We start from the raw sequence: 52,896 nt of genomic DNA, 5'->3' as shown, positions 1-52,896 counted from the left end.
ATCAACATCTATTTTTAAGCCCCCTGCATATGATTTTTTAATATCTTTTTTCACTTCCTTAATAATCCCTTTTCTTATTTCATCGGTGCTTACCTTACCTTCGAAACCATTGATAATCGCATTTAATTTTATATCAGCTTCAAATGTTACTTTATTATTTTTTACAATTGGTTTTATTTCTGTACTTAATTTTTCTAAATCAACGGTTAAGTGGTCGTTTTCTTTATTGTCTAATTTAATAGTTACGTCTCCCCGAGTTTTTTTATCATACATCCATTGTATACCTCTTGCATCCCCATCATTTAGATAGCCTTTAAATCCATTCTTTGAAACTATACCGAAACCTGTTAATGCAGTTTCCGTTGTTGGCCCATCGGTCGTCTCCCAGTTTTTGTTGATTGCAACAGATGGAATATTCACTTCATGACTCGGCTCATTTAAGTCGATAATTAGTTTTCGCAAATCAACGGGCTCTACAAAAGTTTGTAGCTCTTTTGTATGCATTGGGTTGCTAAGTTTGGAAGCAGTTAGTGATTTATTTAATAACGGTGTGACTAAAAGAATATCTTTAATAGGCTCCTTTGTACAAAAAGTCAATATTTGATATCTCGTTTCCCGATGACGTAAAAAGCTGTCAATGACTGGAATCGCATTCTCATTTTTCAAAGCATCCTCTGTGAAAAGAAGAAAAGTCATATGTCCCCAGAAGACTTTTTGGTCGATCGAGCGATATAATTTGAAAAAGGCTTCTTCCATCGTTTTCCCTTTTGCAAATCCAATCTCTGACGGTGCAGCTTGAGGAGTAGGCGCTTCAGATTTAGCGACATTAGCAAAATTGATAATTTGCATATATATTTCATATTGACCATCTTTATAATCGATACCAATTCCGTCCACATAGTACATTCTCTGTGGTTCAGTAACATCCCAACATCCTGAAAGCAATAGTACAGCTAATAAGCTTACTATTAACGTAATTTTTTTTCTCATTTTTTAATCCCTACTTTTAGAAATTCTTGTGTAATTTTGTGGAATAAAGGGGTTTTGTTTATAGTTTGGACAAAAAATTAGAGGATTATAAGTAGTAAAAAACTAGGAGAGCTACATTTAGCTATTTAAACAAAAGACCAGGACTCAACTTTGAGACCTGGCATATTTCTGAAAAAAGCGACGAGGGATGAAGAATATCCCTTGATCACTTTTATATTCCTTTATTATCGCGAAATTCTATAATGGTTCCTTCAGGTGCTTTTAACTTACAAAGCTGACCATTTTTAACTTTATAAATAATTTGACCATTATGAACGTTCATTTCCTAACATTTAGCTTTCATTCTTACAAGTATAAATTACGCCAAAATGGATAATTTATATATCGGAGGTGATATTTTTGCCAAAAGAAAAGCGAGCTAAAAGTGAAGAAGACCAAGTAGAATTTGGAGCAGATTTGAGCCCTGACGATTTAGATGTGCGTGAAGAAAATGATCTAACGAAAGAGCAAATGAACAATGCAAATCATGAAAAGCAACAAAACGAAAACACTTCCTCAAAACGTAATAAATAATAAGGAAAAACTCAGTTTTATTTTCTACCACAATCTTTAGATTGTGGTCATTTGATTTTCATATACATATAAGGGAAAGCCTTTTTATTAAAGATATATCCATTATAATAGAGTAAGATATTGGATATTCGGTTTGGATTTAATGGATAATTATGAAATTAACTAAAATGAGAAAGGACAAATAAAATGACGACAAAATTTAAAATTGAACACCCGCTTATTCCAAATGACTTGCCTCAAGGAACTTTTGAAGACATTTTTTATGATGAAGAACCTTATCTATCGAATCAATTGATTACGAAAATAAATAGAGAGAATGATAGTATTGAACGTTTAATTGTATCTAAAGTTTTGTTTCAAAAAGTATCTTTGATTAACTCGAACTTCAACAAAATTGATATGACGGATGTAATCTTTGAAAACTGCGATTTATCTAACTCAAAATTTAACGAAGGTATTATACATCGGGTTACATTTAAAAACTGCAAACTGTTAGGTGTTGATTTCTCGGAGGCCCATTTAGGGAACGTCTCTTTTGAAGGTTGTGTAATGAATTTATGTAACTTTGGCGTAGCAAGATTAAAACAGATTTGTTTTGATCAGTCTTCATTACGTGGGACAAGCTATTACGATTGCCAATTTAAGAAAGTGAAATTTGAACGCTGTAATATTGATGAAGTTGATTTTAGAGATACGCCTCTAAATAATGTGGATATTAGTACGTGTAAATTTGAACGATTAAATGTAACTATAAAAAATTTAAGTGGCTGTGTAATTTCCACTGAACAAGCAATTGGCTTTGCTGAATTGTTAGGTTTAAAGGTTAAAAAATGATACTGACCAGTTACTCAATAAAAATTGAGCTTGGCTTTTTTCTATGAGATTAATCTGAGTTTGTCGTATCGAAGTTTTTATAGTCAACATGATTCCTAGTGAATTTCAGAGCCACCATAGTGCGGAAAAGCGAATATTAAAAGGGCGATGTTATCATCGCTCTTGAAAAGTAAATTTCTACTCAAAATATAGTAGGTAGTAATTGAATTGATAGGGAAGTGAGGGGAAGGTGATTATTTATCTGATTAATAACAAAAAAATATATTATTCGGAATATATGGTATAATCAAGGTGAAATGAAGAATTATATTTGTCAGTATATAAGGACAAATTGGACTATTTTAGATGAATTGATTAAAAGTGATAATTATAATGTTTAAGGATAATAGTACTGAAATTGCTGGATGTATCTCTTCAATGATGTAGAACAATGGTATTTCATTTCTGCATTGGAACATTATCTTCTAGAGAAAATTGAACGACCTAAACGTTTTTTTTTAGGAAAATGCATAAACGCTTAATTTTTACCGTTTTTTATTTTGAAAAAGTTTTATTAACTCTATAAAAAGGGGATTAAATATGAGTGAATTTATTGAAAATAAAACAGGGGGAAAATTAGATATAGGTGGTATTGAACTATACTATGAATTGTTAGGGGAACATCACGATGGTCCAACACTTGTTTTCGAATCAGGGTATGGAGTTACTTTAGAAAACTGGAATTCGATTAAAGATGAAGTATCAAAGTTCTCAAGAATGTTTATTTATGACAGAGCAGGAATCGGAAAAAGTGAAATGGATGACAGACCTCGACATAGTAGACAAAGTGTCGATAACTTACGTATATTACTTAAAAAAGCAGGTGTAAAGCCTCCGTATGTATTAGTAGGTCACTCAATTGGAGGATTAAATGTAAGATTATTTGCAAGTAAATATCCAGAGGAAGTCGCAGGAGTAGTTCTCTTAGATTCATCTCATGAAGATCAAAATAAAATATTACCTCCCTTATTTACAAAAGAAGTTCAGGAAGCGTATTATAATCAATTTACTATAGAAGGATCTCTTAATGAGATTGAAGAAAGTTTTGAGCAAGTTCGTACTTCTAAATCTTTTGGAAATATCCCATTGATTGTCGTGACAGGAGGTTTGCAGCCTTTTCATACAAAGGAATCAATGGCTGCTTGGATGAGACTTCAGAAAGAGCTTGCAAACTTGTCAACAATTAAGCAACATATTGTCGTTGAAGATGCTGGGCATGCGATACATTTTGATAAGCCAGAAGTTGTTATTGATACAATAAGAGATATTTTAAGTATTGTAGTAAAGACTGATAATAGATAATACTTTTCATTGTGCTACCCTGCATCTGGAATGTCGATTTTATAGGTTATAGCAACTAATATTTATTTAAATATATTTCATTAGCATTTTACCTTAGCATATCATAAATTGATTGCAGTAATTGATATAAAAATATTACCAAGCTTATTTATATTCTTCATTTCCTGCAAACTATCAGTATTTTATTGCTGTTTGTGATTTTTCATCTTATAAAGTCATCGAAATAAAGAAATTGTAGGAAAAATAATAGAAGACATCTTACGGCTAAAAATATCGAACCTATTAGATGTGGGAAAGGTACATGAAGCGGAGCTAATGGCCGGGTTGTTTATTTTTTGAAGGAAACGATTAAAAAGGGTCACTATCAAATGACCCTAAACAAAACTATTTGGAACTAGTGAACTTATGGGGTTTTTCAGCCTTAATTGAAGCTACTTCTCCGCAATTTTGACACAGAGTAAAAATAAGTGGAGAACCATTAGAAAAAACTTTGTCAACTGGTCTTAAAACGGCATAACCATCAAGTTTACCTTCAGAAAATGAATCATTACCACAAGCCTTACAAATTAATTTATTGTTTTCCATGATATCACCTCAGTATGTAATATGTGTAAATTATAACATAAAAAAGGACAGTGTGTTATAGACGCTACAGCTAGGCAAGAATGCGGATACAGAATAATTTCTAAACAAATCATCTATGGCGGTAATAGGATTCTGTGAAACTTATTTAAACTCGAGCCGTAGTATTAATAAAGAAAGGAGGGTTAAATTTGAAAAAACACCTATTATTTGTAGGGTTTTTCGTGGTAGCATTTTTAGTTTTGCAAGTGCTATCAGGTATACTATTAACAATGTTTTATACACCTAGCAACCAATGGGGAGAGGCTTCGGCCTTACCATCGCAAGTGATGTTTGGAAATACTGTCTCTATTGCGCCACTTGTTATATCTTTAATCGCGTTGGTAATTGCTTTTGGTAGTGTTAAGCTAATCAATAAAAAGGCTGTGCACTAATAAAGTGTACCCTTTATGAATGAAATATTGAAGACCAGACCATTAGGTATATTTCAAATAGCTTTTTTAGAGTAAGCCTTTCACATATCTGTGAAGGGTTTTTTCTGACAGCTGAAATGAACGAATACTAAGTTTTTCAGTATTAATTGCATATGTTTCAACGAAATTACACCACGCAAAGTGCAAAATAGGTCTAGTATTGATCATTTTATTTTATTTGAATTATTTACATAAAAGGAAGTTGGAAGTGGCAAAGATTCATTAAATAATGCGGCGATTTTTATTTTATTTCCTCGCTATTAGAAAATAGAAGCGTATTCGGAAAAAGTTCGAATACGCTTTATTAAGGGTCATTAGGTTTATGGTAAAGATTTTTCTTACGATAGTTAATTAGCTATTACCAAATTTGAAAATTATCATTGTATTTATGGCCTTTATACTTTAACTTTCATAAGTGGGAGATGACGGTCAGGAAACATAATAGATGGGGTAGTGCCTGTTTTCTTTGCTCCCATTTTTAAATAAAAACCTTCTGCATTAGGTTCACTTTCAAGGGTAAACTCGCTTATTCCTAACTCTTTTGCTTTATTCAATAAATGGTCCCATATTATTCTCCCGAATCCTTTACCGATATAATCAGGCGCTATAAATAATGCATCTAATTTCATTTCATTAATAGTAAAGCTATAAAATGCTACGATTTTGTTGTCGCTCTCCATGACGAAAACTTGATTTTTTTCTATGTACTCTTTTGTTACTGTCAAATCACCTATACATTGTTGCAGAAAATCTTCTGTATATCCCCAGTAGGCTTTTGACTTATAGGCTAAATGGCTTAATAAATGACAGTCTTGAACTTTTGCACTCCTAATGATCACGATAATCTCTCCGATAAATTCTTTTTATTTACTACTTTTCTTGAATGCAAACATAGATCATGACAGAAAGATATTATGCACTAGGGTATACTTATTGATCGATTCTACTTTTTATAAAGTTAGAAGATAACATTAAAGCAATTCCTTTAAAAATGTATAGTAGTGCTACAGATTTATTCGGAATTAATGAACTGTAATCAAATGTACCGAGCGATGTTTCAAGTCCACTTATACATAAAAAGCCTATCCAATAAATGAATTTCCCGATTGAAGAAGATGTTTTCATGGCATCGCAAATCCCAATACTTGGATTGGTGATTAGTGAAAATATAACATAATTAGGATATTATTAAACCTATGGATATATTCAATTTCTGACAATAGGAGGGTCGTGTCAGAAAGACAATAAGCAATGGAAATTCCAGCGGTTTGTAACTATGCTTTAAATTTCAAGTCTAGGAGGTTTGAGATTTAGTGAAAAAAATGGTTGTATTAATGGTTTTGTTGCTTCTTGTAGGGTGCAGTGAAGGAATAAAAACTGAAGTCAAAACTTTTGAATTTGCGGGTGAAATTCGAAAAATAATTGTCATTGGACGAGGTGCAAACATTGAGTTCAATAAACGAGAAATTGAAAATACTGTTGAAATCAACGTTATGAAAGATGCAATGCAAAATGCCATTATTTTATCAGGACGTCATACAGATGAAGGTCCATTATATGAGCTTGAAGTAATATACGAGAATGGCTCAAAAGATAAGATCGATTTATGGATTTACGCTAACACAAATACAGGAAGGTTTTATTTAAACGATATGTATTCTTTGAATGAAGGAGCCATTCCAGCGTTCATTAAACTTTTTGATTCTTATAAAGAAGTTAGATGATTTATTGAACAGTATGAAGAAAGAAACTTAATAAAAGCTCACTCGATGGAAGTGACCCTGTTTCGAGAGATTAATTGAATTTTTCCGGTTTAGCTACTTTAATCGAAGCTACTTCACCACAATTTTTGCAAAATGAAAAAATGAGTGGAGAACCAGAAGCGATTAAAGATCCTATAGGCCTAATATTACCGTCTGTCGTAAAACGACCATGACCAAGTTGTCCAGTTGCAAAAGAGTTGTCACCACAAGCCTTGCAGATCAATTCATTTTTTTCCACAAATATCACCTCGTTATACTTTATGGTACTGTAACATAAAAATCCTAAGCGTCGTCATAAGCTCCAATTCGTACAATATAGTATGATTCGGTTCACCAGGAGTATCAATTTCTAGAATCACTTTTACTACTATAACCCATCTATGATATGCAGAAGACAAGATTTATGTTCAAATACGGAGCAGCGGGTTACTTTGTAATTTTGGAGTACTTTAATTTATGATTTTTATATGGTTTTTACCCACAAATGGTAAAATACGGCACGCTATAATTGCTGGAGTTTAGCATCAAAAATTAATCAATCGACAGTGAGGCGATTTTTTAATTGTTTAAGTTACACACCAATTTATAAATAGGGGAGAAATTGTGAATCGTAATCTCAAATTATTAATAGCATCCTTTGTAACATTTATTTTATTAGCAGTTTATCCAATAAGTTCAATGGCTGCTACCTCATCTTTACCGGATAAAGAAACACCTATTTATCTAAAAATGGATAAGTATTTTATTCTCTATACAAAACCGAGTTCTCCATTTCTTAATCAACAAGGGCGATTGTTAGTTCCTCTTCGTTCTATACAGGATTTAATGGGTGGGGAAGTTTCTTATAATCATCATTCTAAAACAGCTACTGTAAAAATCTTAAATAATTCATTTGATGTAACTATTAATTCTAAGATTGCTTATGTAAATAAGAAAGAAGTTAAAATGGATACAATCCCAGTCTTAAAAAAAGATGCTATGTTTTTGCCTATACGCTTATTTTTAGATCATACAGACATCGAATATAAGTATATTAATGATCTTAAATTACTTCATATAAAAGATAAAAGGGTCTTAGTAGGAAAACCGTTCGATTTTTTTGATGAAAATGATTACACAAATGGTTATATCGATGGTAGTTTCCACTTAAGTGCTTTTAAAATCGTGAATTCAGGACTTAGCATTAAGGCACAAAATTTAACTGGAGAAACGGTTCCCGAAGGAAAAACGGATATTCAACCACTAGTCCAAATGAATTCAGGTTGGATTTCAGTAGATTCATATATTAGACCAGGAAATAAAAAAATTCCCGAAATTAAAAAGGGCCAGTCTTTCTGGATTAATAAGGATGTAGAAGTTAATGATGCTGCTTATATCATATCAGTAGGAAGAAAAGCTCCTTAAATCCTTGAAAATCACTAAGTAGCTTCTTTCTAATGGAGAATACGCATTCGATAACTCTAAAGAAATAAGAAAGGGATTCCTGATTTTTGGGAGTCCCTTCTTAACTCTGATCGAATTGGATTAAGGATAAAATTGAGAACAATGGGAAAAGTAAATACAAAGATTTTAGGTTGATCCAGACATCAATGTACCCTATCAAAATTAAACCTACAATAAATAAAGTAAATGAAATTATTTTATTTTCAAACGTTTTAGATAGATACATATGAATAGGGGCTACAAAAACAGTAGTAAATAGATAGATTGCTAAAAAGACCATTACAAACATTCTTAGATTCTCAAACATTGTAAAATGGATTAACTCCGACTATTAAGTTTCCTCAATGAATTGAATACTTAACGCAGGCTAATGCCATTATTAGCGGAAATAAAAGTATCTTTGCTTTATCACTTTTTTTCATGTAAGCTACCTCGCTTCGATCAATTTGCCTTTTACGTCAAAAAGAAGAAAGAAGAATACTATTTCTCTTTATATTCTCTGGAAGGTTTTGAAGAAGGCATACGCAAAAAGATGAAAGTTAACATCCAAAAAATGCAACCTAATAAAATATGGATGCCACTTTCATGAAGTTTTATTCCACCATCACTAAGTAAAACCCCTGTAAAAAAACCTAAAATAATTACAGTCATTACATCAAGAAGTTTCATTTGAATCCCACCTTTGGCGTAATTTAGTTTCATCTTAACAAATTAGAAAGTTTTATGAAAAAATTAATACATCTACATTTTATCTTTAATGATTATGACCGATCTATGTCATGAATATTCCTTGACAAGAATATTCTTATTGGAGTATATTTTGGGTATCAGGAATAATAATACCTGTGCTGTTGTAGAAGTTTTTTACCGGCACCATCATTTTACGAGGTGAGTGACATGTCAGGGAAAAATCCAGGCGTAAACATAACGACGTTGAGCGCTTTGTCTGAACCAAATCGTATGAATATCGTCGAACTCCTACGCCAGGGTCCTCTAACCGTGGGTGAGATTGCCGACCAACTGGGATTGAGGCAGCCCCAAACTTCAAAGCATCTAAAAGTACTGAGCGACAATGGGATTGTGGAAGTGCAGGCTGAAGCAAATCGTCGAATCTACAAGCTCCGGCCCGAGCCATTCCAAGCACTGGATTCTTGGATACAGTCCTTCCAGAGTGTAATGCAAGAAAGATTTGATGATTTAGATGAGTATTTGAAGGAATTGCAGAAAAAAGAAAAATCATAAAACCATTTCATCATCAAGGAGGAAATACAATGTCAAACAATCCAATGGTATCAAGAGTAGAAAACGATCGCGAACTTATACTGGAGCGCGTTTTCGATGCACCACGAGATTTATTATTCAAGATGTTTAAAGAGCCAGAGCATCTGAAACGTTGGTGGGGGCCGAGAGGATGGGAAATTCCAGTCTGCACCGTTGATTTTCGTCCGGGAGGCGTTTGGCACTACTGTATGAAGTGCGTTGATGAAAATCTAGGTGACTTTTTTGGTATGGAAGCATGGGGGAAAGGGATTTATAAGGAGATTATAGAGCCTGAGAAAATCAGCTATACCGATTACTTTTCGGATGCTGAAGGCAATTTGAATGACTCTATGCCGTCGACTCAGATGACATTGGAATTCATCGATTTGGGTGGGAAGACTAAGGTGATAAACCGTGCAGAATATGTGTCTGCAGAGGCACTTAAGACCGTAATGGATATGGGCATGCTACAAGGCATCACAGAGACATGGGACCGTTTGAGTGAGTTTGTGGAGTCGCTGAAGTAATCGTAAAGGTAAGTAAAATTTAATGAGCTAGTAATTACTTTTTTAAGGAGTGTAAAAATTAATGATTAGTAAAATCGGTCAAATTATGTTGTACGTTAATAACCAAGATGAAGCAAAAGAGTTTTGGACAGAGAAAGTTGGATTTAGTGTAATTTCAGAGGAAGATAACGGTCAAGGAATGAGATGGATTGAGATCGCTCCAACTAAAGACGCTGAGACAAGTATTATTCTTCATAATAAAGAATTAATTGCGAAAATGTCACCTGAGTTAAATCTTGGTGCACCTTCTTTAATGTTTTCCTCAAAAGATTTCGATCAATTATATAATGACTTATTAAACAAAAACGTTACTGTCGGAGAAATTGTAAATATGCCTTCAGGTAGAGTATTTAATTTTGCGGATAGTGAAAATAATTACTATGCAGTAATGGACACTAAATAGATTTATTTACGATGGCGATGCTTGAATAAAAGCATCGCCTTTTGCGTGTTTGATTTGCGGCGGTCAAAAGATGGATATACAGAAACTAGATAGCATTGGAGGCTTAAAACACTTGCTATTTCTTTTCATACTTTTTACTATCCCATGCCCAAGTCACGAAAGCATAAAAGATTACAAACAATAAGGCAAAGAAAAAATTTTCAAGTAAGGCCCAATTACCATTTCTGAAATAATTCCAAATCGTTTTAAATAAAAACATTATTAAAAAACAAATGATATATATGTATTTTCTTACAAATGGCATTTACATCACCTTTGCACACACTATATGTAAATAATAACATAGAAAAGTCGCAGCGTTTACAGACATTACAGCGCAGAAAATGTTTTTTGCAATTCGATGTTCTATTGTAACATATAGGGGGGTGAACTACAGCGTATTTCCATTTCAGAGAATTGTTGTATCTAAAATAGACCCATTTGTTTTACAATAGTTATGAGGTGTTATTCTCCTTTTGGAATGTTTTGGTTGTTTAGCTGTTCGTATTATACCCGGTGCTTCTTCTTTTATTTGGAAAAACTTAATACTAAAAGAGTTGGAAATATAGAATTATCTCAAATTACCAAAAGTAAACAAATATGAAGGAGGGACTTTCGGTGGGAAATTATGCATGTCCGAAATGCAATAGTGAAGAAATTAAAAAAGGTGTAATGGGAGCAACTGTTGGACAAGTTTTTATGTATGCCGAAAAAAATGTTAGAAAGAAACCTTCACCTATATCAGCAGAATATTGTCGAAACTGTGGATACATTCTTTCTTTTTACGTTGATGAACCTGAAAATTTAGAATAGTCATCATGATCCTTTTTATTGCATTATTCTACTTTTTTTATGTTTGGGTTGTTTAGTCACTACCATTATACTAATTTAGAAGAGATGTCTCTTATTTGGAATCACTACATACTAAAGGTATTTGCATTATGAAATAAACTCTAAAAAATTCAATTTAAAAGAGGAGAGGAAAGTTTTGCTGAAAATTTTACAAATTGTTTTTTCAATCATAGCATTCTCACTCTCGGCTTATGGACTTATCACACAGGATTACCAGCTGAATTATTTAATGATATTATTCTTAGGATTATTTATGTTAACTTTAGGAATAAAAGAATTTCAGAGGGAGAGGAAAGTTTACGGTTGGTTTCTAATCGGATTATTTTTATTTTCGGTATTTGTGTCAATTCAAAGTTTTATGTACACGCCTAGTTAAATGTGTTATGTGTGTAAAAGTGAACTAACTTAAAAATAAATATATCGCGGGAACTAAGCCTTCATCAAATAGGATGAGGCTTTTTATTTCTATATAATGAATTAATATGAATCGAAAAGAATTTACAAAAATGGCCACTCGTTAAAGAGTAGCCTTCCTTTATGATATCCCTAGTAACTTTTTTTATTAAAATAGTATATTCTCTTCTCTTTGTACTGTACCAGAAATTAACCAAAGTAAATGATTTTCATTAAATTTTGTTCCAGATGACCATAAATTGTGCTGCTTCAGATTCAAGCGCAATTAGATGATCCTCAGTAGAGGGTTCATCTGAAATTAATCGTCCTTTTTGGACATTTAAAATGGCCGGTTTTATATCAGGAGAATGCTCAATGGTGAAATCAGATTGATTTAGTAGTGTCAAAGAGGAGCGGCATTTATTTTTATCAATTCGTTCGTCCTTCCCTTTAAAATATAACTTGATTAAGTGTGGAACACCATCAATCTTTAATCCAAGTTCTGGAGATGAACGAACCGTTAAATAGTCGCTATACCAATTGGACTTGCCTGGGTCAAACCATTCAATTTCTTTATTTTTAATAAATTTTAAATGTGCTTTGACTGCTTCCAAGTAATTCTTTTGTTTTGCTTGAGAAGCATTGTTAGCAAGAGCAAGCAGGTAATCGTTACTAAATTCCTTCTCATGAAATTTTCGAATACCATCTCGTAAAGGTTTCCAGTAATCAAAAGCAGGATTGTATTCATCTTGATATTTTATTTGTCTAACCATTGAGGTTTTACCGGTAACGCCTTTGAAAGTAAAGTCTGTAAATTGTGTAAGACCGATAGATACTTTTTTTGAAGACATTCATAACAGCTCCTTTTACAAATTAACATCTATGAAAACCACTTTATTCACAACAATTCAAAGCGATAAAAAGAAGAAAGCCTAAAATATGCAACTGGATTATGTCTCTAGACAAAAAAAGGAATATGGCTACATACTAGATCGCTAAACACTGATCGAGTAGCAGCTGCCAAGAAGTGTGAAATGGAGACTTTCTATGGTGGGTTTCATGAAAATAATCAAGCAGCTATCGGTGCAGTGGAGGTTAAATTGATCATGGAAGATTATAGTAGCGGTTGAACGAGTATATGACATGATTCGTAGTTTAGAAGCATGTTAGTCAGAAAATTGATGACATGGAAGTAGGTAAGGGTTATTAGTGGCCTGCAACAGTTAAAGTTATCGTGAATGATTGGTATAAGTGGTGGATCCAGAGGTTGGCCGAGATCAAAAATATTAAGTGATATGTGGGATAATCGAAATAGCATGGGTGTACCAAAAATTATTACGTGTTGGCAATGAAAAAGTTGTCTAATCTTACGAGGGATTGAACAGCAGATTATATATACAAATTAATAATAGCCTGGCGGATACTTGAATTAAACAAAAAGCTGCCTAACAGTTACCTGTTAAACAGCACATGGATATTGTAAATATAAAACAAAAAACAGGAAAAATCAACAAAAACTTAGATGTTTATTATTGCTTTTGTTAAACGATTTGCAAAGCTTAACTGGAAAGGAATATTCTCACCAGTAAAATGTCAGTCACTGCACCGACAATCGTAAACAATGCATAGCAGTCAACAATTTCAAGAACAATGTAACCAACAAAGTGGCGGTGCGGACGTCGAAATTTGGCGTGAATAAATGATTGAAGTTCCATTTTTGGGAATGATAGAATAAGTGTTATAGAGTGCGTAAAAACAAATGAGTATTTTAAGAAGATAACCATCAAAATGTCTGAAGAGACTAGGTACTCCCATACGTTTATCAAGCAAGATGAAAATATTAATTAATAGGTCACTTTTTGACTAACTTTTCATTTTGGCAAAATTAAAATTAAAACCAGACACGAAGTGAGCTAAGGATGGAAAAAATCTATTAAATTGGAGGTTATATTCTATGCCATTATTCAAGTACGGAGTGTTAAAAGGTAAAGTTGTTGACGTGAGACCTGTGGATTCATTTGACAAAACCCCTCATTACGAAGTGCATATTCGCGCAACAAAGAAGGACAAAAGCGAAGAGAATTATAGGATTGCGATCAATGTTGCCTCTAAGATAAAGCCTTCAGAAGTCCTGTATTTTGTTAGTGAAGATTTTAACTCGAAGCAGATAACAATTATTCCAAATTACGAAGAAGGATTTACAGAGGTCACTAGTGAAAATCGTGAAATTGCATTAGATTATATTCGCGGTGGCTTATTCGATCCCTCAAAAATGATTCCTCTCCCTGCAACAGAAAATGGACCAGACAATGACTTAAATGAGAAAGTGAATAAATATATGCAAGAGGCTATGACAAAAAAAGCTACAGTTTATGCTTATGGAGAAAAATTCAAAAATGAAAATGTAAAAGATAAATATTTCGGTTTTTCTCCAGGCAGAGGCATTCATGATATTCATATGAATCAAGGAAATAGTCGAGATTTTAGAAAAGACGACGGGATATGGCAAGATGGTGGTGTACTCATTCATTTTGAGGAAGAGAATAGATGGGTTGGTATATTCCTTGCATTCCAATCTCAGTCTTGGTGTACAGATGACCATGGACATGCTACTAAGCCAGTTAGTGTATGTAATCATACCAATAGAAAATCAGTAATAGAAATTTAATAGTTACAAAATGAATGGTGAAGAACTAGCTATCTGGATAGATTTATATTGCAGAGATGGGCGATGATGATTTAGCAATGTTGAATCAAATTATGAACAAAATTAATAGTATTCATTTAGTAAGCCCAGAAACTCAAATTGAATTTTGAGACTGGGCTTTTTATATTTGCACAATGGTTATTAGTGACTACGATTCAAAATGGAATAGAAAAGAGATAGGAGAGAATAACCCCTATCCCGATAGAAAATTACTTAATTAAACTACAAAGGTTTCCAAGAAAACTACACATAGGAGTTATCTCTACGTTACTAGCTGATGCTGATGCAGGAGCTACTACTGAAACAGTGAGTAATGATACAAGCAATAATTTTGATAATTTCTTTTTCATTAAACACACCACCTTGTTGTTTTATTATTCATATTTTAAGATTATATATCAGTTTTGTATATGTGTTTTTTGAAATTGATTGTTTCGTATGATTTATTCGACAAGAACTCTAATGATAGGCGTTAGGACAACAATGAAATCATTAACTGATAGATTTGGGTCAACAGATTATATGAATACAAGTAAGGATGTAAAAGCCTCTGGTTAAATCCACAAATTATCGATATGTGTCATCTACAAGTTTCAGTTTAGGAGTGCAAACATGAACGTACTCACATTTGAAATACCAGGAGTCATTCAGCCTAAAACTGCATCAAAAATTTGTTGCAAAAGTTGATGTATCGATATCGTCTCATTAGCTTATCTCAGGATTGTTTCCAAAGTCTGAGGCACAAATACAGCAAGAACAAATCGAAGCGTTGAAACATGTGATTGTAGAATTATCTCTATTGGTTGGGGTGTTATGGAATAGGTTCAATGTTACTAGTGGGCTAGTTATCGCATGGGTAGGGTTGATAGAAAAAGGAACAAATATCAGCAATTTAAAAGAGGTTGTGTTGTATAAATGGAGAAGCAACATAACGAAAACAAGTAAACGCAGCAAAAGCTAGCGTTTTTTTTATGCCTTCCACAGATAATTGTGGAGGGATTTTATTTTGCAATTAATAAAATGAGGATGAGGAACATGAGTATGATTGAATGGTTACAACGTTTTTTAAAATCAGATAGTTCAAAGTTAAATGTATAGTTTAGGCTAAATTTAGGTGCCAATACAATTGATTTCACAATAGGTTTGCTCAAAACTAGGTTAAATAAAAAGGTAAAGTTTCTGTAGTAGTGGAATCGCTAGTAAATTAGTATTATTGATCATACTTGTTTATAAAATTCCAGTTGCACTTCTTATGCTAGAACCGTTAGGAATTAGCGTATTGTTATTGGTTATTAATTGAGCGAAATAAATTGAATTCTGAATCGTTTTAAATTGACGGATGATAAAAATATAGATCCAGGTATTGATTTTTTCAAAAATACGACAAGAGGGGAGATGAGAAAATGACTTATATTATAGAAAAACGCTTAATGTCAGGATTGCCGAACGTAGCTTTAACTGCGATTAAATATGTTATTGCTCATGAATCTGGCAATCCGAATAATTATGGACCGGATGCTTTGGAAAATGAACTAGCTTTTATGAATCAAAATAAAGCGACTGCCTTTACTTCACACTGGGTAGGCGGTGGTGGACGGATCGTACAAGTCGCGCCAGTTAATCGTGTGCAATATGGCTGTGGTCCTATAGGTAATCCACTTAGCTATGCACAAGTAGAGTTGGCTCGAACAAATGACAAGGAGCAATTTAAAAAGGATTATGCCGCTTACATTTGGTTACTAAGAGAACTTGCAAAAGAGGCTGGAATACCTATTGTACTAGATAGTAGTGGCAATGGTATTAAGACGCATCGTTGGGTCGCAGATACTTTAGGTGGTACAACTCATAATGATCCATTTCCGTATTTACAAACTATGGGAATCACAGATGAACAATTCAAGCTAGATATTAAAAATGGTTTAGATAAACAACTACAAACAGAAAAGGATGATGTCATTATGCAATTTACAAACGAAACTACAAAAGCAGCAGTACGTGATTACATCAAACAATCTGTCGATAAAAAGCTGATTGATAAGTCATGGCTAGATAAATTTGACCAAGGCACTTTGACAGGCGGCGATTTTGAAGGACTAAAAATCATCATTGCACAACGTAGTAACTAACAGCAAAGCCTAGGTACTCAATAATTTTGAGCCTAGGCTTTTTATTTTTTTGCACAATATTTATTAAAAAAAGTTTAAATTAATAATCATACTTTTTAATGGGATTTGACAAGGAGCAAACATCTAGCAATAGGGGCAATTTGAGATGCTATCCGTTATCTCAAATGCTCGTACATCTTAAATGAACGTAGTACGCAAGGAAGTTAAACAGCGTAGAAGCAAGGCTCATCAATCAGCAGCACCACCAAATGAAAAGGGTGTAACACCTCACCTCACCTCACCTCACAAATAAAAATAGCACTGCTCAGAGCAGTGCGTTTCAAAGGTCTAGTTGCATAAAAAGCACCATAAATGATTTACAGTACTTATTTAGATCACTGATTATATCCCTAAAACAGAAATGAACTTAGTTGATGAACTTTTTTGTTCAATCCAAGATTGAAATTCAGTAATCATTGAAATAAGTTGTTTACTATTAGTATCATAGTTTTCTCTAAACTCTCTCTCAGAATAGTTGTAAGGAAAGCCTATCACATCTTTTAATGAACTAGGATTAGGATTACTATCTAAAAATTGTTTCATACTTTTCAGTTCTATATTAATTAGACTCCATGTGTCTATTTCTATTTCATTGAAAGCAAAGTAATCAAATTTCTTGTAGCATTTCTCTAAAGCAGGCAAAATGTATCCAAAGTTTTCTTCTGTCAAGAAAATAGAAGAAGTATTCCAACATTCACCTTTATATTGATCAGGTAGAACCTCTATATAACAAGAACCTTCAAGTGAATGAATATCGTAAATTATTTCAATCATTTAATCTTTTCCTTTCCATCTATTAAATTCCACAAAAAGAAAGTGTTTCTTCTAAATATATACTATAAAAAACGTTACGCAAGGGAGAAGCTGAACAATTTGAGTATAAAACGAAAGAATAGCGACATGAAAAAGGAAATAGACATATTCGTCTATTTCCTGTTCCATAGTTTTTAATTTAGCTTTATGTTTAGTTTTTGGAATCGAGTGAAACTGCTCGTATCGACACATTCTACATGAGCAATGAACTTTACCTTTGCTCAATCTGCCGCGTACAGGCATGAAGTCACTTTCTCTTAACATAACGTCTTTTAAAATGGCCCATTTCTTTCGAATAATTCGCTCTCTCTGATGGCGAATATAGGCTTTTGAACGATTTTTCATAAATATCAGCTCCCTTGAGAAACCCAAGCTTGCATGGAGGTCAAGGGATTTAACGGCACTCCCTACAAGCTTGGCATGTAGCTGATAGATTGGATTAATTGATTCATAGTATCATTCCTTTTTAAGAAAAAGCCGCAACGTCGTCACACGCTACAGCTCGAATTGGTTTATACCCTTTGATGGTGTTCACGACATCATTATATCACACGGTAGGAGGCAAACCTATGTTGAAAAGGCAAAACAAGGTAACGAGAGAAAATGTATTGCAGTGGATTGAAGAATACAGCTGGATGATTGAGTCAATTGAAGAAGTGAGGCAGGGTTGATAACAATAGCTACATTGGTCATTACTTATTCCTTACTAAAGGTATAGATAATGTTAAAGTAGAACAAATAATGCTGTTTGCTACGTGCGATTTACTATGATATGAAATATAGTGATGAATTAGGTAAACAAGTATGGAATATAGTAGAGCAATTCAATCTTGAAAGTTTAGTTTTTTACGGTGTATATAGGGACGTTGTACGGGGATTTATAACTGAGTAAAATTTTAAACATTATGCATTCAACAATCATCTGTGGAATGCTTTTATTATTCGCTATGAGAGCAATCGAGATGGGCAACAGTATATGTTACTGAATCTCGATACGATTTATAGTTAAATTTATTGTCTAAATTTAGAGGGAAACCTTTCCTTTTGTCGAATTTGTAGATGAAAGGAGAGGATTACTGTGCAAGAAGTAAAAAGTAGTCAAGAAACCATCATTGCAGAAATCAGAGCGTACCAAGAATTTATCGATGAATGGGAACAAGAATTATTGAAGGTACAAGCTGATTTGGATAAATGCAAAGAACGAGTTTTGCTGTTAAATGAATTAAAACAACGTGTTACTCCTGGCTCAAGAACTGAAACCGTAAAGACGAATATTAATCTGGTCGTGGATGAAGTAGTAGAGCTTACTAAAAAAGAATCTCACTTAAGTGGGAATATTAAAACTTATCAAGAGTTTGTATTTGAATTAAATAAAATGCTTTAATATCAGGCCTTCCACAGATTTGATTGTGGAGGGCTTTTATTATGCAAGAAAAAGGAGTGTATAATATGGGAGGCATGAATTCATTGTGGTGATGGTGGTGGAAACAACGATCCTAACGCACTAAAGAAAGGTAACCGTATTTCTATTGGAGTCGAAATCTGCTACAGCAAAAGCTGTGGAGCTCGCTATGTTGCTACAGAACAAAATGCTACCCAATATATCGCTAAGCTATTAAAGCAGTTTGGTTGAGGCATTGAGCGAGTGAAGAAGCACCAGGACTGGAACGGAAAATACTGTCTGTCCAAGAACAACTTTTTAAAGCGTAAAAAAGATGCAGTGGAATAAAACTTATTACTGCACAACGTGGAAATATTAAAAATAGTTCGCTACCTAAAGTATTTTATCAAAAATATACAAATGACCAAAATGCTTAATTGCTGTCTTGGTCGATTTTTTTATTGTTTTTTGATGCCCATAAAGATAAGAACATAAAGAAAAGAGTTAATGTGGTTTTTGATATGTTTGCTACCAAATTCACTTTGCCGAATTTAGTAATCATATGCAGCGAAAGTTAAAAATAAACCAAAGAAACCTACAATAACAAAGATAATATTTCGAATTTATATCGCATCCTTTAAGTGACTTCTAAAAAATATTATTCTAATCTCATTTGTGTTTTATTCATTAGCTTACCGCTTTGAAAAGTAATAGAAGCACTAGAAAACGATGTTTTGCCAGCATAAGTATATATTTTGAAATCACCAGATTCAGAAATTAATTCTCCTATTGGCTACACAGAAGAAACAGGCAATAACAACTAAATAGACGTTTGCGGAAACGTCAATACTGCAAAGCCACATCTATATGTTGTGGTTTTTTTTGCCTTGAGAGGTTGAGCATGAAATTGAAAGAGGAAAATTTAAAAGGATCACCCGGAGGATAGTGACCCTTAATAATGATTTGGAGGTGTAAGGTTAAATTAGTATTACCTTACACTAGTTATGAGCATTATATGCGGCATTGGTGGTATTGGGTATTAATAACATCTATTCATAAAACTAGTTCCGACAATAATCAGAAGAATGAATAGAACAACGACTAAAGCGAATGGGTTTCGTTCGCGACGTTCTTCGCGACACTCTTCGCGAAATTCTCCGCAGTATCCCATAAAATATCCCTCCTTTCTATAATCTATAATATGTATAGTTTTCAAAAGGGGTTGCGATATTTATCTTAGGATACGTTAGAAAAATGTTTAAAAATAAATATGTTAAAAATAGGTATACACTATCAAGAAAAAATAATAGATGTTAGCTAAGTCATATCCAATCGGGTATGGCTTTTTATTATGCATTTAACTATGAATTGTGGAGGGATGAACAATGGAACTTACAAAAGAAGAAAAGATTGTATTAATATCAATGGTTACTGATTGTTTAGGTGTTGAAGCACTTATCGAACTATGTTGAAAAGAAACTATTAGCAAGCTTGATGTACTGTCAATTGATATGGTAGGTAATACAACACCAAATAAGATGAATGAGATTGGCCCAAGTGTAGTAAAGAAATTAGTTAATAGTATCTTAGATGATGAACTACCAACACGATTGGAAGGTAGTGAGTAAGATTGGTTAAAGAAGCACGTAAACAAGAACTGATACAGCATATCCTTGATGGTGAGCTTATGAAGTTCTATAAATCAAACGAGTGGATGCAGTTACGACAAGAAGCTTTGAAGCGTGATAACTATGAATGTCAGTTATGTAAACAGCTGGTCGCTATCACAAAGCCGAAAATGTTCATCATATAAAAGTAGTAAAGACTCATCCACATCTGTCATTGACTCTAAATAATTTACAATGCTTATGCATTAAATGCCACAACGAAGTACATGACCGTTTGGAATCAACACGTAAATATAAATATGCAAATGAAGAGAGGTGGTAGAGATGCAACTTACTGATGGCACATGGACATATGATACAGATGTTATCAATGTTGCAGCTACAAAGGAGTATCGTTATTGGTATGAGCGAGACATGCTCAACGCCTTTATTCGTTACGCTTACTATCGATACAAACAGATAAGAGATTGTGTCAATGCTCGCAAGTGTAAGCACATGACGATTGATAAAGTCCGTGAGCAATTAAATTCAACTTATAAACTACAATTCACGTGTTGTTATCAGTTTCGGCTGAAGAAATTTGGTACATGTTGATAGAGTTGTATTTTTGTATCAACGCAGAATTGTAACTGGGTGTGTTGAATTATGAGGTCACTAGTTGAATTTAATGATTTAACTTCTTTAGAAGAAAAAATTAAGGCGTTACCAGGTCGAGCTGAGATAGCCATTAACCAGGGGCTACACACGGATGCTATTGAGATTTACACAAAAGAAATGTCCTATCTTTACCCGTTTCAAATATTGCTAATAAGCGGCACGCTAAAGAAAGTAATTGGTCAACAAGTGAGGGGCATAATTTAGGGTTTGTTGTAAAAACAAAGGGAGGAGCTGCCAATAAAAAAAGGTAGTTTTGGTTACTTGGTTTTCCCTGATGAAGGTCGAGGAGCATCGAATCCCTGGGCACAGCATTTTAGTGATCGTTCATTACAGAAATCAACGCCTAAAATTTTAGAGAAATTACATGGCGCATTAGAAGAATTAATAGAGGAGGGCTTATAATGCTAAAACAAGTAATTGAGCAATTTGATGCGTGGAATATCAAAAACGCATCGATTCAATTTATGAAAGAAAACAAACAAGAACCAGGTACAAAATTTGGTTGTATGGGTACGATTGCATCTGAACCTGAGACAACCGTTACACTAAAGCTAAATGTAACAGTTAGTGCCCATGTATCTGTACAGGTTTTACGAGATTATTTCGGTTTATCTAATGAGGATTTAAAGCCTGGTATCTATAGTTATGGCTCCAATTCATTAGGTAAAGACTTTGTATTTACAGCTGATGTGGTCGATGGATTTGAGGATTTCAAAAATTAATCGCATTCCCTAAAGCATCTAATGCGGGTGGTTTTACCATCAACATTGATACGTCCCAAGAAGAGTTAGCGATGCTTGAACTAGCATTTAGTGCAGTTGCTGATGCACATGGCCAATTCTACTATGAGGCGATTACAGCTGAGTTAGAAGATCCAGAAATTGCGGAAATTTGGCATACAAACTTCACACGAAAATTAGTTGGAAAAACTGAACCAGATACACCTTAATGAGCGCCTATTGTAGCTTTGTAGAAAAGATTGATTGTTTATAATAAAGATTGATAACAATTATCTCTTTAGTTAGAAGTGATTTTCAATTAGATATTTATGTTGAATTTGAAAGATTGTGAAGAAATGTACTTAAACTCCCATGAAAGAACTTAATCATCTTTCATTTTCTGTGGTGAAGAGCTGATTTTTGCGCTTCATGGATGGCTAACGGGCAGGATAGTTGAACAAGGAATTCAATCTATGTTTGTAGAAATAGTAATATTAACAATGTTTGGTATTAATCTTATAGTATTTTAACAGCTAATTATTTCAATGGGGAGGGGAATTTTTGCAAACTTTTTTTAGATATAACTGGATGGTAAGAGAAGACTGGTATCGTTGGTGTGAAGAGTTAAGTGAAGAAGAACTTCTGCGGAACCGCACGGGTGGAATGGGAAGTATATTGCATACACTTTTCCATATTGTTGATGTTGAATGGAGCTGGATACGTCTCTTACAAGGTAAAACTGACTTTTGGGAGAGTTTCGATAGCTATAAAAGCTTGAACAAGGTTCGACAATTGGATGCTGAATTTCATTTAGAAGTGGAAAACTTTGTTAACAACTGGGATGCTAGTATGGAAAATCAATTATTTTACGATACATTGCCAGATGGAAGAATTGTGACGGATACTTGGGGTGAAATCATGCGACATGCCATTGCTCACGAAATTCACCATATAGGACAATTATCAATTTGGGCAAGGGAATTAGGAAAAAAACCTGTTTCTGCAAACCTTATAGGTCGGGGTCTTTCCTCACATTCAAATAAATAATACAAATAGAAATTAATTAAGAAATCGCCTTTTCCATGTTAAGCTGCAGGTGAGTTTTGTGGAGGAATATGAGTTTGTGAAGAATTGTACTTAAACTCCCATGAAAGAACTTAATCATCTTTCATTTTCTGTGGTGAAGAGCTGATTTTTGCGCTTCATGGATGGCTAACGGGTGCTTTCCTTAAAGATGGGATTCCACAGAGATCCCATCTTTTTCTTATTCAACTAACGATGCAGGATTTGGAATAAAGGTTTATATAAAATGGGGGAATACATTTGCGAAATCGAGGTTCAGTAGTTTTGATTAAAGATAAAAAGGTAGGACTGATTAAGAGGGTTCGAGAAGGTTCAGTTTATTATGTGTTTCCTGGTGGAGGAATAGAAGATGGAGAGACACCTGAAGAAGGAGCTAAAAGAGAAGCGTTAGAGGAATTAGGTGTTACGGTTAAAGTTGGTAAGTGCATTGCAACAATCGAATTTAATGGAACTCAATACTTTTTTCTTGCTGAGATAATGGATGGCGATTTCGGTACAGGGAAAGGTGAAGAGTACACAGATAAGAAAAGACAACGTGGAACATATCTACCGATGTGCGTAGATATAAACCAGTTATCTTCTATTGACGTTAAACCAAAAGAATTAGCTATAAAAATACAATTGTTATTCAATTAACGGGTGCTTTAGTTGAATAAGAGCTACTAAAAAATCGTCAAATTTATTATGAAAACTTAATACTAAATTACCAAAAAAAAAGCATGTTGATTAATCTTTATTTATAATATGCTTTCTTTTCATTTACTATAAAAAATGTTTTTAGAATTACTTTTAATCAAACTTTATTCCAAACCAACGCCTCCGAATTGGAGGTGTTTTTATTTTTGAATAGATGGAGGAGAATCACATGAAAATTCAAAAGGTCGAGTTAAAAGAAGTAGAAGTTGTAGAAGTTGACGGTGAATTTGAAAAGCGATTTATTAACACGAAAGTACACCCAGCCTTTTTAACGAACTTTTTTGATGATGTAGATGGTAAGCCTGTACAAATCAGTGAGGATGGCAATGTACATGTTGTGTATTAATTAATTTGCTGAACATTTTCAGGAACGAATCTATTAAAGGGTCACCATGCTGGGAGGGCGACCCTTAAATCGGAAAAATGTTAATACTCTCTATGCATGAAAGTAGCGCCGATAATAATTAGAAGTATAAATAGAACAACAATTAAGGCAAATGATGAACCATTACGATTACCGCCACCGTAATAGCAACCTTCATTTATGCCACCAACATTTCCATAGTATCCCATAAAGTATCCCTCCTTTCTACAATATATAATATGTTAGCTGTAGAGAAGGAGTGGGGTGTTAAACCATTCAGCTACAGGTATTAAAAAATATTTTTTTGTGAGATAAGACAATAAAAAAGGGTCACTTGGGATAGGAGTGACCCTTAGTAACAAAATTCGGAGGTGTAAGGCTAAATTAGCTTTACATTACTATTAATATGACGTGGTAGCTATGTTTGTATAGTTTATAGCCTGAAAAATAGATTTATGTATTTTGTGGTCTTTCGAAAATTAGTTCATGGTAAGTACCTAACCCAGGCGCAGAAGTGAAATCAGGAGTTAAGATTTGAATAAATCTCCAACCTTCTTTTGCGTGATTTTTAATTACTTCTCGATAATCTTCGGTAGGTCTGCCTGTTATTTTTTTAAACTCAATTTTAACAAACTTATATTCGTACATTAGAAACAACTCCTTTTTAACCAGATTATAACATAAAAAAGCCGCAGCGTTTGCACACGCTACAGCTAAGAATTGGTTTATGCCCTTCTATTTAGGCTAGTCAGATAACAGCATTATACCACATAGGAGGGCAAACCTATGTTAAAAGGGTAAACGACAGTTAAAAAAGAGAATTTACATCAGTGGATTGAGAATTATCGTTGGATGGTTAAAACGATTGAGAAAGCTAGGCAGCCAGTAGCAAATGTCGACAACAACAGTTACATTGGGGCTAAAACAGCTATGTATGGCATTGAGGCAACACTACCTAAAGCAAGTGGTGGTACGAATGATCTAGTCTTTATTGAAGTACAACGTCGTGTGTATTTAAGTAATAAACGCATTCGCTATTAACTTTCCGTCTTTTACTAATTTCCCCAGCCTAACTTTCGATATTTCCAATACCTCAGATGCGATGCTTCTGCTGCAGATAGCAATTCTTCATTCAAAAATTCTAGAAGTTCCTCAGTTGAACCAAATTTGTATTCCATTTACTCACCTCGCTTTAACATAAATAGAGTAAGTCTTATGATGTGAATTAAGATTGCGATTCCGTACAGCGCAATTAATACATAATCTAAAGTTGATGTATTCTAATTATTATGATTGTACTGGGAATTAATAAAGCAATATTTGTATAACCAAATCTTCTAAGCACTTTTTATACGTGATATTATTTGGAGCAGGAGGGGTTAACCTCCTTTGAGTAACTTATTTTTTATTTACTGGTACAACTACTGTTACTTTTTCTCCAACAAATCTGTTATCTTTTGAAGTACTATCAAATACAAATTTTAATTCTTTGACACCTTCTAAACCTTCTTCTCCTAAATCAAAAATAACCTCACCTTTTTGAATTACTTTACCAATAAATTCAGATTCAAAATGGGAAATCATTACATTTGAATCAATTTGACGCTTTGTATCAGTGATCATTTTAGATGTGCTTGGGTGGAAATCAACAGTATCGTCGGATAAATTTTCTCCTGTTATAGATAGGATAAGTACATTTGTTTCAGCAGCAGTTTCAATTAGTTCAGGATTTTCTGCAACTAGTTTAGCTGTTTTCATTCCATCGATTGAAAATTCAACATCAGCACTTTTATGTTTTTCAGTTGGTGCTTCAAATAGATCAGTGATTGTATATGTACCTGCAAAATCATTTTTCACTACCTCACCAACATTTGCTTCTGTTAAATTATCTGCTTTATTTGCTTTGCTTTCTTCTTTGATTTCAATGTTTGTAGAACCTTTTACAGCTGTTTCAAGTGAAGCGGCATACTTAGCAAATTCATGATCTTCCATATCACCATTCATTTGTAATAAAAACATGCCACTTTGATGAGTGTGAGAATAAAACATAGGACCTGAATTTCCTAATTCATCATAATAACTCTTTGCTTTTTTTAGACTTTCTTCATTATCGAATAAAAATAATCGACCACCTGAATCATCACCAAGAGAAGGAATTAAAATGCGTTTACCTTCTTTTCGGATGTTTCCAAATTCATCTTTTGGTAAATCTGAAACTTCTCCTAGTTCTAGACCATTATCTTTAAAATGTTTCATTACGTCATCTACTGTTTTCGCTAGAACTTTTTGTGGTTCTTCAGTTTTAGTATCATTCTCTTTTTGTGGCTCTTCCTTAGCTTTGTCTTCTCCACAACCAGCCAAACCTAAACTTAATACTAATGCTGCACTAAAAATTAATTTTTTCTTCATATGTAAAATCCTCCCTTGATATTACCATTCTAGGTAATATTGAGTAAAAAGTACATAAAAAAAACAGACAACTGTGATTAGTTATCTTATTCTCCAAAAAGACACGGCCGTATTATTTGCATTTATTCTTAGCTAAAAGTGAAAAAAGGTGAAATCGAAACATTATTAACTATGACTCAAAACCTTGCGATAAGAACCTTTCCGAATACATATGAAAGAGGGTAAAAGCATGAACGCTCACGATATATATAAGCGTTCATGTTTTTTGATTCCTAGGTATATCAAGGTTTGTAAGGGTGATTTTAAAAAATTGGGATATTCATTTGGCTATTTCGCAGAGGGGTATAACAAGGGGCAAAGAGGTGACAAAAACAATTGTCAAATCTTGATATATTTACAGATAAAGAAACAGGAAATTACTACTGAATAATGACGTATGCAGCCTTCACTTGAAAGAAGTGAGGGCTATTTTTATTCTTACATTAGTTCACTGTACGTGTGTTTCTAAAAATAAACGAAAGCCTCCTTTCATAGAACCATTATCATTGTAGTAGTCTCATTTATTATATGTAAATTTATATGGAAATAATTAAATTTATAGGTATAATTTATTATGTTCATTATTATTATCGTTACTTTAGGAGGTGTTTTAGAATGGTTTTTAAATTGGTATTAAATCATATTTTTAAAGCTGAAACCGAAGAAGAAAAATTGAAAGCTTCCGTTATTTATGGTTGGTCTTTAATAGCTGTCGCTGTAATATCCTTTTTCCTGATAAGCGTTGTAAATAACTCTGTCGCTGAATTATTTGCTTTAATATTGTTAGTAGTAATCATACTATTCATAACTAGATATAACTCTGTAAAACCTTTGTTGGGTGCAGCTTCTGCTGGTATAAGCGTTGTTGCATTTACAGCAGTATTGGAATCAGTTTTTTCTAGACGAAATGATAGTTCTGCAACAATGGGCGCTATTTTTGGCGTAATATTAGTTCTTGGATTAATTATTACTAAAAATTGTATCATGTCATTATATTATTTATCCCGTGAAACTTATAGATTCTATAATTACAAAACAAAATGTACAAGCCTAGAAGAAACAATTTAATTTACAAATATTTGAGAAGCCACATCTAACAAGGTGTGGCTTTTTATTATGTACCCCAATCCAATTACGCAGTTTATCATTTCCAGTCTCATCGAGTAGGGCAGTGAAATTAGCATGCATTTTTTGTGAAGCGTTTTCACGCATGCATCCTGTTACATGAAGGTAAATTCTAGTTGTCGTGTCTGAGTTTTAATGGTCGACACGATTCATAATGTAATTGGTCCACCTCAGCTTCAGCAAGAAAGTTAATGTGAGACCACCAGATAAAGTAGTTTTACACTTCGGTTCAGGACGTTTCGACTTTGAGGAGAAATACGTTCAAACGAAACTACCAAGCATCATAGAAGTGAAATTAGGAGGTAAAAAAACACAACGATGTGATAAGTGTGAATACTGTCGGGAAAAAAAGAAGTTAGAAGTTACATTCGAAATTGAGGATCTACTAGATTAGGCGGTGGAATTGGATGAACAATGTGCCGACAAACGTTCGTTTTATTGCCTGCTTGGACTTTTCGACAGGCGAAGGATAATGAAAAATCAGTCGCTTGGTGCTGGAATATAAGACTAAGCTTGTCATTTCTTGCGCTTACCCGGGAAATTATTTCTTATTTCCTAACCTGAGTATCTCCTTTCCGAAAAAAGCCACTCATTTGAGTGGGCTAAATTATTGCTTCAACCTTTCTGTTATGATGGCTACCGGGAAATAATACATGCCGAGTTCATTTGATTGTTTTTCAGATATATTCATAGATACTGTCCCAATATCAACATATTCTATCGTTAATGTTTTCCAACCTTCTTCTTCTAGTAACGCATCGGATGCTTGACTGTACATAGACACAGCAATATCTTCTGGTGGTAAATTGAATTTGTTTGGCGCTAAGTCTATTATTGCTTTAATCTCGCCATTTTTGACGGTTAAACTAATTAATTTATCGTTCTCACCCATACCGGAATACTCAAGTATTCTTTTTGCTTCATCTGCGGAAATTTTTTTCTCTGTTATGTCTCTAGTTACCTCTTTTGTTTTCTGTTCAGAAAGAGCCTTTTCCTCAGCTACTTTAGCTTTTCGGTCTTCCTCTTTATTAGCTTGTTCAGCCTCTTTTTCTTTCGTTTTATCTGATTCTTCCTGAGCCTTATCTGTTTCTTCAGCTTTTTCTTCACCACAAGCTGAAAGTAATAGTGCAGACATGGCTCCTATGTAGATTAATTTTTTCATTGTGTAACCCCCGCTATATTTCCATTATAGGAAATATAGCGTGAAAAGCACACTGTAAAAAAACAGACAACTGTGATTAGTTATCTTATTCTCCAAGAAGAGCCGGCCATAACCTTCCATTTGCACTAATATATATAAGTAGAGGGGGATGGAAAGTAGATTAATATTTGATTTTTTTTAAAAGTCTGCTACCATAAAAATAGAAACGTTAGTTCTTATTTTAGGAGGCACTTTATGAAAAAAATGTTTTTATCTTCTTCGTTTTATGATACTAGTCATTTTTTGAAAGATTTCGTCGGCGACAACATTGAAGGAAAAAGAGTTACTTTTATTCCAACTGCAAGTTTAGTTGAAGAGGAAGTACATTATGTAGATTCTGCAAAAACAGCCTTTGAAGAGTTGGGAATGATTGTAGAAATATTCGAAATATCAAAAGTTGATAAATATGAAGCAGAAGAAATATTGAGGAAAAATGATTTTATTTATGTATCTGGAGGCAATACATTTTTCTTACTTCAAGAGTTGAAAAGGTCAGAGATAGATCAATTAATTATTGAACAAGTTGGTTCTGGTAAGCTATATATAGGTGAGTCCGCTGGTTCAATAATAATGGCACCTAATATTGAATATGTAAAATATATGGATGAAATGAGTAAAGCGCCGCATTTAGAAACAACTATGGGTTTAAATCTGATTTCATCATATCCTGTTCCTCATTTTGGACATGAATACTTTTGTAGTATGGTTGACGAGATAATTACTAATTATAACAATAAAATTTCACTGACTCCGATATCTAATTCTCAAGTAATTTTAGTTCGAGATGATGATATTGAAATTGTTTAAGTATCTAAAAGAAATGTAGGATATAAAGAAGTCACACTTTCCGAGGAGGGCACTGAAAAAGTCTATATCTTCTCACATTGCGAGGTATTCAACGATTAAATCATTGAATACCTCGCTTTTTTCATTTGGCACTGTGACTCTACTGTTGTAAAAAAAGATTACAAAAGCAGTACTAAATAAAAAATGATGCTGCCTTATTCAAATCATACTAATTACTTTGTTGTAATAAATACAGCGTCATCAAAAGTAATATCTGCACCTAGTGCTTCACTTACAAAACGTACAGGTACCATAGTTGTTCCTTTATAAATTTCAGCTGCATGATTTAAATTAATTGTAGTTGTAACGCCGTTTGAAGTAACGTAAGCGTTTTTATTTCCAACGCCAATCACAACTTTTTTAATATCTTTGTATGCAGTTACTTTTTTTGTTGCATTGTCATAAGTAACAGTTGCGCCAAGTGATACAAAAATAGCTTTCATAGGAACTAAAGTTGTTTCATTTTTAATATAAGCACTTGGGTTGTAATATTGCTTAACATTATTATATACATCTACAGTTTTAAGCACAGTTTGTGGTGTACTGTGATATGTTGGTTTTTAGTAATTTGTATTGTATCTAAAATTAATTCATTTTCTAGAAAATTTTCTGAGCACCCAATTATCACATCATCGTGAAATAGATACTGTAATGCCCTTCACCCATGAAATGCACGTTGTTTGAAAAAAAAATAATAATTGCCTAAAGCGATTCTATGATTTTTACTATAGTACGATATCCAATAAATTAGTAACTTCTGTAAGAATATCTGACCATTCTTCGGCGTTGGGGTCAATCACTTTAAAGTGCTCAGCGGATGGGATCTCCACCATTTTTACCTGATCCCCAGAAGCATCTGCTACACGTTTGTAATTATAACTAATTCCGATTGGCACATTGATGTCGAGAGAACCGTGAATAAGAACTTGTGGAACCTGAAGGGGTAATAACTGAATTGGAGAAGCTTGCGCATAACGCTCTGGAACCTCTTTGGATGACCCACCTACCAAATCAGATACAGGATAGTTATTTGCTAAACCGAATTCTGATAGACGTAAATGATGAACATCATCCATGAGTGCAAGATCGTTAACCCCTGCTAAGCTTATCGATCCTTTAAGAGAAAGTGGTTGATCAGTAGTTCTTAAAACACTACTTTCTGGTAGTTTTTTACGACCGGCTAACCATAAAGCTAGATGCCCTCCTGCAGAATGTCCAATAGCAATAACCCTGCTTAAATCAAGATGATTTTCTTCTGCTATTTGTTGTAAAAAATCGGCTGCATTTGCAACATCAATAAATGTACCAGGCCATCCTCCACCCTCATCTCCAACTCGACGAAATTCAATGTTCCAAGTAGCTATTCCCCTTGACGCCAAATCTTTTGCTACAGGTTCTATAGCATCAAGGTTCCAAATGTTTTTCCAAAATCCACCATGAATTACAATTGCAACTGGATAAGGACCCTCTCCTTCAGGGAGACGAAGATCTCCAAACTGCAACTGATTTTTTCCGTAAGCGAATCGTTTATTTTTTATACTCATAAGAGGACCTCCATGTTTTTCTCGACTTTTTCATTCTTGACCCAAACGAGGTTAGGGCCACCTAAAAAATAAAATAAAGCTAATAGTCATAGGCAATGTTTTAGCCTAGGCTTTTTTCGTTCATTTATCATATGATTGATATTTTGCATAAAACTTCTTAGCTGCTTTTTTTCGTCTTTCAATATCTTCTTTTAAGAATAAATGATCCCGAGTTAATTCTTTTATTGGAACTAACTTTTCCCGCTGTTGCTAAAGCTAACCCCGCAATTACAACACCTGTTCTTCGTTTGCCATTATTAATCCCTCCCAAAAATATAGAATTTGGCTCAATATTTTTTCTTTTCCCTATTTTTAGAGGAGTAAACATAATTTTTATATTCAGTGCCCTCGTAATATACAGACAGCATCTTTTAAAGCCGCTAAACACATTAAAAGGAGTTAATTCATTTTTGAGATTCTGATTTAAGAACCATGTTACAAATACATTCTATCTGGATTAAATGAACAAACACAACAAACAGAAATGGATGATGATATTCTGAAATTTACTAATGGTGCCCCAAAGGATGCAGTACGTGATTACATCAAACAATCTGTGGATAAAGGAAAAATTGATAAATCATGTTTATATAAATTTGATGATGGTACATTGAAGGCGGACTAAAAATCATCATTTCACAGCGTAGTAATTAAGAGCAAAGCCCAGGTACTCAAATTAAATTTTGAGCCTGGTCTTTTTGTGTTTATTCATCATATGGTCTAAACTTTTTGCGTAGCGTTTCGAGCTCATAACAGAGGAATGGCCTGCTGAGCCTCCTTTACCATTAGAGCAATTAGAGTTAGAGGAAGGTAAGGTGTATGAAGCTGAACTAATTTGGAAACGGGATGGCTATCGTGCTGATTTAGGTAGGTACTTTATTAGAGCAACTTATGGTTGCTACGTAAATAAGGAAGATTGCTATTTTTACGCTGATCTTGAGCTGAACCAACCAATAGGAAGGTTTCCTCTTCATTGGTTTACAAATATACATGAGCATGGAGTAGAAGTGATAAAGAATTGCCACAAGAACAATGGCAACAGATGGACTTGTTTAATATATAAGTGCTAACAGGAGGTTTAAAATGGTTTATAAAAATACTTCATACGCCAATCGAGGAGCGACTTTTGAACGTTTAATTATTATGGCAAACAACAAATATCGCAACTCAGGTATAGCGGATATACGAAAAGTACCTACGCCAATACAAATTACTAAAGACAATGGACGTTTTGTCGAAGGGCGAAAAGAAAAAGCAGAATGGGTTGATTTTGCCGGAGTATATGAAGGACGATCTATTACCTTCGATGCGAAGGAAATAAGCAATGCTAGTTTCCCTCTTGATAATTTATCGAATCACCAATATGAACTACTAGAATCATGGCATAAAAATAACGCATTTTCGTTTCTCCTTGTGAGTTTTCGTAAATATAACAAAACCTATCTTCTGCCTTTTGAGGTGCTACAAATGAGCTGGGAAGCGGTAAAAATGGCGGTCGAAAATCAATACCATACAAGACCTTTGAAAATGAGTGTATTGAGGTTAAGTCGAAGAATGGATATACGCTGCATTATTTGGATACGTTAGTGGTATGACGCATGAATACAGTTCGCAAGGAAGTTAAACAGCGTAGAGCTAGGCTAATCAATCAGCAGGACCACATAGCTTTTCTCGAGTGCAAAGCATGTCCGAAACGTAGAGCTTATGATCCTACTAAAAAGTGTGGGAGATGCAAGACTTATAGGCAACTACGGAGCATTGGGAAAGAGCTTGAGCAGATCAGTCGTTTACGTAGGCGGGGTAAGTGAAGATTTGAAAGAAATTGTTCATAAAAGGAGTTGTTAAATTTGAAAAAGTATAAATGTATAAAATCATTTGATATAGAAATCTATGATGAACATGGTGCATCTACTGAAACTTATAAAACTATAAAAATCGGTTCTGAATGGTATGTAGATGACGTCCCATACAATATGATTGCTGGAGCTGATGCACTTCATTTAGTGTAATTAACAGTCGACCCAAATACTTTAAGTTGGATTGAAGTTTATGAGGAAACGATTCAAGAATATTTTAAAAAAGTAGAGCCTTTTGCTATGGACTATTGGCATATGTTTGACCAAAAAGAGCCGCTAGAAACATAAGAGGAACATAGGGAAACTGAATGGTTAAAAGATGATATGTCTAATCTTTAGTTAATGCACAGTTTGAAAAAGTTATTCTCTTTGCCAGACACTGTAGCGACGGCGTTGCTCAGTATGATGCAATCTAAAATTAGAATCACAAAACCAAGGATTATTTTGATACCTACTGTTGTAGTAAACAATTTAATCATAAACACCACTCCCTTTTCGATAATTTTCGCTACAATGGAACCCTGGACAACAGTCTCTGGGAGGAGAGCCTGGCAAAAAGAACAAGTAAGGTAAACCTTAGCGTCGTCACACGCTACGGTAAACTAATGAACAATATGGGTTTTTAGAGCGATTAAAACATCGCTCTAAAAAACTCAGAATAACCTAAATTCATTGGCACAGCCCAAATGTAAAAACCAACTAGAGCCACGCAGACTAAAAGGTATTTATAAATTTTGTTGGGTAGTAGTTTATCGAATATTAACGAAAAAACAACGATACATCCAATTTCAACAACCATAAGTATTATTACTGGCAGTATGATAAATAGCACACTTAATCCACCAGATGCAAAAGCCTTTAATAAGTCCATGTAATTACCTCATTATATATTATATGTAAATTATAAAATAGAAAAAGCCGCAGCGTTTGCAGACGCTACAGCTCTTTAAGAGATGTTAAACCTTAATGCAAATTAATAATCATTTCTAATTATGGTTTATATTGATCGTCCTCAAATACCTGTTTTATATTTAGAAATATTCTTTTCTTTTTCAAAAATAGAAGTATGCTGTTCGTATTTTTTTGGATTAAATAGCTTTTCAAGCTGTTGTAACAACATATCGTGAGAAATATCATTTAAATTTTCGGACTCTTTCATGTTTTCTTGGGTTTGTTTAACCTCCCTAATAAGTAATCTAACTAATTTTTTTCCAATTGTTTTCACAATATATGTCCGTATATAACCATCTTCATATCTGATTTCAAGTTTAGGTTTGTTATTTTTTTCGTTTTCGTCTTCGTCTTTATGTATATCTTCAATTCCAAATAAATCTAAGAGACTTTCTGTTTTTATATTTTTATTTACCTCTGTTTTCAAATAATTTAATGTATTACCGGTTTGAATTTTCATTCATTATTCTCCTTAGAATTTAGTATTTTTATACCTTATTATAACCTTTAAAGTTAATAAATGGAGGTTTTATTATGAAAATTCGTTCAGTACTTTTAACATCGTTTGCTGATGCACAAGCATTAAGTAGCATTAAAGATCACACTGTTAAATTGCCCGAAATACAGGAGCTTTAACAAATTCGAAATTACTTAGAATAAAAGAAAAAGCCGCAGCGTCGATACACGCTACAGCTAAGAATTGGTTTATGCCCTTCTATTTAAGCTAGTCAGATTACAGCATTATAACACATAGGAGGGCAAAACTATGTTAAAAGAGAGAGCAATAGTTATTACACTAGATGCTTTAGATGCAATAATTACGGACTACCACTGGATGGTTAATGCTATCAAAGAAATGCGTGCTGAAATGGTCGTTGGGGCAAAAACGGCTCAGTATAGTTACTCCTGGCTCAAGAACTGAAATCGTAAAGGCAAATATTGATATGGTTGTGAATGAAGTAGTAGAGCTTACTAAAAATGAATCTCGCTTAAGTGAAAATATTAAAACCTATCAAGAGTTTGTAATTGAATTAAATAAAATGCTTTAATATCAGGCCTTCCACAGATTATTGTAGAGGGCTTTTATTATGCAGAAAAGGAGTGTGCAATATGGGAGGTATGAATTTGGAGTATTTAGAAGTAGCGCATTTATATTTATTTGGTGGGGTGAAATTTGTCGAATTGTTATTAGTGCTAATGGTATTGGACATTTTAACAGGCATCTTTAAGGCGGTTAAAAATACGAATTTATGGAGTCGAAAATCTTTATTGGTTACGCAAGAAAATTATTAATTTTTATTGTTATTATCACAGCAAATATTATCGATCAAGTACTGTCATTAAATGGAACACTTACATTTGCGGCAGTGCTTTTTTATATAGCTAACGAAGCCTTATCAATTATTGAAAACATGGCTCAACTAGGTGTATTAGTTCCACGACAATTAGCTGAAAAGTTAAAAGTCATAGAAAATCAATCAGAAGAAAGTTTTACAAATGAAGTATTAAATGAATTAACAGGAAAAGACGTTGATAAAGAATTGAAAGCGAAAGAGGAAGGTGATAACAAATGAGATACTTATTTAAAAAGAATTTATTGCCTGCAACTAAGTATCCTATCAAGTCGCCTTACACTATGACGCGACAATTCGTCACAGTACACAATACGGCTAACGATGCATCTGCTGAAAATGAAATCCGATATATGTTATCTAACAGCAATCAAGTATCCTACCATGTTGCTGTGGACGATAAAGAAGAATATGTTGCTTACCTTTTTGTTTACATTTATTGCAATAATATTATCCACAATGATATTTTACATTTCAGCTGCAAAAGATTACCTGGGTAAAATCAACACTATCATTCAGGAAATGGACAATATAAAAAAAACAATATATAAGAATAAAGAGGGGTTAACAGATGAAATTACCTTTATTGAAAAATTAAATAATATAAATATCAAAATGGATGAAATACAAGCTATATATACTATGGAAAATTACTTTTTTCTTAGTTTAGCAGCCATTATTATTATTGGATGTGTTTTATTCATTTATAATTTCTCTAGTACACATAGTAAACATTCTATATGTACTAAAGTAGAATTGGTATTAAGACAAAAATAAGTTCTACCAGCCCACTGGAGGACAACAAATGATAGCAGCGAAGCCTGTTGTCACTTGTTGTTCTCCTTTTTTACTCCATTCGAAGGGGTGATGCATATGAGAACGATACAGTTGGACCTTGTAGCAAAGGGGTTATGCAAGAAGGTAAAAGGGTGTGCATAAAAAGACTTCAGCCGCCAAAAAGCAAAATGAGCAGACTTGAAGTTGATGAATTGACGGGCATGAGGTGTAACACATACAAACGAGTGAATGGGAAAGTTAGACAAAAGGTGAGGAGGTATGCTTATGAATTACGTACAACCAATACGTGATCCAGAGAAAGTGAATGCAATGATCAATTATTTAAAGAACAGGAAAGAGCGTGATTACATGCTCTTTCTTATCGGCATATCTGTAGGATTGCGAATTTCTGATATGCTGACATTGCAGAAAGAAGATGTTCTTTATGATCATATGGATATTGTTGAAAAGAAAACGAAAAAGCGTAAACGGGTAAAGATTCTACCATATATAAGGAAAGAAGTTCAGACTTATATCAAGTCGTTGCATGAGGGTGAGTATCTATTTAAAAGTCGCCAAGGTGATAACAGACCAATTGACCGCTCAACTGCCTATCGAATATTACGTGAAGCTGCAGAAGCTTGTGGCATTCGAGAAATAGGTACACACACGCTAAGGAAAACATTTGGCTACCATTTTTATTTAGACACAAAAGATGTAGTAACGTTACAAGAATTGTTCAATCATTCAAGTACTACGTTACGTTATATCGGAATCAACCAAGATGGATTGGATAAAGCGATGGATAAATTTAAACCGAGCTGGCTGAAATAGTACACGAATATATTTTTTTCTATAAAGCACACCATAAAAAAGTGAAGCGTGCACCAATCTATTTATTGAAGTGCTGTAGAGGGGGCGATAGGCAATATGACTATAGATGAAGCAAGAGAGCAGATAAATAGGTTAGAGGACTATATTGAAATGGTTGAAGGCTATGTTCCAGAAACGTTTGAACAACATGCTATTAAGCTTTATGTCTTGCACGAACATGTAGCGAGAGTGGCTAAAATGCTGAACGAGTTGGGCTTTCGAATTGGCAAACGAAAAGTTATTGGAACAGATGTATCAGATATAAGCCAAGCCAACAGATGAATTACATGAACTGGCAGTGAAGTTATTTAAACAAAACAAGAAGATGGTTAAGGGGCGAGTTTAAATGGAGATCATGAAGAACTATGCGGATTTATTACGCATTATAGATATAATAAAAGCAGAAATTCAAATGTTAGAGGTAGATAAAGAATATTGGATTGGTAATAATGAGCATTTGCCATTCTTCTCAATAGGTGCGGATAAGTATGGTCTTGATGTTGCTTCACAACGAACAGATCGTTTGAATGGTCGTATTGCTTCACTTGAAGAAAAATTAGAACATTATCAAGCGATTGAAAAAGAGATGCGCGAAAACGTGGAGAAGCTAGAAGGATTAGAATATAAAATTGTTAAATTGCGTTTTATTGATGGCATGACATATCAAGAGATTGCGGATAATTTGGATTATTCGTATGGGTATATTCGTAAGGTGGTATCACAAGGTAACAAAGAGGTAACAACAACACTTGTCAAACCGTGATATATTTACAGATGAAGAAACAGGCAATGACAACTAAATAAAACGAATGTGAGCTTTCATTTGAGGGAGTGTAGGCTTTTTGTTATGCTTCAAAGTTGAGAAGTTTTCTGTTATTTTCCATTCGTTTCCCCTCAATCATTTATAACTCGTCCATTCATTTAATATACTACGTATAGCAAGGTTTCCCTTCCATTTCTCATGAACTATGTTAAATAATTGTTTATATAGTTCAATAGGTCTTTTTATTGAACTATAAAACCTTATCAGCGGTTCGCCCTTGTGTTTGATTACTTAAAACCAAATTTAAAAAATTCAAATAGGGGTAACCCTGATGGTTACCCCTTTAAGGATTTATATCCATTGAACTCTTGATCGAATGTATAATATTGGTTATTTTTGTACATTGAAAAGATCATCAAATTGGTGGTCACTTTGTTGAATTAAAACGCCCTTTAGCTACCCATAAGGCAACCAAAATCAAGCAACTAAGATTACTTCACACTGAAATTCGATTGAATATCTTTCTTCAGCCTTTCTTTGAACGCTTTCTCATTTGCATCTGTTGGAACGTCCTGTGCATCGCCACCATCAAGATTGAACTTACCGTTGTTCATATTGATGACACTATAGTCACCCATGCCGTTGTTCTTCAGGAACACTATGTAGCGCTTGCCTTGCTTCATCTCGCGGTATCCATCTGCTGCAACTTTTGTTTGTTGTTTGTCGGCTTCCGTGATGATACTAACCGGTTCAATCACTTGCATTTGTGAGCCGATGTTTATTCCTTCAGGCTGCTTAATTATGCGCTCGACGTTTAGATTCGTTAGCGTATAGAAGTCTTGGAGCGTGCCGTCTTCGAACTCCGTCGAGTGATGTTCACGGTTAGCAAAGTCATCTATAGGGGATGCAACGAGAACAATATCAGCGTCTTGATGGAGCTTGTCCGCCGTATCATATTCAACATAACGAGCGTGAATATCAACCGTACGAATGCTATCTGGTGCTGGTGCGATGACAGTATTAGAAGCTGTGCCTTTCAAAACGCTATTATCCGTCGATATCGAATAGAAGATTGCTGATGCCGCGATTACCGATGCTGTACAAATACCGATTACTTTTGCCCTTTTCATATTTTTTCCTCCTAAGATTTGAATGATAGAATGAATTATTTGCCCCATTTAGAAACAAGATCGTTTTTATCGTATGTCGTTGGTGCAAAGTTTGTAATAGCACTTTTCGTCATAACGCTGCTAACACCAGATGGTGAGTGGGCTAAGCTAAGAGTGTGGCCAATTTCATGCGTTGTAACCGAAGATACGATTTCAGTTCGTGTTAGTCTCAATGCTTTGATTTGGTTGTCATAAGCAGATACCGTACTATATGCCCATTTGTCTGATGTATCTGCAAGGATGAAGTTTACACCGTCTGCTGCATATTTATATGGCGGAGCATAACCAAGCAATCCAGCTGTACTCGTTGTTCCAACGTAATACTTGTCAGGTAGTCCGGAAGACGATGAAACCCAATTGATTTGAACTTTCGATGAAAGCGCGTTCCAATTGGCCTTTCCTTCATCAAATATGGTTTGATAGCCGAGCGAATACACTGAGTCCGTATAATAAGCATTCTTTATTGCAGTCGTTTTGCCACCAGTGAATGTCGTAGCCGATGCCGATCCTGAGAATGTGAGGAAGAATGCTGCTATCGAAAGGATTCCTACTTTTAAAACTTTCCGTACTTTCATATTGTTTCATACCACCTTTTTGATATTTTGGTAGTTACCTATTGATTATAGAAATTAATAGGTAACTATTCCAGAATAAGGTATATAAAGAGGATTGTCACTGGTAAATAATTGGATATTTATTACTTCGTAATTGTCTTTTCGATTTCAAGTTTGGTAGATTGAAATTTTATTTAAAGCATAAAAATCATTCTTTGAAATCGATAAATGTCAAAACCATCAAAAAAGAACGCCTAGAGTGTCACTTATAAAGACATTGTTACGCAAACATACTGAGCTTAGTGGATTACTTCACGTTGAATTTTGATTGAACATCTTTCTTCAGCCTTTCTTTGAACGCTTTCTCATTTGTGTTTGTTGGAATGTCCTGTGCATCGCCGCCATCAAGGTTAAACTTTCCGTTGTTCATATTGATAATGCTATAGCCGCCCATGCCGTTATTCTTCAGGAATATGATATAACGCCTGCCTTGCTTCATCTCGCGGTATCCATCTGCTGTAACTTTTGTTTGTTGTTTGTCGGCTTCCGTGATGATACTAACCGGTTCAATCACTTGCATTTGTGAGCCGATATTTATTCCTTCAGGCTGCTTAATTATGCGCTCGACGTTTAGATTCGTTAGCGTATAGAAGTCTTGGAGCGTGCCGTCTTCGAACTTCGTTGAGTGATGTTCACGGTTAGCAAAGTCATCTATAGGGGATGCAACGAGAACAATATCGGCACCTAGGCTGAGTTTGTCAGCTGTTTCATACACAAAATACTTAGCTTGAATATCAATCGTATCAATGCTGTCTGTTGCTGATTCGGTGATAGCAACCGTATTTTGATCAGAATCATGTGTTGTACTATTTTTAACAAAATTATTATTAACTAAAGATAATATTCCAATAGATACAAGTAAACCAGCAGCTACAACGATACCTTTTACATTTTTTCTACTTCTTTGCCTTTCGTTCTTCGCTTTTAAAATGCCCATTTCACTCCTCTTATGAAGTTCTTTTGGGATATTAATTTTCTCTACTTCTTGTTTTATTTTATTATTCATTAACACCATCTCCTTCAAAGTATTTATTTCTAAGTTTCTTTATAGCTCTATATAAAACCGATTTTGCGGTTCCTAATGGCATATCTAAAAGCTCGGCAATTTCTTTAAAGGTATAATTTTGATAAAACCTTAAAAGTACAACACTTTTTTCTTCCACCTCCAAACCATCTATCAAGTCTTGTAAAGATAAAGTAAGAAGAATATCTTCTTCTTCTTCGGTTTCTATAAACTCTTCGTATTCTGATCTTATTAGCACTACTTTACTATTTTTTTTAATTAAATTTATTGCACAGTTCATCGTAATTTTTATCAGCCAGGATTTAAAATATTCTGGTTTTTTCAATGTATCTATCTTTTTAAATGATTGATATGCTACTTCTTGAACTACGTCTAAAGCATCTTCTTTTTTTTTGACATATACATAAGCCATTCGATAAATATCTACTTCATATTGCTGAAAAAGCGTTAAAAAGGCTTCGTCATCCCCTTTTTGAGCTTTTTTCACTAATCGTATAATAGTAGTTCCCCCTCTCTTTTTTGTCCTACATATATTAGACAACGGAAAGTTCAATTTGGCTTAAATATTTTGATTTTTTTATAAATAAATAATCGCCCCAAATAGGGACAATTTAATGAGTATCAATTTATCATCTGAAGAAGAGGTTTTTTGAATGAATGTATGTTTGGATAAAGCTAGTATGGATTATGTGCCACAACCCCCTAAACTATGAGTAAGTATAAGAGCAGCTTTGACATTCCAATTAAAGCTGATTACTAAAAATAAAAAGCAACCAAAGCAACAAAAAAGCAACCAAAATTCCGAAAGCAAGTGAATAGCGGTGGAATCGAATCATTATACAATGGTGAAAAACCTTGCTATAATAACCTTTGCGAATACATATGAAAGAGGGTAAAAGCATGAACGCTTACGATGAATATATGAAACAGGTAGTGAAGCCGATGCGCGAGGAGTTAGTGGAGGCTGGATTTACGGAGCTTACGACGGCTGATGCGGTGAATGAGTTTATGGCGGAGGCGAAGGGGACTTCGTTGGTTGTGATTAACTCGGTTTGTGGTTGTGCGGCTGGGTTGGCGCGTCCGGCTGCTCGTGAGGCAGTGGAGGCGGTGAAGCCTGATCATCTTGTGACTGTTTTTGCGGGTCAGGATCCTGAAGCGACTGTTGCGATGCGTGGCTTTTTTGAGGATGTGCCACCAAGTTCACCATCGATGGCGATTTTAAAGGATGGGCAATTGGCATACTTTATTCCACGTGAACAAATTGAAGGATTCCCTGTGGAGCAAATTGTTACACATTTAACAGGTGTTTTAGAACAAACATGCGAGAAGTAAAGACCATTGTTACGACAGCGGGCAGACCAGACGATTTATCGTTGGCGCTCGCTGCTTTTGCGTGTGAACAATTAGATGCTTCGTTTGAGCCAAGAAAAAAGCGTTCTGTTCGGAAGATTTCACAGGAATTGCATGCACATGTGATCGTTGCTGGGAAGAATCGTTTTGAGTATTATGCTTTTGGTGCGAATGAGCCGTTTTTCTTCCATCCGAATTCAGCGGCATTTCGCCTAAAGCGTGTTGCCCGTGGGGAAGCGGAGCCGTTTTTAGAAGCGGCACAGTTTGAAAAAGGAGATTCGGTGCTTGATTGTACATTGGGACTTGCTGCGGATGCTATGTTGGCGGCTTATACTGTTGGCGAAGCGGGGCGAGTTGTTGGGCTAGAAGCGAATCCGAATGTAGCATTTATTGTTGAGCAGGGGATGAAAACCTACGATACGACAGAGCTACCGTTAACTGCATGTATGCGCCATATAGAAGTGGTGCAGGCTGAGGCGATTAGTTATTTAAAAACTTTGCCTGACAATTCGTTTGATGTCGTCTATATGGATCCGATGTTTGAAGAAGTTATTGAAGAAGCCAATAATTTTGAAGCATTACGCTTAGCTGGGGAACATGTGACATTAACGGAAGAATGGGTAAATGAGGCAAAACGAGTGGCAAGAAAACGGGTAGTGTTAAAGGCTCATTTTCGTTCAGAATGGTTTGCCAACTATCATTTTCAGCAATTAACAAGAACAACTGCGAAGTTTCATTATGGTGTTCTGGATGTTGAATGAAGTAAATATTGTGTTTTCAAGAGGTTTGTTCATTGTGAACGGGCCTCTATTTTTTTATCCAAAATTCAAAATATGGTAATATGAAACAGTATTGGATAGTTTATTAATTGAGTGATATCTATTCCTTTTTAAAGAGAAGAATAGAATTGATTCCAAGACAAACGAAATTTCATAACAAGGAGCACTAATAATGAATCGAAAAGAAATTGCCCAGGAGACATTGCGAATTCAGGAGCAAGGCTATTATAAATATGGCAATGAGCAAATAGATTTTGCGGAAGCACAGAAATTTTCGGAGAAGAATAGTGAGTTGATTGACCCGAAACAGGGGGAAGACATTGTCAAAGAATATCTTAATCTTCCTAAACTGCAACAACAACCTGTATATTCCATGGGAAATGAAGCAACGGTAAAAGCAATTATTGACTTTGCTGCAACAGGAAAAGAGAAAATTGGGGTGTTAAACTTTGCGAGTGCAAAAAATCCTGGTGGTGGATTTTTAAAGGGGGCTATGGCTCAGGAGGAAAGTTTGGCAGCTTCCAGCGGGTTATATAAAACGCAGCTTTGTAACGAGGGCTATTATAAGGCAAATCGTTCGAATCGATCGATGATGTATACGAATTATGCAATCTACTCTCCAGATGTAGTCTTTTTCCGTGATGAGCGCTTTGCTCTGATGAAACAGCCAGTGACTGCCTCGGTGCTAACATTACCTGCTGTGAACTACGGACAGGCTTTGGCGAAGGGAGAAGATAGTCAGGAAGCAGAACGTGTAATGAAAGATCGAATGCGATTAGCATTAGCGCTATTCGCATATAAAGGAGACAAGCATTTAATTTTAGGAGCATATGGCTGTGGTGTCTTTCGAAATGATCCACAAAAAATTGCTGCATGGTGGCGTGAGCTTTTAGAGGATGAAGGCTTTGGACAACTGTTCACAGAGATTAGGTTTGCCGTATTAGACACTTCTAAAAATCACAGCTGCATTAGTGCATTTACTAATATAGTAGAATAATTTAATAAGCAAAAGAAGGATATGGCGATCTGAAAAAAGAAATAAGAACATCATTTGAACTTGATTTATTAAAAAAGGCACAGTCAATGGAACTTACGCCCCCCCTAGTCCGTGGGGTCATGAAACAGTAATCCCAGCATCTGGCGTAATTGCGTGTGGATGGGATCAAGATGAAAACGTTGTTCTGATTAGCGGTTCAGGATACAGCATGACAGAGCCAATTACTGGTTCTCGCATACATAGAGATTATGATGCTAATACGACCTATGACAGTATAAGTGAAGAAAATTTGTTTTTTACTATACCTTTTACTAAGGAAAAGATTATGATATTTGGCTTGGATGCTGGCGACTGTATTCATGTGTAAAATGATGGATGGCATGTTGAAGTCATTTATCCTTGGTGGCCACGAGCAACTGTCATGAAGTGAAGAAAGCAATCCCGTATGATGAAGAAAGAACGGATAGGGACACAACTTTGAAAGCTGTACAGGACTTTATTGCTCCGAAATATCAAATCCGTTGGTACATGGATTCACTTGGCGGAGATACGTTGGCTTTTTGTTTGCTACCAACTGAAAAGTGGTTGCGGTTAGAGAAAGAACATGGGGAAGAAAAAGTTACCTATTATTTTGCGCCTCTATTACATGACTCGGTTATGTTTGAAATGGATATCGACGAAATTTCAGATTTGTTGGAAAAGAGAAAGCAAGATGTTAATTAAGGAAAGGTGATTTTGCACATGACAGCAGACAAAATTCCTCGTTAAGCTCGTGGTCCTCCACGGCCCATTATATAGCTCAATTAAATAATAAGGAGAGACAAATATGATTGGTCCGAAAAAGGTAACGAGAGAAGAAAGAATGGAAATTGCTTATGCCATTGCCAACCAAGTTTTAGAAAGATTTGGTTCGAAGGTACAAGCAATTGGGATTTACGGTTCATTAGCCCGAAAAACAGATGGGCCTTTTTCAGATATAGAAATTAAATGTATTTTAAACACTTTAGATGAAAGTTTTACCTATGAGTGGACAGCAGGGCGATGGAAGGCAGAAGTGAACTTTGACAGCGCAGAAGATATTATCGAAGAAGCGACTACAGTTGACGAAGAATGGCCGCTGACGCATGGGCAATTTTTCAACATTTTACCTATTTATGACCCGAAGGATTTTTTCTCTGAATTAAAAGCAAAAGCTAACTCAGTAGATAGCTCGATATTTAAAAAAGCGATCTGTCGGACTTTAGTAGAAGAAATGTACGAGTATATTGGCAAAATGAGAAATATTGAAGTACAAGGTCCTCAAACATTTTTACCGATTTTGGCGATGGAAATTGCTACAGCAGGTGCAATGATTTTGGGATTGCACAATAAACAATTTTTCACAACTTCTGCTCAAGTATTACCGGAAGCATTGTCGTTTAAAGATAAGCCCGATGGATTTGATGTTCTATGTGAGTTGGTGATGTCCGGAAATCTCTCTGACCCACAACAAATTATTGCGATCTGCGAGACCTATTGGGGTTCTTTACTAAAATGGTCTGCTCAACATGGATATCAAATTGAATGTTCAACTGTTATACCGTGGTAACTTAAAATAAAATGTTTACTTTTTAAAAACTCTATAGTATAATATAAATCGTGCTATTATAGGTAGCATATTTACGTAATCTGGAATTCTGCTTTTTGTTTTTGTAGATACTTATTCACACTGGCGCATGCTTTGGGGCTGCAAGGACGCAAAAGAAGGTTGGGTTTGCGTTGCTTAAGTTAGAAAGCACACAGTGGAATTTTACCGCGGTGATGAAACATATACGTTTCAATATAATATTATTCCCCAGATGATTGGGTTGAGACTTTACAATTTACGAAACATGTTACCTATTAAATACTAAAGGGGTGGCTTCGCAATAGCGAGGCTGCCCCTTGTCCAATTTACTGGGAAGATCGAATAATTTTTGAAGCGACGGATAGAAAAGTCGAACAGACATATAGAAGAGCTTTCAGAAGTAGACAGACTATGTCTACTCTTTTTTATGTAATGAATTCCCAGTTATCGCACCTGTTATAGTTCTTTTTGATTATTTTTTCAAATAAATGTTCCAATAAATTTGAACTTGTGTAACAATGTTTATTAATATTCTTGCTTTAAATTTACTTGTAGTTTGTTTTCGATATTGACATAGTTCAAATGATACAACGATATCGCTAGCAATGAATATTCGTTCGTAACATGTTAATTTTATATGGTTATAATTCAGAATATTCCCGCTATTGTGCATTTTAAAAGGTACTACCTAAAAGATGACGAGCTAAAATTATAGGAGAAAATTGTGGAGGAATAGCTATGGTGTTAAAGCAGACATTATTGATGTTATGCAATCATCTTATATTGGAACAACTATTTGAGAATACAGCTAAGTTTTCCGATAAAGGTGTATGAAAAGCTTTTGAATAAATTAATGATACATCTTCAAACTTTAGGGGTGACTACAAATGAATAAAGTTGGTTTTTTGACGATCGGACAATCACCACGTATAGACATTACACCAACGTTTACAGAACTATTGAATAAAGATATTAAAATTGTGGAAAGAGGAGCATTGGATTCCTTAAAAGAAGTGGAATTACTAACAGTTTTAGCGAGAAATGAAAAGAACACATCTATTTCGCGATTACGGGATGGCAGATCCATAATAATTGATAAAAGAAAACTACTACCATTGTTACAAATAGAATTATCAAAGTTAGAACAAGTGGTGGATATGGTTATCGTATTAAGCACAGATGATTTTCCGATTTTAACATGTGAAAAGCCCATTATTTATCCGAATCGAATCGTCACACAAATGATTAGTGCAATGGCCGATCAACCGAAGATGGGTTTAATTATTCCGCTAGAAGAACAGAGAGATTCTATGCTTGAAAAATGGAAAGATATTTCGGATGATATCACAATTGCTGTTGCTTCACCATATGATTATGGCAACTTTGAAGAAGCAGCTCATTATCTTCGAGATTACCGAGTGGATCTGATTGTTTTGGATTGTATGGGATACAATGAAGAACATAGGGAGCTAGTACGAAAAGAGAGTGGTATTTTAACAATTTTACCGCGTACATTAGTAGCGGGAATCGTGCTTGAATACTTATGAAGTAAGAACAAGAAGTTCTAGACTGTATATAAATTTAGTCTATAGTCTATATCATTTTGTGAAAATCTGTTCCATTCATAATAAAGAAAGTGCCCTATGAGCGGCAGAATAGGTCATAACAAAGTAGAAAAGTCCGCTAGTTCGCGGACTTTCTTCATAAAAGTAATTGTATTAGTTCGTGAAGCATAAAGATGATAAGTAACCTAACATTATTAAAAGACCAATACCCATTGCGATTTCCATGTTTTGTACCTCCTTTTAAAAAAACGACACATTTATCCTGCATACTGCGAGTAAATGCCCGATTAGTTTGGGGCAACAGGATGATGGTCATACAAGCGTTTTCCCAGGATGTGAAGTTTTTACTTTATACATAAATATTGTACAATGAATTATAAAATTATGAAACCTTTTATAGGGCTTAAGCGTATATATTAGTAATAGAATTACCAATTTGTACATAAAGAGAAGGTGTTAATTAATGAAGAAATGGATTCAAAAAAGTATCGTCATTATGGTTGCGTTTTTAACATTTGGATTAATTACGCCAACACATGAGATATGGGAAGCATTTGATCATAATCCATCAAATCGTGCTTCTATCGGGCCATCACCTGGGACGAGCACTGCAGAAGCGGCTGCTCTTCCGATAGAACAAACAGAAATACAGGAAGACCCGGTTGACTACAATGCATTGCTCGTTGATGCGGCGAAAGAGCAATCTTATGTGAAATTCGGCACAAAAATTGGCCCGAAAATTAGCAATGAATTTGACGCTATTATCTTCCCTAAAATGGAGGAAGCTATTGCGATGACAGTAGCAGGCTTAGACGATGCATCATTAGCATCGTTGACAATTTCAGAAAAGCCAAGTGGAAACTATGGCGAGAAAATTTTTAATATAACTAGCAATGAAACAGGCATGGATTTAATTCGCTTCCATGTCCGCACAGAAAAAAGACCGCAGGATGGCTATTATTACAACTTCCACTACCACAGTGTCGAGGACGACTTTATGGCACACAATAATTTAGGGGATATTTATTGGGAGAAAAACACACCACCGAAATGGTTGTCCTAAAAAATTACGAAACACTCGTTTAAAATACGAGTGTTTTTTTGTTCGTAAACACTGGTATATCAACGTTTGTGGTGTGTTGTTAAGTTGTTGTATTCAGATAACATTATAATAGGGAAGAGCATAAAAAAGTATATACCCCAGAATGTACCCAAATTTATCATTTTTTGATTTCTTCAGATTCTTCAAATGAACTCAAATTGATAATAACATCCATAAGATTAGGTGCGTGTACCTCATCTTTCTCAATAGTTTTATTGTATTGTTTCAATATAGCTCTCTGCCGCTACATTTAAACCAAAAATAAAGTGGAGTCCTTCTATATCCGTCTATACATTGTTTTTTTCATTTTAATAAAATATACAGAAAGTAATATTTTTTATTAGGGGGTGATTCTATGTCAAACCAAACATCAACATGTCAAAATAGAAAGTATGCGATTACCACAGGACCATTTCTCGTTCCGTTGGATGCTGCAGTTGGACGGCCTAATAATCGACTTGTGATTCTTATTAAAAATCCTACAAGCCAACCACTAGAGGCTGATGTTGTGATTGAATATTGCCCTTCTCTCGAGCTTTCTAATGAGGGAATAACACTTCCTTTTATAACGAATGAGCATGAAAAACCTTTTCTAGAAGGTCTTCCTTCAACGGTAATACCTCCAAGAAGTTGTACTCGATTGGAGTTTGATATTAGCTCTCATGTAAATGGTATCCTTCATGTTAAATCTACAGGCGACTATCTTGTAGGAGAACGCCCACTACGTGGAAAACTTGAAATCGAAGTGGTTGGGGGATCAGGGCTTTCCAGTCCAACGAATCCTGGCCTTGCTGTTGCTGATCCTTCCATGGTATTCCATTACGGCGATATGAAAGTTATCCTTTAGAGAAATTAGATTAAATTATAAAATCTTAAAACGAGTACAAGTACAAAAAAGCACCGTACTCGTTTTATTTTTGGATAGATAGAATTTTACGTAAATTGTTCCTTTGGGGCTTTTAGCTCATGTTTATCCCGTAGGAGTAAGCCGAAAAAATTATAAACAGCTTTCTGCAAACAAAATAGCTTCTGTCTACAGTTAGAGCCTATCCCTAATGGAGAAGGCTTATTTTTATCCCATCATAATTTCGCATAAAGCTCGATTAGTGAAAATAAAAAAACAGTGGGGATGATGAAAACCCCACTGATGAATGCTCCATTTTATTGAGTAATGCGCTCGAAAAACGCTTTTGTTTTTTCTATATCCGTTACATGTCGATTGCATGTTTGGCTATCAGTGCAAATGTAATTACTATAATTTGTGAACGTTCCAACGACTTGCCCTTTTACAGACGTAGTAAATAGGCCAACATCAGAATGGCGGTTACATAGTGCACATATCCCTTTAATTGTATTGTTAGAGAAAGTTCCCTTAATCGCTTTTAGCTGTTCATCTTGTTCCAATACGACATATTTTCGATGTGTACCAGGATCATCCCAAGCTAAATAACAAATTTGCTGAAAATCCATGTCTTCAAGCTTCGGTAGCTTGAGCTTTTTTTCCTTTTTAAATAGACTCTTCAGTGTGCTTGCAGTGACTGCTTTGAATGGGATGACATATGGTTTTAATTGCTCTAAATACGCTTCGCCATGTGCGCGGTCTGTCACATTAAGAAGCTGTTCAATTAGCTGGGTTTCCGTAGTGGAAAGCGCTATTTTTGCTGTAATTTCGCTTTCAACAATACCATGTACAGCTAGGATAACGTTTTTATCCTTTGTCGTTGCAAGTGTTTGTATTATTTTATTCATTTGCTGCTCAAATAAATGATAGTTTGCGACCGTTAAAAACGGCTGAATTGTTTGTTTTTCCATTTGAATTCACTCCTGAATAGTAGGCTTTTAATACAGGTTACTGGCCTAAAGAGATCATTCAATTATGTTATTTGCGTTAACTTTTCTAGACCTCTTTGACCTGTAAAGTGTTTGGTCTAGAGCAAGCATTACAAAAGAATGCGTCCATTTCGATTCCTCCTTGAAAAGAAAACTCTTCTTATTATAGCACTTTTTAGGAATTATATAAAGTTAGAAAATTCACTTATTTCGGTCTGTAATATTTGGTATAATAGTTTGATATTAGTTTTTCATTAAAAGTTGTGGATGACATTTTGATAAAACGCATGCAATGTATATAGTTTTATTTTCGTTCTGACTTAACGCCTCTAGGAAAGCGCCCAGTCGGAACGAAATCAACTCCACGCTATGGTGATAAGCATGAATTTCTGAAAGGGGGAGTTTTTATGAAACAGGTTATTGGTCATGAAAATCTATATGTTTGGAGAGGGATTGTTCGTAACTAACATGGGATGTTTAGTACTCATAGGCCTTCCAAACACTTAAACGATTGAAAACCTAGGAGGACTATTATGCTAAGTCAACAAGGATTTAATTTATGGGCTGATGGTTACGATAAAACGGTTCAGCTAAGTGAAGAAAGCAACCAATATCCATTTGCAGGATATAAAGCAGTATTAAATACGATTTTTAATGAGGTCATGTACATTCCAAAGTCTACTGTATTAGACATTGGATTTGGCACTGGGGTGTTAACGGCAAAGCTTTATGACAATAGGCATATGATCAATGGATTCGATTTCTCCTCGAAAATGATCGATATCGCCAAAGAAAAAATGCCAGATGCAAACTTAATGGAGTGGGATTTGTCAAAAGGATTGCCAGCAGCGCTCCTTCATCAAAAATATGACGCGATTATGAGCACCTATGCGCTGCATCATTTTACCGATGAAATAAAGGTGCAATATATTACATCATTATTGCAGCAGCTAACACCTGCAGGTAAAATTTTTATTGGCGATATCGCGTTTGAAACAAGAACGCAACTTGAAAAATGTCGTGAAGAAAGTATTGGCTATTGGGACGATGATGAATTTTATTTTGTCCATGAAGAAATGAGTTCCTTATTAAAAGGAGTGTGCCAATTAGAATTTTACCCGATCTCGCATTGTGGTGGGGTTTTTGTTCTTTCAAATTTTGCGTAGGAAGATGCTTAAATGATTATTTCTGATTATATATATGGTGAATTTGAGATAGAGGATGTGTTAGAGGAACTTATTTTGAGTAAACCGGTACAAAGGTTAAAGGGTATTCATCAAGGCGGGGCAAGTTATCTTGTAAATAGCCGATGGAATGTAACACGTTATGAACATTCAGTTGGTGTCATGCTGTTAATTAAACAGCTCGGAGGCTCTTTAGAGGAGCAGATTGCAGGATTATTGCACGATGTTTCACATACAGCTTTTTCGCATATCATTGATTTTGTCCTTGAAAATAAAGCGGAAGATTATCATGAAGAGATATTTATGGATGTGATTAGGAAATCAGAAATTCCTATTATTCTAAAAAAGTATAACTATAATTATGAACATCTACTTTTAAATACTACAAAATGGAGTTTACTTGAACAACCAGCTCCTGAATTATGTGCAGATCGAGTAGATTATACGTTAAGGGATATGTATGTGTACGGGCAAATCTCGCTAGAAGAAATACAAATGTTTTTAAATGATATCGTTGTTCAACAAGGAATGATGTGTCTTCAAAGAATTGAATGTGCAGAATGGTTTGTGAAAACATATTATAAAGAAGTACTTGATTTCTTTATGAATCCGTTAAATATTTACGCCTATGATAAATTGGCACAAGCGCTCAAGATATCAATAGAAAAAAAGATCATTACACTCACTGATTTTCTTAAGGAAGATTATGAACTAATTGATCAGATTAAATCTTCGAATGATAGGCAAGTGCAGAGCCTTTTAAAACAGCTTCATCCAGATGTAAAAGTGAGGGTGGATCAGAAAGAATTTGATATTCATCAAAAGAATAAAACCCGACTTATCGATCCTTCGCTTTACATTCACAATAGATTAATAAGGGCAAGTGAATTATCTGAAGATGTTAGAAAAATGAATGTAGCTGCAAACGAAAAATTTCAAGAGGGTGTATTTGTAAAGATTCTTTGATTCTTTGGTAACTCACAAATAAAGTTTCGATAAATTATTTTAAACTCTCGATAAATCTAGTGAATGGGCTGTCAATAGACAGCCCATTTATTTAGCATGTGGAAAGCTTCCTTATGTTGAATTGCCTTTTAATGGCTAACAAAATATTCGCGCATTCAAAAAGTGTGAAAATTTCAACTTTTTGAATGTGGGAGTAATTCTCTTTTGTTATATCGCACGTTACGATATAATCGTTTATAGCGATATAATAAAGGGGCAAATTCAATGATTAAAGATATAAATAACTATTTTACATCAGTTTTTTACCATCTACATTCAACGCATGAAGATTCAATTTCACATCAGAGCGTGCGTATTTTACAGATGATTCAAAAGGAAGATGAAGTAAATGTGCGAGATATTGCAGGGTTACTGAATATTTCTCAAAATACAGCGTCTGAGCATATCAAAAAGCTGGAGCGTAATGGTTGGGTGAAAAAAGAGCGGGACATCGATGATCAACGTAAAGTACATATTCATTTAACAGCTGATGGGCTTCATGTTTTAAAGAAAAACACAGAATTAGATGATGAAAAACTGCAATATGCACTAAATCAACTTTTAGAAGAAGATCAACAAATGATTTTACAGGCATTTCGTTTATTAAGCGAGGTGGCTAAATAATGTACACATTTGTAAAAATTCTATGCTCTGCAGCCGTTATTGGTATTGTGACAGAGATTGCTAGAAGATTTCCTAGTTATGGTGGCATTATTGCAGCACTGCCACTTGTCAGTATTTTAAGCATCATTTGGCTTACTGTGCAAAGTGAATCGAGTGAGCATATTCAGCGATTTACGGTTGGTGTAATCGTTGGACTTCCAGCAACAATGGTGATGCTATTTGTTATTTATTTGGCAATGAAATCATCGATCCATATCGTTTTTGCTATTGGACTTGGTGTCATTTCATGGGCAATATTTCTAGGTGTCCAAAAAGCCATAGCTAGTATGTTTAATTTTTCTATTTAGGAGAATGATAGATGACAGTGATTCCTATTCAACAATTACCCCAATATGATGTGATGCAATTTTTTACGGAGCATTGGGGAAGTACAGAAATGGTCATTTCTAGTGGGATTTATGACTGTAGTAAATTAGAGGGGTTTGTTTATGTAGATGAACAAAACACGATTTTAGGTCTTGTGACGTATAGTATTCGTGAAGAAAAA

At 34.6% G+C, this 52,896-nt stretch carries 73 protein-coding genes and 4 pseudogenes (2 of these 77 only partly in view); 52 read left to right on the top strand and 25 right to left on the bottom strand.

Annotation, left to right across the window (positions count from 1 at the left end):
• A protein-coding gene (locus ACFCYJ_RS11015; RefSeq protein WP_376074021.1) for a Ger(x)C family spore germination protein crosses the window boundary here: on the bottom strand, positions 1-990 show its 5' portion. 168 nt of this gene lie to the left of the window's left edge; 990 of the gene's 1,158 nt are visible here — the first part of the coding sequence; the start codon lies at positions 988-990; its stop codon lies off the left edge, out of view.
• Positions 991-1,380: 390 nt separating this feature from the next.
• Between ACFCYJ_RS11015 and ACFCYJ_RS11010 the strand changes: the two genes are divergently transcribed.
• The 3 genes from ACFCYJ_RS11010 to ACFCYJ_RS11000 all read left to right on the top strand — a co-directional run bounded on the left by ACFCYJ_RS11010 (position 1,381) and on the right by ACFCYJ_RS11000 (position 3,738).
• The gene (locus tag ACFCYJ_RS11010) at positions 1,381-1,563 is read left to right on the top strand and encodes a hypothetical protein (RefSeq protein WP_376074020.1); all 183 of its coding nucleotides are present in this window, start codon (positions 1,381-1,383) and stop codon (positions 1,561-1,563) included.
• 186 nt (positions 1,564-1,749) lie between these two features.
• Positions 1,750-2,397 carry a pentapeptide repeat-containing protein gene (locus ACFCYJ_RS11005; RefSeq protein WP_376074019.1) on the top strand — a complete coding sequence of 216 codons (648 nt, stop codon included), beginning with the start codon at positions 1,750-1,752 and terminating at the stop codon, positions 2,395-2,397.
• A gap of 579 nt (positions 2,398-2,976) precedes the next feature.
• On the top strand, positions 2,977-3,738 hold the full coding sequence (locus tag ACFCYJ_RS11000) for an alpha/beta fold hydrolase (protein ID WP_376074018.1): 762 nt from the start codon (positions 2,977-2,979) through the stop codon (positions 3,736-3,738).
• 384 nt (positions 3,739-4,122) lie between these two features.
• Here the strand turns inward: ACFCYJ_RS11000 and ACFCYJ_RS10995 are convergent, their stop codons facing one another.
• Positions 4,123-4,323 (bottom strand): hypothetical protein, encoded by a 201-nt coding sequence (locus ACFCYJ_RS10995; RefSeq protein ID WP_376074017.1) that lies wholly within the window; start codon positions 4,321-4,323, stop codon positions 4,123-4,125.
• 188 nt (positions 4,324-4,511) lie between these two features.
• On the opposite strand from ACFCYJ_RS10995, the gene ACFCYJ_RS10990 reads away from it, so the two are divergent.
• Positions 4,512-4,754 carry a hypothetical protein gene (locus ACFCYJ_RS10990; RefSeq protein ID WP_376074016.1) on the top strand — a complete coding sequence of 81 codons (243 nt, stop codon included), beginning with the start codon at positions 4,512-4,514 and terminating at the stop codon, positions 4,752-4,754.
• 434 nt (positions 4,755-5,188) lie between these two features.
• On the opposite strand, the gene ACFCYJ_RS10985 is transcribed toward ACFCYJ_RS10990, so the two are convergent.
• Together ACFCYJ_RS10985 and ACFCYJ_RS10980 are read right to left on the bottom strand one after the other, a co-directional pair.
• Positions 5,189-5,632, bottom strand: coding sequence for a GNAT family N-acetyltransferase (locus tag ACFCYJ_RS10985; protein ID WP_376074015.1), 444 nt, complete (start codon positions 5,630-5,632; stop codon positions 5,189-5,191).
• A 91-nt stretch (positions 5,633-5,723) separates the two neighbouring features.
• A complete protein-coding gene (locus tag ACFCYJ_RS10980; protein ID WP_376074014.1) occupies positions 5,724-5,918 on the bottom strand; it encodes a hypothetical protein in 195 nt (64 codons plus the stop codon).
• A gap of 197 nt (positions 5,919-6,115) precedes the next feature.
• Between ACFCYJ_RS10980 and ACFCYJ_RS10975 the strand changes: the two genes are divergently transcribed.
• Entirely contained in the window at positions 6,116-6,517 is a 402-nt protein-coding gene (locus ACFCYJ_RS10975; RefSeq protein WP_483869478.1) for a YhfM domain-containing protein, read from the top strand.
• 70 nt (positions 6,518-6,587) lie between these two features.
• Here ACFCYJ_RS10975 and ACFCYJ_RS10970 read toward each other — a convergent pair whose 3' ends face one another.
• Positions 6,588-6,794 carry a hypothetical protein gene (locus tag ACFCYJ_RS10970; RefSeq protein WP_376074012.1) on the bottom strand — a complete coding sequence of 69 codons (207 nt, stop codon included), beginning with the start codon at positions 6,792-6,794 and terminating at the stop codon, positions 6,588-6,590.
• Between the two features lie 365 nt (positions 6,795-7,159).
• On the opposite strand from ACFCYJ_RS10970, the gene ACFCYJ_RS10965 reads away from it, so the two are divergent.
• A complete protein-coding gene (locus tag ACFCYJ_RS10965; RefSeq protein ID WP_376074011.1) occupies positions 7,160-7,960 on the top strand; it encodes a copper amine oxidase N-terminal domain-containing protein in 801 nt (266 codons plus the stop codon).
• 519 nt (positions 7,961-8,479) lie between these two features.
• Here ACFCYJ_RS10965 and ACFCYJ_RS10960 read toward each other — a convergent pair.
• Entirely contained in the window at positions 8,480-8,668 is a 189-nt protein-coding gene (locus ACFCYJ_RS10960) for a hypothetical protein (RefSeq protein WP_376074010.1), read from the bottom strand.
• Positions 8,669-8,896: 228 nt separating this feature from the next.
• On the opposite strand from ACFCYJ_RS10960, the gene ACFCYJ_RS10955 reads away from it, so the two are divergent.
• From ACFCYJ_RS10955 to ACFCYJ_RS10935, 5 genes are all read left to right on the top strand, one after another.
• Positions 8,897-9,241: an ArsR/SmtB family transcription factor gene (locus ACFCYJ_RS10955; protein ID WP_376074009.1), complete on the top strand. Its 345-nt coding sequence runs from the start codon at positions 8,897-8,899 to the stop codon at positions 9,239-9,241.
• 29 nt (positions 9,242-9,270) lie between these two features.
• Positions 9,271-9,786 (top strand): SRPBCC family protein, encoded by a 516-nt coding sequence (locus tag ACFCYJ_RS10950; protein WP_376074008.1) that lies wholly within the window; start codon positions 9,271-9,273, stop codon positions 9,784-9,786.
• A gap of 61 nt (positions 9,787-9,847) precedes the next feature.
• Positions 9,848-10,228, top strand: coding sequence for a VOC family protein (locus ACFCYJ_RS10945; RefSeq protein WP_376074007.1), 381 nt, complete (start codon positions 9,848-9,850; stop codon positions 10,226-10,228).
• A 657-nt stretch (positions 10,229-10,885) separates the two neighbouring features.
• Complete coding sequence (locus ACFCYJ_RS10940; protein WP_376074006.1) at positions 10,886-11,080, top strand: acetyltransferase; 195 nt, start codon at positions 10,886-10,888, stop codon at positions 11,078-11,080.
• A 121-nt stretch (positions 11,081-11,201) separates the two neighbouring features.
• Positions 11,202-11,495, top strand: coding sequence for a YczI family protein (locus ACFCYJ_RS10935; protein ID WP_376074005.1), 294 nt, complete (start codon positions 11,202-11,204; stop codon positions 11,493-11,495).
• 250 nt (positions 11,496-11,745) lie between these two features.
• On the opposite strand, the gene ACFCYJ_RS10930 is transcribed toward ACFCYJ_RS10935, so the two are convergent.
• On the bottom strand, positions 11,746-12,363 hold the full coding sequence (locus ACFCYJ_RS10930; protein ID WP_376074004.1) for a hypothetical protein: 618 nt from the start codon (positions 12,361-12,363) through the stop codon (positions 11,746-11,748).
• Positions 12,364-13,466: 1,103 nt separating this feature from the next.
• On the opposite strand from ACFCYJ_RS10930, the gene ACFCYJ_RS10925 reads away from it, so the two are divergent.
• Entirely contained in the window at positions 13,467-14,180 is a 714-nt protein-coding gene (locus ACFCYJ_RS10925; protein ID WP_376074003.1) for a DUF2278 family protein, read from the top strand.
• Between the two features lie 248 nt (positions 14,181-14,428).
• Here the strand turns inward: ACFCYJ_RS10925 and ACFCYJ_RS10920 are convergent, their stop codons facing one another.
• Positions 14,429-14,569, bottom strand: a complete 141-nt coding sequence (locus tag ACFCYJ_RS10920; RefSeq protein ID WP_376074002.1) for a hypothetical protein — start codon at positions 14,567-14,569, stop codon at positions 14,429-14,431.
• Positions 14,570-15,622: 1,053 nt separating this feature from the next.
• Here ACFCYJ_RS10920 and ACFCYJ_RS10915 point away from each other — a divergent pair.
• A complete protein-coding gene (locus tag ACFCYJ_RS10915) occupies positions 15,623-16,345 on the top strand; it encodes a peptidoglycan recognition protein family protein (RefSeq protein ID WP_376074001.1) in 723 nt (240 codons plus the stop codon).
• Between the two features lie 381 nt (positions 16,346-16,726).
• Here ACFCYJ_RS10915 and ACFCYJ_RS10910 read toward each other — a convergent pair whose 3' ends face one another.
• Entirely contained in the window at positions 16,727-17,158 is a 432-nt protein-coding gene (locus ACFCYJ_RS10910) for a hypothetical protein (protein ID WP_376074000.1), read from the bottom strand.
• Between the two features lie 51 nt (positions 17,159-17,209).
• Positions 17,210-17,542, bottom strand: a complete 333-nt coding sequence (locus tag ACFCYJ_RS10905; protein ID WP_376073999.1) for a hypothetical protein — start codon at positions 17,540-17,542, stop codon at positions 17,210-17,212.
• Between the two features lie 733 nt (positions 17,543-18,275).
• Here ACFCYJ_RS10905 and ACFCYJ_RS10900 point away from each other — a divergent pair.
• Both ACFCYJ_RS10900 and ACFCYJ_RS10895 read left to right on the top strand, forming a co-directional pair.
• The gene (locus tag ACFCYJ_RS10900; protein WP_376073998.1) at positions 18,276-18,581 is read left to right on the top strand and encodes a hypothetical protein; all 306 of its coding nucleotides are present in this window, start codon (positions 18,276-18,278) and stop codon (positions 18,579-18,581) included.
• An 81-nt stretch (positions 18,582-18,662) separates the two neighbouring features.
• A pseudogene (locus ACFCYJ_RS10895) lies at positions 18,663-18,827 on the top strand (XlyB); the annotation flags it as partial.
• 790 nt (positions 18,828-19,617) lie between these two features.
• Here the strand turns inward: ACFCYJ_RS10895 and ACFCYJ_RS10890 are convergent.
• A complete protein-coding gene (locus tag ACFCYJ_RS10890) occupies positions 19,618-19,749 on the bottom strand; it encodes a YjcZ family sporulation protein (RefSeq protein WP_376073997.1) in 132 nt (43 codons plus the stop codon).
• A 516-nt stretch (positions 19,750-20,265) separates the two neighbouring features.
• Between ACFCYJ_RS10890 and ACFCYJ_RS10885 the strand changes: the two are divergent.
• The 9 genes and pseudogenes from ACFCYJ_RS10885 (at position 20,266) to ACFCYJ_RS10845 (ending at position 23,707) form a co-directional block, all read left to right on the top strand.
• Positions 20,266-20,528: pseudogene (locus tag ACFCYJ_RS10885) on the top strand (HNH endonuclease).
• A 2-nt stretch (positions 20,529-20,530) separates the two neighbouring features.
• The gene (locus ACFCYJ_RS10880; protein WP_376073996.1) at positions 20,531-20,800 is read left to right on the top strand and encodes a hypothetical protein; all 270 of its coding nucleotides are present in this window, start codon (positions 20,531-20,533) and stop codon (positions 20,798-20,800) included.
• 51 nt (positions 20,801-20,851) lie between these two features.
• The gene (locus tag ACFCYJ_RS10875) at positions 20,852-21,067 is read left to right on the top strand and encodes a hypothetical protein (RefSeq protein WP_376073995.1); all 216 of its coding nucleotides are present in this window, start codon (positions 20,852-20,854) and stop codon (positions 21,065-21,067) included.
• Positions 21,068-21,124: 57 nt separating this feature from the next.
• A complete protein-coding gene (locus ACFCYJ_RS10870) occupies positions 21,125-21,265 on the top strand; it encodes a hypothetical protein (protein ID WP_376073994.1) in 141 nt (46 codons plus the stop codon).
• Positions 21,265-21,585, top strand: coding sequence for a hypothetical protein (locus ACFCYJ_RS10865; RefSeq protein ID WP_376073993.1), 321 nt, complete (start codon positions 21,265-21,267; stop codon positions 21,583-21,585). Before ACFCYJ_RS10870 ends, ACFCYJ_RS10865 begins: the two co-directional genes overlap by 1 nt.
• A gap of 71 nt (positions 21,586-21,656) precedes the next feature.
• A complete protein-coding gene (locus ACFCYJ_RS10860) occupies positions 21,657-21,812 on the top strand; it encodes a hypothetical protein (protein WP_376073992.1) in 156 nt (51 codons plus the stop codon).
• Between the two features lie 331 nt (positions 21,813-22,143).
• Positions 22,144-22,629, top strand: coding sequence for a DinB family protein (locus ACFCYJ_RS10855; RefSeq protein ID WP_376073991.1), 486 nt, complete (start codon positions 22,144-22,146; stop codon positions 22,627-22,629).
• Between the two features lie 276 nt (positions 22,630-22,905).
• Positions 22,906-23,301: an NUDIX hydrolase gene (locus ACFCYJ_RS10850; protein ID WP_376073990.1), complete on the top strand. Its 396-nt coding sequence runs from the start codon at positions 22,906-22,908 to the stop codon at positions 23,299-23,301.
• A gap of 229 nt (positions 23,302-23,530) precedes the next feature.
• Positions 23,531-23,707 (top strand): hypothetical protein, encoded by a 177-nt coding sequence (locus ACFCYJ_RS10845; protein WP_376073989.1) that lies wholly within the window; start codon positions 23,531-23,533, stop codon positions 23,705-23,707.
• An 80-nt stretch (positions 23,708-23,787) separates the two neighbouring features.
• Here the strand turns inward: ACFCYJ_RS10845 and ACFCYJ_RS10840 are convergent, their stop codons facing one another.
• Complete coding sequence (locus tag ACFCYJ_RS10840) at positions 23,788-23,934, bottom strand: YjcZ family sporulation protein (RefSeq protein WP_075807256.1); 147 nt, start codon at positions 23,932-23,934, stop codon at positions 23,788-23,790.
• A 244-nt stretch (positions 23,935-24,178) separates the two neighbouring features.
• On the bottom strand, positions 24,179-24,373 hold the full coding sequence (locus ACFCYJ_RS10835) for a DUF4177 domain-containing protein (RefSeq protein ID WP_376073988.1): 195 nt from the start codon (positions 24,371-24,373) through the stop codon (positions 24,179-24,181).
• A gap of 204 nt (positions 24,374-24,577) precedes the next feature.
• Here ACFCYJ_RS10835 and ACFCYJ_RS10830 point away from each other — a divergent pair, with 204 nt between their 5' ends.
• Positions 24,578-24,766, top strand: coding sequence for a hypothetical protein (locus tag ACFCYJ_RS10830; RefSeq protein WP_376073987.1), 189 nt, complete (start codon positions 24,578-24,580; stop codon positions 24,764-24,766).
• Positions 24,767-24,780: 14 nt separating this feature from the next.
• Here ACFCYJ_RS10830 and ACFCYJ_RS10825 read toward each other — a convergent pair whose 3' ends face one another.
• Both ACFCYJ_RS10825 and ACFCYJ_RS10820 read right to left on the bottom strand, forming a co-directional pair.
• Positions 24,781-24,903 (bottom strand): hypothetical protein, encoded by a 123-nt coding sequence (locus ACFCYJ_RS10825; RefSeq protein ID WP_376073986.1) that lies wholly within the window; start codon positions 24,901-24,903, stop codon positions 24,781-24,783.
• 220 nt (positions 24,904-25,123) lie between these two features.
• Positions 25,124-26,134, bottom strand: coding sequence for an LptM family lipoprotein (locus ACFCYJ_RS10820; protein WP_376073985.1), 1,011 nt, complete (start codon positions 26,132-26,134; stop codon positions 25,124-25,126).
• A gap of 654 nt (positions 26,135-26,788) precedes the next feature.
• On the opposite strand from ACFCYJ_RS10820, the gene ACFCYJ_RS10815 reads away from it, so the two are divergent.
• Positions 26,789-27,241: a hypothetical protein gene (locus ACFCYJ_RS10815; protein ID WP_376073984.1), complete on the top strand. Its 453-nt coding sequence runs from the start codon at positions 26,789-26,791 to the stop codon at positions 27,239-27,241.
• Between the two features lie 250 nt (positions 27,242-27,491).
• The gene (locus ACFCYJ_RS10810; RefSeq protein WP_376073983.1) at positions 27,492-27,692 is read left to right on the top strand and encodes a PD-(D/E)XK nuclease-like domain-containing protein; all 201 of its coding nucleotides are present in this window, start codon (positions 27,492-27,494) and stop codon (positions 27,690-27,692) included.
• 213 nt (positions 27,693-27,905) lie between these two features.
• Here ACFCYJ_RS10810 and ACFCYJ_RS10805 read toward each other — a convergent pair whose 3' ends face one another.
• Entirely contained in the window at positions 27,906-28,460 is a 555-nt protein-coding gene (locus tag ACFCYJ_RS10805; RefSeq protein ID WP_376073982.1) for a hypothetical protein, read from the bottom strand.
• 234 nt (positions 28,461-28,694) lie between these two features.
• Between ACFCYJ_RS10805 and ACFCYJ_RS10800 the strand changes: the two genes are divergently transcribed.
• Positions 28,695-29,306, top strand: a complete 612-nt coding sequence (locus ACFCYJ_RS10800; protein WP_376073981.1) for a Type 1 glutamine amidotransferase-like domain-containing protein — start codon at positions 28,695-28,697, stop codon at positions 29,304-29,306.
• 212 nt (positions 29,307-29,518) lie between these two features.
• Here ACFCYJ_RS10800 and ACFCYJ_RS10795 read toward each other — a convergent pair whose 3' ends face one another.
• The gene (locus ACFCYJ_RS10795) at positions 29,519-29,875 is read right to left on the bottom strand and encodes a copper amine oxidase N-terminal domain-containing protein (protein ID WP_376073980.1); all 357 of its coding nucleotides are present in this window, start codon (positions 29,873-29,875) and stop codon (positions 29,519-29,521) included.
• Positions 29,876-30,070: 195 nt separating this feature from the next.
• The gene (locus tag ACFCYJ_RS10790) at positions 30,071-30,889 is read right to left on the bottom strand and encodes an alpha/beta hydrolase family protein (protein ID WP_376073979.1); all 819 of its coding nucleotides are present in this window, start codon (positions 30,887-30,889) and stop codon (positions 30,071-30,073) included.
• Between the two features lie 523 nt (positions 30,890-31,412).
• Here ACFCYJ_RS10790 and ACFCYJ_RS10785 point away from each other — a divergent pair.
• The 3 genes from ACFCYJ_RS10785 (at position 31,413) to ACFCYJ_RS10775 (ending at position 32,937) form a co-directional block, all read left to right on the top strand.
• A complete protein-coding gene (locus ACFCYJ_RS10785) occupies positions 31,413-31,553 on the top strand; it encodes a hypothetical protein (RefSeq protein WP_376073978.1) in 141 nt (46 codons plus the stop codon).
• Between the two features lie 458 nt (positions 31,554-32,011).
• Positions 32,012-32,515 carry a Holliday junction resolvase RecU gene (locus tag ACFCYJ_RS10780; RefSeq protein WP_376073977.1) on the top strand — a complete coding sequence of 168 codons (504 nt, stop codon included), beginning with the start codon at positions 32,012-32,014 and terminating at the stop codon, positions 32,513-32,515.
• A gap of 260 nt (positions 32,516-32,775) precedes the next feature.
• Entirely contained in the window at positions 32,776-32,937 is a 162-nt protein-coding gene (locus ACFCYJ_RS10775) for a hypothetical protein (protein ID WP_376073976.1), read from the top strand.
• A 478-nt stretch (positions 32,938-33,415) separates the two neighbouring features.
• Here the strand turns inward: ACFCYJ_RS10775 and ACFCYJ_RS10770 are convergent, their stop codons facing one another.
• Positions 33,416-33,655: a hypothetical protein gene (locus tag ACFCYJ_RS10770; protein ID WP_376073975.1), complete on the bottom strand. Its 240-nt coding sequence runs from the start codon at positions 33,653-33,655 to the stop codon at positions 33,416-33,418.
• Positions 33,656-33,796: 141 nt separating this feature from the next.
• Entirely contained in the window at positions 33,797-34,195 is a 399-nt protein-coding gene (locus tag ACFCYJ_RS10765; RefSeq protein ID WP_376073974.1) for a hypothetical protein, read from the bottom strand.
• Positions 34,196-34,501: 306 nt separating this feature from the next.
• On the opposite strand from ACFCYJ_RS10765, the gene ACFCYJ_RS10760 reads away from it, so the two are divergent.
• From ACFCYJ_RS10760 to ACFCYJ_RS10730, 7 genes and pseudogenes are all read left to right on the top strand, one after another.
• The gene (locus tag ACFCYJ_RS10760) at positions 34,502-34,657 is read left to right on the top strand and encodes a hypothetical protein (protein WP_376073973.1); all 156 of its coding nucleotides are present in this window, start codon (positions 34,502-34,504) and stop codon (positions 34,655-34,657) included.
• A gap of 188 nt (positions 34,658-34,845) precedes the next feature.
• Positions 34,846-35,309 (top strand): annotated as a pseudogene (locus ACFCYJ_RS10755) (phage holin family protein).
• A pseudogene (locus ACFCYJ_RS10750) lies at positions 35,306-35,494 on the top strand (XlyB); the annotation flags it as partial. The pseudogenes ACFCYJ_RS10755 and ACFCYJ_RS10750, both read left to right, overlap by 4 nt.
• Positions 35,495-35,513: 19 nt before the next feature.
• Positions 35,514-35,864: a hypothetical protein gene (locus ACFCYJ_RS10745; protein ID WP_376074039.1), complete on the top strand. Its 351-nt coding sequence runs from the start codon at positions 35,514-35,516 to the stop codon at positions 35,862-35,864.
• A gap of 285 nt (positions 35,865-36,149) precedes the next feature.
• Positions 36,150-36,698 carry a tyrosine-type recombinase/integrase gene (locus tag ACFCYJ_RS10740; RefSeq protein WP_376073972.1) on the top strand — a complete coding sequence of 183 codons (549 nt, stop codon included), beginning with the start codon at positions 36,150-36,152 and terminating at the stop codon, positions 36,696-36,698.
• Between the two features lie 96 nt (positions 36,699-36,794).
• Positions 36,795-37,019 carry a hypothetical protein gene (locus ACFCYJ_RS10735; protein WP_376073971.1) on the top strand — a complete coding sequence of 75 codons (225 nt, stop codon included), beginning with the start codon at positions 36,795-36,797 and terminating at the stop codon, positions 37,017-37,019.
• A gap of 64 nt (positions 37,020-37,083) precedes the next feature.
• Positions 37,084-37,500 carry a sigma factor-like helix-turn-helix DNA-binding protein gene (locus ACFCYJ_RS10730; protein ID WP_376073970.1) on the top strand — a complete coding sequence of 139 codons (417 nt, stop codon included), beginning with the start codon at positions 37,084-37,086 and terminating at the stop codon, positions 37,498-37,500.
• Positions 37,501-37,991: 491 nt separating this feature from the next.
• Here the strand turns inward: ACFCYJ_RS10730 and ACFCYJ_RS10725 are convergent, their stop codons facing one another.
• The 4 genes from ACFCYJ_RS10725 to ACFCYJ_RS10710 all read right to left on the bottom strand — a co-directional run bounded on the left by ACFCYJ_RS10725 (position 37,992) and on the right by ACFCYJ_RS10710 (position 40,794).
• Positions 37,992-38,630, bottom strand: a complete 639-nt coding sequence (locus ACFCYJ_RS10725; RefSeq protein ID WP_376073969.1) for a hypothetical protein — start codon at positions 38,628-38,630, stop codon at positions 37,992-37,994.
• A gap of 35 nt (positions 38,631-38,665) precedes the next feature.
• Positions 38,666-39,244 carry a zinc metalloprotease gene (locus ACFCYJ_RS10720; protein ID WP_376073968.1) on the bottom strand — a complete coding sequence of 193 codons (579 nt, stop codon included), beginning with the start codon at positions 39,242-39,244 and terminating at the stop codon, positions 38,666-38,668.
• A 286-nt stretch (positions 39,245-39,530) separates the two neighbouring features.
• Entirely contained in the window at positions 39,531-40,289 is a 759-nt protein-coding gene (locus tag ACFCYJ_RS10715; RefSeq protein WP_376073967.1) for a hypothetical protein, read from the bottom strand.
• Positions 40,282-40,794, bottom strand: a complete 513-nt coding sequence (locus tag ACFCYJ_RS10710; protein ID WP_376073966.1) for a sigma-70 family RNA polymerase sigma factor — start codon at positions 40,792-40,794, stop codon at positions 40,282-40,284. The genes ACFCYJ_RS10715 and ACFCYJ_RS10710 overlap by 8 nt, the downstream gene beginning before the upstream one ends.
• A gap of 413 nt (positions 40,795-41,207) precedes the next feature.
• Between ACFCYJ_RS10710 and ACFCYJ_RS10705 the strand changes: the two genes are divergently transcribed.
• The 9 genes from ACFCYJ_RS10705 to ACFCYJ_RS10665 all read left to right on the top strand — a co-directional run bounded on the left by ACFCYJ_RS10705 (position 41,208) and on the right by ACFCYJ_RS10665 (position 48,553).
• Positions 41,208-41,639 carry a BrxA/BrxB family bacilliredoxin gene (locus tag ACFCYJ_RS10705; protein WP_376073965.1) on the top strand — a complete coding sequence of 144 codons (432 nt, stop codon included), beginning with the start codon at positions 41,208-41,210 and terminating at the stop codon, positions 41,637-41,639.
• On the top strand, positions 41,627-42,418 hold the full coding sequence (locus ACFCYJ_RS10700; RefSeq protein WP_376073964.1) for a class I SAM-dependent methyltransferase: 792 nt from the start codon (positions 41,627-41,629) through the stop codon (positions 42,416-42,418). Before ACFCYJ_RS10705 ends, ACFCYJ_RS10700 begins: the two co-directional genes overlap by 13 nt.
• Before the next feature lie 190 nt (positions 42,419-42,608).
• Positions 42,609-43,433: a TIGR02452 family protein gene (locus ACFCYJ_RS10695; protein WP_376073963.1), complete on the top strand. Its 825-nt coding sequence runs from the start codon at positions 42,609-42,611 to the stop codon at positions 43,431-43,433.
• 208 nt (positions 43,434-43,641) lie between these two features.
• Positions 43,642-43,800, top strand: a complete 159-nt coding sequence (locus ACFCYJ_RS10690; protein ID WP_376073962.1) for a hypothetical protein — start codon at positions 43,642-43,644, stop codon at positions 43,798-43,800.
• Positions 43,801-43,859: 59 nt separating this feature from the next.
• Positions 43,860-44,156: a hypothetical protein gene (locus ACFCYJ_RS10685; protein ID WP_376073961.1), complete on the top strand. Its 297-nt coding sequence runs from the start codon at positions 43,860-43,862 to the stop codon at positions 44,154-44,156.
• Between the two features lie 103 nt (positions 44,157-44,259).
• On the top strand, positions 44,260-45,021 hold the full coding sequence (locus ACFCYJ_RS10680; RefSeq protein ID WP_376073960.1) for an ANT(4')-I family aminoglycoside nucleotidyltransferase: 762 nt from the start codon (positions 44,260-44,262) through the stop codon (positions 45,019-45,021).
• 905 nt (positions 45,022-45,926) lie between these two features.
• Positions 45,927-46,586: an AroM family protein gene (locus tag ACFCYJ_RS10675; RefSeq protein WP_376073959.1), complete on the top strand. Its 660-nt coding sequence runs from the start codon at positions 45,927-45,929 to the stop codon at positions 46,584-46,586.
• Positions 46,587-47,067: 481 nt separating this feature from the next.
• Positions 47,068-47,667 carry a YpjP family protein gene (locus tag ACFCYJ_RS10670; protein ID WP_376073958.1) on the top strand — a complete coding sequence of 200 codons (600 nt, stop codon included), beginning with the start codon at positions 47,068-47,070 and terminating at the stop codon, positions 47,665-47,667.
• A 394-nt stretch (positions 47,668-48,061) separates the two neighbouring features.
• On the top strand, positions 48,062-48,553 hold the full coding sequence (locus ACFCYJ_RS10665) for a hypothetical protein (RefSeq protein ID WP_376073957.1): 492 nt from the start codon (positions 48,062-48,064) through the stop codon (positions 48,551-48,553).
• Positions 48,554-48,867: 314 nt separating this feature from the next.
• Here ACFCYJ_RS10665 and ACFCYJ_RS10660 read toward each other — a convergent pair whose 3' ends face one another.
• The gene (locus ACFCYJ_RS10660) at positions 48,868-49,518 is read right to left on the bottom strand and encodes a FusB/FusC family EF-G-binding protein (protein ID WP_376073956.1); all 651 of its coding nucleotides are present in this window, start codon (positions 49,516-49,518) and stop codon (positions 48,868-48,870) included.
• Positions 49,519-50,069: 551 nt separating this feature from the next.
• Between ACFCYJ_RS10660 and ACFCYJ_RS10655 the strand changes: the two genes are divergently transcribed.
• The 5 genes from ACFCYJ_RS10655 to ACFCYJ_RS10635 all read left to right on the top strand — a co-directional run.
• On the top strand, positions 50,070-50,702 hold the full coding sequence (locus tag ACFCYJ_RS10655; protein WP_376073955.1) for a class I SAM-dependent methyltransferase: 633 nt from the start codon (positions 50,070-50,072) through the stop codon (positions 50,700-50,702).
• A 12-nt stretch (positions 50,703-50,714) separates the two neighbouring features.
• Complete coding sequence (locus tag ACFCYJ_RS10650) at positions 50,715-51,686, top strand: HD domain-containing protein (RefSeq protein WP_376073954.1); 972 nt, start codon at positions 50,715-50,717, stop codon at positions 51,684-51,686.
• A gap of 264 nt (positions 51,687-51,950) precedes the next feature.
• A complete protein-coding gene (locus tag ACFCYJ_RS10645; protein WP_376073953.1) occupies positions 51,951-52,349 on the top strand; it encodes a MarR family winged helix-turn-helix transcriptional regulator in 399 nt (132 codons plus the stop codon).
• On the top strand, positions 52,349-52,696 hold the full coding sequence (locus ACFCYJ_RS10640) for a DUF3147 family protein (RefSeq protein WP_376073952.1): 348 nt from the start codon (positions 52,349-52,351) through the stop codon (positions 52,694-52,696). The genes ACFCYJ_RS10645 and ACFCYJ_RS10640 overlap by 1 nt, the downstream gene beginning before the upstream one ends.
• 11 nt (positions 52,697-52,707) lie before the next feature.
• Positions 52,708-52,896 carry the 5' portion of a GNAT family N-acetyltransferase gene (locus tag ACFCYJ_RS10635; RefSeq protein WP_376073951.1) on the top strand. It continues 297 nt past the right edge of the window, so only the first 189 of its 486 coding nucleotides appear in the window; its start codon is at positions 52,708-52,710; its stop codon lies beyond the right edge, outside the window.

This window comes from Lysinibacillus sp. NPDC056232 (genome assembly GCF_042267565.1).
Taxonomy (GTDB): Bacteria; Bacillota; Bacilli; order Bacillales_A; family Planococcaceae; genus Lysinibacillus.
This window is presented reverse-complemented; position numbering and strand designations above follow the sequence as displayed.

Bases quoted from the DNA above. Each gene is read 5' to 3' on its own strand.
- ACFCYJ_RS10980 (WP_376074014.1), bottom strand. From the start codon at position 5,918: ATGAAAACATCTTCTTCAATCGGGAAATTCATTTATTGGATAGGCTTT.
- ACFCYJ_RS10860 (WP_376073992.1), top strand. From the start codon at position 21,657: ATGCTTGAACTAGCATTTAGTGCAGTTGCTGATGCACATGGCCAATTC.
- ACFCYJ_RS10680 (WP_376073960.1), top strand. From the start codon at position 44,260: ATGATTGGTCCGAAAAAGGTAACGAGAGAAGAAAGAATGGAAATTGCT.
- ACFCYJ_RS10705 (WP_376073965.1), top strand. From the start codon at position 41,208: ATGAACGCTTACGATGAATATATGAAACAGGTAGTGAAGCCGATGCGC.
- ACFCYJ_RS10695 (WP_376073963.1), top strand. From the start codon at position 42,609: ATGAATCGAAAAGAAATTGCCCAGGAGACATTGCGAATTCAGGAGCAA.
- ACFCYJ_RS10760 (WP_376073973.1), top strand. From the start codon at position 34,502: ATGTTAAAAGAGAGAGCAATAGTTATTACACTAGATGCTTTAGATGCA.
- ACFCYJ_RS10905 (WP_376073999.1), bottom strand. From the start codon at position 17,542: ATGAAAAATCGTTCAAAAGCCTATATTCGCCATCAGAGAGAGCGAATT.
- ACFCYJ_RS10865 (WP_376073993.1), top strand. From the start codon at position 21,265: ATGCTAAAACAAGTAATTGAGCAATTTGATGCGTGGAATATCAAAAAC.
- ACFCYJ_RS10660 (WP_376073956.1), bottom strand. From the start codon at position 49,518: ATGGAAAAACAAACAATTCAGCCGTTTTTAACGGTCGCAAACTATCAT.
- ACFCYJ_RS10805 (WP_376073982.1), bottom strand. From the start codon at position 28,460: ATGAAAAAATTAATCTACATAGGAGCCATGTCTGCACTATTACTTTCA.
- ACFCYJ_RS10670 (WP_376073958.1), top strand. From the start codon at position 47,068: ATGAAGAAATGGATTCAAAAAAGTATCGTCATTATGGTTGCGTTTTTA.
- ACFCYJ_RS10875 (WP_376073995.1), top strand. From the start codon at position 20,852: ATGAGGTCACTAGTTGAATTTAATGATTTAACTTCTTTAGAAGAAAAA.
- ACFCYJ_RS10785 (WP_376073978.1), top strand. From the start codon at position 31,413: ATGGATGATGATATTCTGAAATTTACTAATGGTGCCCCAAAGGATGCA.
- ACFCYJ_RS10770 (WP_376073975.1), bottom strand. From the start codon at position 33,655: ATGGACTTATTAAAGGCTTTTGCATCTGGTGGATTAAGTGTGCTATTT.
- ACFCYJ_RS10675 (WP_376073959.1), top strand. From the start codon at position 45,927: ATGAATAAAGTTGGTTTTTTGACGATCGGACAATCACCACGTATAGAC.
- ACFCYJ_RS10945 (WP_376074007.1), top strand. From the start codon at position 9,848: ATGATTAGTAAAATCGGTCAAATTATGTTGTACGTTAATAACCAAGAT.
- ACFCYJ_RS10700 (WP_376073964.1), top strand. From the start codon at position 41,627: ATGCGAGAAGTAAAGACCATTGTTACGACAGCGGGCAGACCAGACGAT.
- ACFCYJ_RS10780 (WP_376073977.1), top strand. From the start codon at position 32,012: ATGGTTTATAAAAATACTTCATACGCCAATCGAGGAGCGACTTTTGAA.
- ACFCYJ_RS10995 (WP_376074017.1), bottom strand. From the start codon at position 4,323: ATGGAAAACAATAAATTAATTTGTAAGGCTTGTGGTAATGATTCATTT.
- ACFCYJ_RS10790 (WP_376073979.1), bottom strand. From the start codon at position 30,889: ATGAGTATAAAAAATAAACGATTCGCTTACGGAAAAAATCAGTTGCAG.
- ACFCYJ_RS10645 (WP_376073953.1), top strand. From the start codon at position 51,951: ATGATTAAAGATATAAATAACTATTTTACATCAGTTTTTTACCATCTA.
- ACFCYJ_RS10730 (WP_376073970.1), top strand. From the start codon at position 37,084: ATGGAGATCATGAAGAACTATGCGGATTTATTACGCATTATAGATATA.
- ACFCYJ_RS10665 (WP_376073957.1), top strand. From the start codon at position 48,062: ATGTCAAACCAAACATCAACATGTCAAAATAGAAAGTATGCGATTACC.
- ACFCYJ_RS10890 (WP_376073997.1), bottom strand. From the start codon at position 19,749: ATGGGATACTGCGGAGAATTTCGCGAAGAGTGTCGCGAAGAACGTCGC.
- ACFCYJ_RS10925 (WP_376074003.1), top strand. From the start codon at position 13,467: ATGCCATTATTCAAGTACGGAGTGTTAAAAGGTAAAGTTGTTGACGTG.
- ACFCYJ_RS11000 (WP_376074018.1), top strand. From the start codon at position 2,977: ATGAGTGAATTTATTGAAAATAAAACAGGGGGAAAATTAGATATAGGT.
- ACFCYJ_RS10955 (WP_376074009.1), top strand. From the start codon at position 8,897: ATGTCAGGGAAAAATCCAGGCGTAAACATAACGACGTTGAGCGCTTTG.
- ACFCYJ_RS10720 (WP_376073968.1), bottom strand. From the start codon at position 39,244: ATGAAAGTACGGAAAGTTTTAAAAGTAGGAATCCTTTCGATAGCAGCA.
- ACFCYJ_RS10950 (WP_376074008.1), top strand. From the start codon at position 9,271: ATGTCAAACAATCCAATGGTATCAAGAGTAGAAAACGATCGCGAACTT.
- ACFCYJ_RS10975 (WP_483869478.1), top strand. From the start codon at position 6,116: ATGGTTGTATTAATGGTTTTGTTGCTTCTTGTAGGGTGCAGTGAAGGA.
- ACFCYJ_RS10835 (WP_376073988.1), bottom strand. From the start codon at position 24,373: ATGTACGAATATAAGTTTGTTAAAATTGAGTTTAAAAAAATAACAGGC.
- ACFCYJ_RS10880 (WP_376073996.1), top strand. From the start codon at position 20,531: ATGCAACTTACTGATGGCACATGGACATATGATACAGATGTTATCAAT.
- ACFCYJ_RS10740 (WP_376073972.1), top strand. From the start codon at position 36,150: ATGAATTACGTACAACCAATACGTGATCCAGAGAAAGTGAATGCAATG.
- ACFCYJ_RS10825 (WP_376073986.1), bottom strand. From the start codon at position 24,903: ATGGAATACAAATTTGGTTCAACTGAGGAACTTCTAGAATTTTTGAAT.
- ACFCYJ_RS10830 (WP_376073987.1), top strand. From the start codon at position 24,578: ATGGTTAAAACGATTGAGAAAGCTAGGCAGCCAGTAGCAAATGTCGAC.
- ACFCYJ_RS10690 (WP_376073962.1), top strand. From the start codon at position 43,642: ATGACAGAGCCAATTACTGGTTCTCGCATACATAGAGATTATGATGCT.
- ACFCYJ_RS10640 (WP_376073952.1), top strand. From the start codon at position 52,349: ATGTACACATTTGTAAAAATTCTATGCTCTGCAGCCGTTATTGGTATT.
- ACFCYJ_RS10840 (WP_075807256.1), bottom strand. From the start codon at position 23,934: ATGGGATACTATGGAAATGTTGGTGGCATAAATGAAGGTTGCTATTAC.
- ACFCYJ_RS10765 (WP_376073974.1), bottom strand. From the start codon at position 34,195: ATGAAAATTCAAACCGGTAATACATTAAATTATTTGAAAACAGAGGTA.
- ACFCYJ_RS10915 (WP_376074001.1), top strand. From the start codon at position 15,623: ATGACTTATATTATAGAAAAACGCTTAATGTCAGGATTGCCGAACGTA.
- ACFCYJ_RS10920 (WP_376074002.1), bottom strand. From the start codon at position 14,569: ATGAAAAAGAAATTATCAAAATTATTGCTTGTATCATTACTCACTGTT.
- ACFCYJ_RS11005 (WP_376074019.1), top strand. From the start codon at position 1,750: ATGACGACAAAATTTAAAATTGAACACCCGCTTATTCCAAATGACTTG.
- ACFCYJ_RS10650 (WP_376073954.1), top strand. From the start codon at position 50,715: ATGATTATTTCTGATTATATATATGGTGAATTTGAGATAGAGGATGTG.
- ACFCYJ_RS10820 (WP_376073985.1), bottom strand. From the start codon at position 26,134: ATGAAGAAAAAATTAATTTTTAGTGCAGCATTAGTATTAAGTTTAGGT.
- ACFCYJ_RS10655 (WP_376073955.1), top strand. From the start codon at position 50,070: ATGCTAAGTCAACAAGGATTTAATTTATGGGCTGATGGTTACGATAAA.
- ACFCYJ_RS10815 (WP_376073984.1), top strand. From the start codon at position 26,789: ATGGTTTTTAAATTGGTATTAAATCATATTTTTAAAGCTGAAACCGAA.
- ACFCYJ_RS10735 (WP_376073971.1), top strand. From the start codon at position 36,795: ATGACTATAGATGAAGCAAGAGAGCAGATAAATAGGTTAGAGGACTAT.
- ACFCYJ_RS10725 (WP_376073969.1), bottom strand. From the start codon at position 38,630: ATGAAAAGGGCAAAAGTAATCGGTATTTGTACAGCATCGGTAATCGCG.
- ACFCYJ_RS10930 (WP_376074004.1), bottom strand. From the start codon at position 12,363: ATGTCTTCAAAAAAAGTATCTATCGGTCTTACACAATTTACAGACTTT.
- ACFCYJ_RS10960 (WP_376074010.1), bottom strand. From the start codon at position 8,668: ATGAAACTTCTTGATGTAATGACTGTAATTATTTTAGGTTTTTTTACA.
- ACFCYJ_RS10715 (WP_376073967.1), bottom strand. From the start codon at position 40,289: ATGAATAATAAAATAAAACAAGAAGTAGAGAAAATTAATATCCCAAAA.
- ACFCYJ_RS10910 (WP_376074000.1), bottom strand. From the start codon at position 17,158: ATGATTGAAATAATTTACGATATTCATTCACTTGAAGGTTCTTGTTAT.
- ACFCYJ_RS10845 (WP_376073989.1), top strand. From the start codon at position 23,531: ATGAAAATTCAAAAGGTCGAGTTAAAAGAAGTAGAAGTTGTAGAAGTT.
- ACFCYJ_RS10800 (WP_376073981.1), top strand. From the start codon at position 28,695: ATGAAAAAAATGTTTTTATCTTCTTCGTTTTATGATACTAGTCATTTT.